This is a genomic window from Methylacidimicrobium sp. B4 (assembly GCF_017310545.1).
In the GTDB taxonomy this organism is placed as follows: domain Bacteria; phylum Verrucomicrobiota; class Verrucomicrobiia; order Methylacidiphilales; family Methylacidiphilaceae; genus Methylacidimicrobium.
The window spans coordinates 2,253,826-2,308,267 of the sequence record NZ_CP066203.1; the positions used below are offsets into that span (position 1 = coordinate 2,253,826).

55 protein-coding genes (2 of these 55 running past the window's edge) are annotated in these 54,442 nt (G+C 63.2%); 33 read left to right on the plus strand and 22 right to left on the minus strand.

Annotation, left to right across the window (positions count from 1 at the left end; genetic code table 11):
- A protein-coding gene (locus tag MacB4_RS10555; RefSeq protein WP_206863777.1) for a hypothetical protein crosses the window boundary here: on the minus strand, positions 1-501 show its 5' end (the start). 624 nt of this gene lie to the left of the window's left edge; only the first 501 of its 1,125 coding nucleotides appear in the window; the start codon lies at positions 499-501; its stop codon lies off the left edge, out of view.
- A gap of 212 nt (positions 502-713) precedes the next feature.
- Between MacB4_RS10555 and MacB4_RS10560 the strand changes: the two genes are divergently transcribed.
- Positions 714-1,460, plus strand: coding sequence for a DUF502 domain-containing protein (locus MacB4_RS10560; protein WP_206863778.1), 747 nt, complete (start codon positions 714-716; stop codon positions 1,458-1,460).
- Here MacB4_RS10560 and MacB4_RS10565 read toward each other — a convergent pair.
- The 5 genes from MacB4_RS10565 to MacB4_RS10585 form a co-directional block, all read right to left on the minus strand.
- Positions 1,384-2,184: an undecaprenyl-diphosphate phosphatase gene (locus MacB4_RS10565; RefSeq protein ID WP_206863779.1), complete on the minus strand. Its 801-nt coding sequence runs from the start codon at positions 2,182-2,184 to the stop codon at positions 1,384-1,386. The genes MacB4_RS10560 and MacB4_RS10565 overlap by 77 nt on opposite strands.
- Positions 2,185-2,230: 46 nt before the next feature.
- Positions 2,231-3,193, minus strand: coding sequence for a D-alanyl-D-alanine carboxypeptidase family protein (locus MacB4_RS10570; protein WP_242529242.1), 963 nt, complete (start codon positions 3,191-3,193; stop codon positions 2,231-2,233).
- A 196-nt stretch (positions 3,194-3,389) separates the two neighbouring features.
- Positions 3,390-3,497: an AURKAIP1/COX24 domain-containing protein gene (locus MacB4_RS10575; RefSeq protein WP_206863780.1), complete on the minus strand. Its 108-nt coding sequence runs from the start codon at positions 3,495-3,497 to the stop codon at positions 3,390-3,392.
- 31 nt (positions 3,498-3,528) lie between these two features.
- The gene (gene hisG, locus MacB4_RS10580; protein ID WP_206863781.1) at positions 3,529-4,407 is read right to left on the minus strand and encodes an ATP phosphoribosyltransferase; all 879 of its coding nucleotides are present in this window, start codon (positions 4,405-4,407) and stop codon (positions 3,529-3,531) included.
- 55 nt (positions 4,408-4,462) lie between these two features.
- Positions 4,463-5,002: an HIT domain-containing protein gene (locus MacB4_RS10585; RefSeq protein WP_206863782.1), complete on the minus strand. Its 540-nt coding sequence runs from the start codon at positions 5,000-5,002 to the stop codon at positions 4,463-4,465.
- A gap of 22 nt (positions 5,003-5,024) precedes the next feature.
- On the opposite strand from MacB4_RS10585, the gene holA reads away from it, so the two are divergent.
- Positions 5,025-6,128, plus strand: coding sequence for a DNA polymerase III subunit delta (gene holA, locus MacB4_RS10590; protein WP_206863783.1), 1,104 nt, complete (start codon positions 5,025-5,027; stop codon positions 6,126-6,128).
- Positions 6,125-6,865: a glycosyltransferase family 2 protein gene (locus MacB4_RS10595; RefSeq protein ID WP_206863784.1), complete on the plus strand. Its 741-nt coding sequence runs from the start codon at positions 6,125-6,127 to the stop codon at positions 6,863-6,865. Before holA ends, MacB4_RS10595 begins: the two co-directional genes overlap by 4 nt.
- Positions 6,866-6,888: 23 nt before the next feature.
- Here the strand turns inward: MacB4_RS10595 and MacB4_RS10600 are convergent, their stop codons facing one another.
- Entirely contained in the window at positions 6,889-7,491 is a 603-nt protein-coding gene (locus MacB4_RS10600) for a nucleoside monophosphate kinase (RefSeq protein ID WP_242529243.1), read from the minus strand.
- A gap of 152 nt (positions 7,492-7,643) precedes the next feature.
- Between MacB4_RS10600 and MacB4_RS10605 the strand changes: the two genes are divergently transcribed.
- The 4 genes from MacB4_RS10605 to MacB4_RS10620 all read left to right on the plus strand — a co-directional run bounded on the left by MacB4_RS10605 (position 7,644) and on the right by MacB4_RS10620 (position 12,389).
- Positions 7,644-8,411 carry a MotA/TolQ/ExbB proton channel family protein gene (locus tag MacB4_RS10605; protein ID WP_206863785.1) on the plus strand — a complete coding sequence of 256 codons (768 nt, stop codon included), beginning with the start codon at positions 7,644-7,646 and terminating at the stop codon, positions 8,409-8,411.
- Entirely contained in the window at positions 8,408-8,833 is a 426-nt protein-coding gene (locus MacB4_RS10610) for a biopolymer transporter ExbD (RefSeq protein ID WP_206863786.1), read from the plus strand. The genes MacB4_RS10605 and MacB4_RS10610 overlap by 4 nt, the downstream gene beginning before the upstream one ends.
- Before the next feature lie 159 nt (positions 8,834-8,992).
- On the plus strand, positions 8,993-11,377 hold the full coding sequence (locus tag MacB4_RS10615; RefSeq protein WP_206863787.1) for a tetratricopeptide repeat protein: 2,385 nt from the start codon (positions 8,993-8,995) through the stop codon (positions 11,375-11,377).
- Positions 11,370-12,389, plus strand: a complete 1,020-nt coding sequence (locus tag MacB4_RS10620; protein WP_206863788.1) for an OmpA family protein — start codon at positions 11,370-11,372, stop codon at positions 12,387-12,389. Before MacB4_RS10615 ends, MacB4_RS10620 begins: the two co-directional genes overlap by 8 nt.
- Before the next feature lie 47 nt (positions 12,390-12,436).
- Here MacB4_RS10620 and MacB4_RS10625 read toward each other — a convergent pair whose 3' ends face one another.
- Genes MacB4_RS10625 through MacB4_RS10645 form a run of 5 tightly spaced genes read right to left on the minus strand, consistent with a single transcriptional unit; the run spans position 12,437 to position 17,066 of the window.
- Positions 12,437-12,832 carry a hypothetical protein gene (locus MacB4_RS10625; RefSeq protein ID WP_206863789.1) on the minus strand — a complete coding sequence of 132 codons (396 nt, stop codon included), beginning with the start codon at positions 12,830-12,832 and terminating at the stop codon, positions 12,437-12,439.
- Positions 12,833-12,879: 47 nt separating this feature from the next.
- On the minus strand, positions 12,880-14,574 hold the full coding sequence (locus MacB4_RS10630; protein WP_242529244.1) for a 4-alpha-glucanotransferase: 1,695 nt from the start codon (positions 14,572-14,574) through the stop codon (positions 12,880-12,882).
- A 3-nt stretch (positions 14,575-14,577) separates the two neighbouring features.
- Positions 14,578-15,771 carry a class I SAM-dependent methyltransferase gene (locus tag MacB4_RS10635; RefSeq protein WP_206863790.1) on the minus strand — a complete coding sequence of 398 codons (1,194 nt, stop codon included), beginning with the start codon at positions 15,769-15,771 and terminating at the stop codon, positions 14,578-14,580.
- 5 nt (positions 15,772-15,776) lie between these two features.
- Complete coding sequence (locus MacB4_RS10640) at positions 15,777-16,073, minus strand: hypothetical protein (RefSeq protein ID WP_206863791.1); 297 nt, start codon at positions 16,071-16,073, stop codon at positions 15,777-15,779.
- A 24-nt stretch (positions 16,074-16,097) separates the two neighbouring features.
- A complete protein-coding gene (locus tag MacB4_RS10645; protein WP_370569372.1) occupies positions 16,098-17,066 on the minus strand; it encodes a DnaJ C-terminal domain-containing protein in 969 nt (322 codons plus the stop codon).
- A 73-nt stretch (positions 17,067-17,139) separates the two neighbouring features.
- Here MacB4_RS10645 and MacB4_RS10650 point away from each other — a divergent pair, with 73 nt between their 5' ends.
- Complete coding sequence (locus MacB4_RS10650) at positions 17,140-18,057, plus strand: DNA-3-methyladenine glycosylase (protein ID WP_206863792.1); 918 nt, start codon at positions 17,140-17,142, stop codon at positions 18,055-18,057.
- Here MacB4_RS10650 and MacB4_RS10655 read toward each other — a convergent pair.
- Positions 18,054-19,466, minus strand: a complete 1,413-nt coding sequence (locus MacB4_RS10655; RefSeq protein WP_206863793.1) for an aspartate aminotransferase family protein — start codon at positions 19,464-19,466, stop codon at positions 18,054-18,056. The two genes, MacB4_RS10650 and MacB4_RS10655, sit on opposite strands and share 4 nt — an antisense overlap.
- 261 nt (positions 19,467-19,727) lie before the next feature.
- Here MacB4_RS10655 and MacB4_RS10660 point away from each other — a divergent pair, with 261 nt between their 5' ends.
- The 10 genes from MacB4_RS10660 to MacB4_RS10705 all read left to right on the plus strand — a co-directional run bounded on the left by MacB4_RS10660 (position 19,728) and on the right by MacB4_RS10705 (position 31,829).
- Positions 19,728-19,952 (plus strand): DUF2892 domain-containing protein, encoded by a 225-nt coding sequence (locus MacB4_RS10660; protein WP_206863794.1) that lies wholly within the window; start codon positions 19,728-19,730, stop codon positions 19,950-19,952.
- 143 nt (positions 19,953-20,095) lie between these two features.
- Positions 20,096-23,113 (plus strand): type III-B CRISPR-associated protein Cas10/Cmr2, encoded by a 3,018-nt coding sequence (gene cas10, locus MacB4_RS10665; protein WP_206863795.1) that lies wholly within the window; start codon positions 20,096-20,098, stop codon positions 23,111-23,113.
- Positions 23,114-23,115: 2 nt separating this feature from the next.
- On the plus strand, positions 23,116-24,471 hold the full coding sequence (locus tag MacB4_RS10670; protein WP_206863796.1) for a type III-B CRISPR module-associated Cmr3 family protein: 1,356 nt from the start codon (positions 23,116-23,118) through the stop codon (positions 24,469-24,471).
- A 16-nt stretch (positions 24,472-24,487) separates the two neighbouring features.
- Positions 24,488-25,471, plus strand: a complete 984-nt coding sequence (gene cmr4 / locus MacB4_RS10675) for a type III-B CRISPR module RAMP protein Cmr4 (RefSeq protein WP_206863797.1) — start codon at positions 24,488-24,490, stop codon at positions 25,469-25,471.
- An 18-nt stretch (positions 25,472-25,489) separates the two neighbouring features.
- Positions 25,490-25,867 carry a type III-B CRISPR module-associated protein Cmr5 gene (gene cmr5 / locus MacB4_RS10680; protein ID WP_206863798.1) on the plus strand — a complete coding sequence of 126 codons (378 nt, stop codon included), beginning with the start codon at positions 25,490-25,492 and terminating at the stop codon, positions 25,865-25,867.
- Entirely contained in the window at positions 25,864-27,150 is a 1,287-nt protein-coding gene (cmr6, locus tag MacB4_RS10685; RefSeq protein WP_206863799.1) for a type III-B CRISPR module RAMP protein Cmr6, read from the plus strand. Before cmr5 ends, cmr6 begins: the two co-directional genes overlap by 4 nt.
- Positions 27,147-28,034 (plus strand): type III-B CRISPR module RAMP protein Cmr1, encoded by an 888-nt coding sequence (gene cmr1 / locus MacB4_RS10690; RefSeq protein ID WP_206863800.1) that lies wholly within the window; start codon positions 27,147-27,149, stop codon positions 28,032-28,034. Before cmr6 ends, cmr1 begins: the two co-directional genes overlap by 4 nt.
- 122 nt (positions 28,035-28,156) lie before the next feature.
- Positions 28,157-29,257: a hypothetical protein gene (locus MacB4_RS10695; RefSeq protein WP_206863801.1), complete on the plus strand. Its 1,101-nt coding sequence runs from the start codon at positions 28,157-28,159 to the stop codon at positions 29,255-29,257.
- Positions 29,258-29,331: 74 nt separating this feature from the next.
- On the plus strand, positions 29,332-30,267 hold the full coding sequence (gene crn3, locus MacB4_RS10700; protein WP_206863802.1) for a CRISPR-associated ring nuclease Crn3/Csx3: 936 nt from the start codon (positions 29,332-29,334) through the stop codon (positions 30,265-30,267).
- Positions 30,268-30,662: 395 nt separating this feature from the next.
- The gene (locus MacB4_RS10705) at positions 30,663-31,829 is read left to right on the plus strand and encodes an IS256 family transposase (protein ID WP_206863134.1); all 1,167 of its coding nucleotides are present in this window, start codon (positions 30,663-30,665) and stop codon (positions 31,827-31,829) included.
- Positions 31,830-31,932: 103 nt separating this feature from the next.
- Here MacB4_RS10705 and MacB4_RS10710 read toward each other — a convergent pair whose 3' ends face one another.
- The 4 genes from MacB4_RS10710 to MacB4_RS10725 form a co-directional block, all read right to left on the minus strand.
- Positions 31,933-32,139 carry a hypothetical protein gene (locus MacB4_RS10710; protein ID WP_206863803.1) on the minus strand — a complete coding sequence of 69 codons (207 nt, stop codon included), beginning with the start codon at positions 32,137-32,139 and terminating at the stop codon, positions 31,933-31,935.
- 163 nt (positions 32,140-32,302) lie between these two features.
- Positions 32,303-33,508: a CRISPR-associated ring nuclease Csm6 gene (gene csm6 / locus MacB4_RS10715; RefSeq protein ID WP_024806858.1), complete on the minus strand. Its 1,206-nt coding sequence runs from the start codon at positions 33,506-33,508 to the stop codon at positions 32,303-32,305.
- Positions 33,509-33,594: 86 nt separating this feature from the next.
- Entirely contained in the window at positions 33,595-34,344 is a 750-nt protein-coding gene (locus MacB4_RS10720) for a PP2C family serine/threonine-protein phosphatase (protein WP_206863804.1), read from the minus strand.
- Complete coding sequence (locus tag MacB4_RS10725; RefSeq protein ID WP_206863805.1) at positions 34,341-35,165, minus strand: class I SAM-dependent methyltransferase; 825 nt, start codon at positions 35,163-35,165, stop codon at positions 34,341-34,343. The genes MacB4_RS10720 and MacB4_RS10725 overlap by 4 nt, the downstream gene beginning before the upstream one ends.
- A gap of 153 nt (positions 35,166-35,318) precedes the next feature.
- Between MacB4_RS10725 and MacB4_RS10730 the strand changes: the two genes are divergently transcribed.
- From MacB4_RS10730 to MacB4_RS10765, 8 genes are all read left to right on the plus strand, one after another.
- Positions 35,319-36,053: a bifunctional 2-polyprenyl-6-hydroxyphenol methylase/3-demethylubiquinol 3-O-methyltransferase UbiG gene (locus MacB4_RS10730; RefSeq protein WP_206863806.1), complete on the plus strand. Its 735-nt coding sequence runs from the start codon at positions 35,319-35,321 to the stop codon at positions 36,051-36,053.
- A 119-nt stretch (positions 36,054-36,172) separates the two neighbouring features.
- Positions 36,173-38,116 carry a glycosyltransferase gene (locus MacB4_RS10735; RefSeq protein WP_206863807.1) on the plus strand — a complete coding sequence of 648 codons (1,944 nt, stop codon included), beginning with the start codon at positions 36,173-36,175 and terminating at the stop codon, positions 38,114-38,116.
- A gap of 34 nt (positions 38,117-38,150) precedes the next feature.
- Positions 38,151-39,185: a biotin--[acetyl-CoA-carboxylase] ligase gene (locus MacB4_RS10740; protein WP_206863808.1), complete on the plus strand. Its 1,035-nt coding sequence runs from the start codon at positions 38,151-38,153 to the stop codon at positions 39,183-39,185.
- Between the two features lie 4 nt (positions 39,186-39,189).
- Positions 39,190-40,002, plus strand: a complete 813-nt coding sequence (locus MacB4_RS10745) for an MBL fold metallo-hydrolase (protein ID WP_206863809.1) — start codon at positions 39,190-39,192, stop codon at positions 40,000-40,002.
- Between the two features lie 217 nt (positions 40,003-40,219).
- Complete coding sequence (locus tag MacB4_RS10750) at positions 40,220-40,660, plus strand: DUF5069 domain-containing protein (protein ID WP_206863810.1); 441 nt, start codon at positions 40,220-40,222, stop codon at positions 40,658-40,660.
- A gap of 190 nt (positions 40,661-40,850) precedes the next feature.
- On the plus strand, positions 40,851-41,774 hold the full coding sequence (locus MacB4_RS10755; protein WP_206863811.1) for a metal ABC transporter substrate-binding protein: 924 nt from the start codon (positions 40,851-40,853) through the stop codon (positions 41,772-41,774).
- Positions 41,775-41,781: 7 nt separating this feature from the next.
- Entirely contained in the window at positions 41,782-42,546 is a 765-nt protein-coding gene (locus MacB4_RS10760; RefSeq protein WP_206863812.1) for a metal ABC transporter ATP-binding protein, read from the plus strand.
- Positions 42,547-42,694: 148 nt separating this feature from the next.
- Positions 42,695-43,591, plus strand: a complete 897-nt coding sequence (locus MacB4_RS10765) for a metal ABC transporter permease (protein ID WP_242529386.1) — start codon at positions 42,695-42,697, stop codon at positions 43,589-43,591.
- On the opposite strand, the gene MacB4_RS10770 is transcribed toward MacB4_RS10765, so the two are convergent.
- Positions 43,546-44,148, minus strand: a complete 603-nt coding sequence (locus MacB4_RS10770) for a superoxide dismutase (RefSeq protein ID WP_206863814.1) — start codon at positions 44,146-44,148, stop codon at positions 43,546-43,548. The genes MacB4_RS10765 and MacB4_RS10770 overlap by 46 nt on opposite strands.
- 27 nt (positions 44,149-44,175) lie before the next feature.
- Here MacB4_RS10770 and MacB4_RS10775 point away from each other — a divergent pair, with 27 nt between their 5' ends.
- Positions 44,176-44,481 (plus strand): hypothetical protein, encoded by a 306-nt coding sequence (locus tag MacB4_RS10775; protein ID WP_242529245.1) that lies wholly within the window; start codon positions 44,176-44,178, stop codon positions 44,479-44,481.
- A 102-nt stretch (positions 44,482-44,583) separates the two neighbouring features.
- Here the strand turns inward: MacB4_RS10775 and MacB4_RS10780 are convergent, their stop codons facing one another.
- Entirely contained in the window at positions 44,584-45,219 is a 636-nt protein-coding gene (locus tag MacB4_RS10780; protein WP_206863815.1) for an energy transducer TonB, read from the minus strand.
- 280 nt (positions 45,220-45,499) lie between these two features.
- Here MacB4_RS10780 and MacB4_RS10785 point away from each other — a divergent pair, with 280 nt between their 5' ends.
- Positions 45,500-46,009, plus strand: a complete 510-nt coding sequence (locus tag MacB4_RS10785) for a Slp family lipoprotein (RefSeq protein ID WP_206863816.1) — start codon at positions 45,500-45,502, stop codon at positions 46,007-46,009.
- A 31-nt stretch (positions 46,010-46,040) separates the two neighbouring features.
- On the opposite strand, the gene MacB4_RS10790 is transcribed toward MacB4_RS10785, so the two are convergent.
- Positions 46,041-47,207 carry a sulfite reductase flavoprotein subunit alpha gene (locus MacB4_RS10790; RefSeq protein WP_206863817.1) on the minus strand — a complete coding sequence of 389 codons (1,167 nt, stop codon included), beginning with the start codon at positions 47,205-47,207 and terminating at the stop codon, positions 46,041-46,043.
- Between the two features lie 126 nt (positions 47,208-47,333).
- On the opposite strand from MacB4_RS10790, the gene MacB4_RS10795 reads away from it, so the two are divergent.
- From MacB4_RS10795 to MacB4_RS10815, 5 genes are read left to right on the plus strand one after another with little or no spacing between them, the layout of a single operon-like run.
- Positions 47,334-48,050, plus strand: coding sequence for a phosphoribosyltransferase (locus tag MacB4_RS10795; RefSeq protein WP_206863818.1), 717 nt, complete (start codon positions 47,334-47,336; stop codon positions 48,048-48,050).
- The gene (gene uvrB, locus MacB4_RS10800) at positions 48,047-50,161 is read left to right on the plus strand and encodes an excinuclease ABC subunit UvrB (RefSeq protein WP_206863819.1); all 2,115 of its coding nucleotides are present in this window, start codon (positions 48,047-48,049) and stop codon (positions 50,159-50,161) included. Before MacB4_RS10795 ends, uvrB begins: the two co-directional genes overlap by 4 nt.
- Before the next feature lie 20 nt (positions 50,162-50,181).
- A complete protein-coding gene (locus MacB4_RS10805) occupies positions 50,182-51,210 on the plus strand; it encodes a lysophospholipid acyltransferase family protein (RefSeq protein ID WP_206863820.1) in 1,029 nt (342 codons plus the stop codon).
- Positions 51,211-51,241: 31 nt separating this feature from the next.
- Positions 51,242-52,078 carry a 1-acyl-sn-glycerol-3-phosphate acyltransferase gene (locus tag MacB4_RS10810; RefSeq protein WP_242529246.1) on the plus strand — a complete coding sequence of 279 codons (837 nt, stop codon included), beginning with the start codon at positions 51,242-51,244 and terminating at the stop codon, positions 52,076-52,078.
- Positions 52,069-52,812, plus strand: a complete 744-nt coding sequence (locus MacB4_RS10815; RefSeq protein WP_206863821.1) for a glycosyltransferase family 2 protein — start codon at positions 52,069-52,071, stop codon at positions 52,810-52,812. The genes MacB4_RS10810 and MacB4_RS10815 overlap by 10 nt, the downstream gene beginning before the upstream one ends.
- Here MacB4_RS10815 and MacB4_RS10820 read toward each other — a convergent pair.
- Positions 52,809-53,621, minus strand: coding sequence for a polysaccharide deacetylase family protein (locus tag MacB4_RS10820; RefSeq protein ID WP_206863822.1), 813 nt, complete (start codon positions 53,619-53,621; stop codon positions 52,809-52,811). The two genes, MacB4_RS10815 and MacB4_RS10820, sit on opposite strands and share 4 nt — an antisense overlap.
- A 58-nt stretch (positions 53,622-53,679) precedes the next feature.
- Positions 53,680-54,442, minus strand: partial view of a YdcF family protein gene (locus MacB4_RS10825; protein WP_206863823.1) — the 3' portion only. Its footprint extends 68 nt past the window's final position; 763 of the gene's 831 nt are visible here — the last part of the coding sequence; its start codon lies beyond the right edge, outside the window; it ends in the stop codon at positions 53,680-53,682.

Here is a 54,442-nt window from a genome sequence, read left to right on the forward strand (position 1 = left end):
AGCCCGGAGAGCGCTCTTTTGGACGACATGGTGACAGTTCCACATGTCCGGCCGCCGCTCGGATGCTTGCGTGATCCTTCGCACGCCCTGCGGAAGGACCGCCCGAACCCCAAAGAGCGTGGCTCGATCGCGCAAGACGCCATCGCGATCGACCGTCTCCTCCCACTTTCTCTTGGGAACCTGCCCCCGCTCCATCATTGCCACTCCCTCCTTGCCGACGGCGAGCAGCGCGAGCGCGCGCGCGGTGGGGTCTCGGGCGAGAGCCGCGAGGAATTGTGGGCGGGTCCGATTGTATTCCCGGACGATCTTCCGGTAGGTCTTCCCCTCATGGTCGAGGGTCCGCACGCGCACCCGCTCGAGCGCGATTCCGGGGGCGGCGGGTGGGGTTTCAAGGATCCGCTCGACCGTTCCGGCTCGCTCGAGCCCCTGCACCATTGCCGCGACCTTGGCTTGCATGACGGGGGACGGTTCGATGGGCTGGCGACGCTTCGATTTGCTCATGGCTTGGTTCGTTGGTGTTCCGCTCTCCTTGTTAGGCGATCGGGTCGTTGCGCGCACCCCGTCGCAGCTTCCCCGATCTTTGGGCTCGACTTCCCGTCCGGAAGCCCGTTCATGGTTCCGGTCGGGAGAGAGGGCCACCCGAGGTCGCGCAAGGGAGAGGGGAGGATGGGTCCGGCAAGAAGGAACAGAGGCGTCCAAGAGAGGAGGAGAGAGTGAAGCTTGCCTTTGGGTCGGAGAGATCGGCTCGATCGAGCACCGTCTGGTCATGGCTGCGCGGGAAGTTTCTCACGGGGCTCTTCGTCCTGCTTCCCGCCGTGCTGACTCTCTGGGTCATCCAGCTCGTCTATGGGATCGTCAATGGCCCGGCGGACCTGATTCTCGCGTTTCTGGTCCGGGCGCACCTCCTCCCCGGCTCGACCTTCATCCGCGAGCACTTCGGAGGGCACATCCCGGGTGCCGGCTTCGTGGTCAGCCTGCTGGTCGTGCTCCTGGTCGGATTTGCCGTGGGGAACTTCGCCGGCTCCGCGCTCCTGCGGGCGATCGAGCGGGTGGTGCAGCGGGTGCCGTTCGTCAGCGCCATCTACCAAACGGCCAAGGAGGCCGTCGAGGCCCTGCGCAACCTGGGAAGCTCGGATGCCCAGGCGTTCCAATCGAGCCCGGTGGTCTACGTCTCTCTCTCGGAGAGAGGGGCGAGAGCGCTGGGCTTCGTCACGGGCCGATTGCCGATCCAGTCGGGAGAAGGGACCCTCTGCACCGTCTTTATTCCCACCTCCCCCACCCCGTTCAGCGGATTCCTGGTGGTGGTACCGGAAGGGGCGCTGACTACCGCTCCGGAGCTCTCTTACGAAAGTGTGCTCAAGCTCTGCTTTTCGTACGGCCTTCTCAGCTCTTCCAAGGAAGGCTCAACAGGCCGACGAGGGCAGCCCCCAGCGCGAGCCGATACCAGGCAAACGGGATGAAGGTGTGACTCTGCACATATCTGAGCAGCCATTGAACGGCAGCGAAGCCGGTGATCCCGGAGACGGTGAAACCAACGAGGAGCGTATCCCAGGAGTCGGCGGGGAGATCGCGGAAAAAATGGGTTTCCTGCGCAAAGGAGAAGAGGCTCGCGGCAAACATGGTCGGAATGCCGAGCAGAAAGGCGAACTCTGTCGCGGCGGGCCGCTCGACCCCGAAGAGAAGGGCCGTGAGGATGGTGGCTCCCGAACGGGAGAGGCCGGGAAAGACGCCGGCGAGCACTTGCGCGACTCCCACGGCGCATGCGGTCATCCAGCCGATCTGGCTGGTTGGCTCAAGGGAGCGGAGACGGCTCTCTGCCAGAAAGATCCAGGCCGCTCCGGCGAAGACGGCCAGGAGCACCGGGGTGAGTTGGTCGGGCAGCTTCCACCCCGCTTTCTTTGCGGCGAGCCCGAGGACCGAGGTGAGCGCAAAGGCGACCGCGAGCTTCAGGACATAGTCGAGGTTCTGTGGCTTGTGGATCCCGGTGATCAGGCCGACGATCTTGGGCCAATAGAGGAGAGTCACTGCGAGCACCGCCCCCAGCTGGATGAAGATGTTGAAGGTTTCCGAGCGAGCGCCCAGCCAGTGCTCGGTGATCAGCAGGTGGCCGGTGCTCGAAACGGGAAGGAACTCGGTGAGGCCTTCCACCACCCCCAAGATGGTGCTGGTCAAAAAATCATTCATAGCCGCCCTCCATATGCGATCGCGCCCGGCGAGGAGAAGCTCGCGCTCAAAGCGGCTGGGCTGGGGCCGCTGGAAGGTTCGATTCCTTTACCTGCCGGAAGCCATAGTTGAAGAGGACGGTTGCGTCCCTCCACTTGTCCGGACTGTGCAGGAGAACCAGCAGAAGCGGGTGGCCGTCGCGTTGACAGGCTGCCGCGTAGGTGTGGCGCGCCTCGCGCGTCCAACCGGTCTTCGCCGGGCCCATCCCGGCGTACTTCCCGAGCAGGCGATTGTGGTTGTGGAGGATCCGGAGCTGGTTCCCACTTCGGGTGGCGACGGTGCGGGTCATGAGCATTTGCCGCAGGGCCGGGACGTTCAAGACGGCCTGAAAGATGTGCAGCAGATCCCGGGCGGTCGTCATCTGGCCTTCCCGGAAGGAAGCCAAGCCGTGCGGATCGACGAAGTGGGTGTGCAGGCATCCCATCTCCCAGGCCTTGCGATTCATCTCGTGGACGAAGGCGGGGACCGACCCGGAAGTCGAGCGGGCGAGGGCGAGAGCGGCGTCATTGCAGGAGCCGACGAGCAGATCCTGGACGAGCTCGGTCACCGAAAGCCGCTGTCCGATCCGCAGCGGCACATGGGAGGGTTCGACCGCCGTATCGGAGGGAAGAACACTCACGAACCCGTGCAACCCGGTCATCTCATAGACCAGGAGAGCGGTCATCAACTTGGTCGTGCTGGCGGGGGCCAAAGGAGCATCGAGGTTCCGAGCGAAGAGAACGCGATTGGTGACCGGGTCGTACAGGAGAGCTGCGGTAGCCTCCACCAATCGATCGGCCTCCCACTCGCTCCCTACCGCCAAGTACGTGGAATCCGCCCTCGCGCGGTGGTGGTGATGACGCGCCGCCAGAAGATCGACGCCGCTCACGAACCAGAGGGCTGCCGCACAGGCGAGAGGCCATGCCCCCTGCATTGGGTTCGGGGTCGTCTTAGGACGATCGCCCGTAGGTAGGGCAGGTAACCCGCGCATTCGGTCCTTCCTGCGTCCGCCCTCCCTCAAGAGATCGGGCCGAGACAGAGCGTATGGTGCTCGGCCCGTCTAGGGCTGTCGAGGAAATTCTCCAGAAGCATGCCTTCGTCCTCGCGAGGATGGGTTCTTCCCGGACGGGAGCTTCGCCAAGCTCCGTCTCCCGATCCGGAAGAGCGGAGCAGCTTGGCCGACCCTTTTAGCCGGTCTTGTAACGGAGCCTCTTCTTGTGACGATGCTCGCGCCTGCGCTTGCGGCGCTTGTGCTTGTTCATCTTCGCCTTGCGGCGTTTCTTGAGCGAACCCATGCCGATAATCCTTCTTGGCGCTTCCCGCTGGTCAATAGATGACCTTGTTCAGCGGGTATTCGATAATTCCCTCCGCGCCCAGCTCCTTCAGTCGCGGGATCAGGTCGCGGACCTGACTCTCATCGAGAACGGTCTCCACGGCAAGCCACTCTCCATCGGCCAATGGGGAGACCGTCGGCCTTCGTAGGGCGGGCAAGACGCCCAGCACCGCCTCGATGCCGTCCTTGGCTACGTTCATCTTCAGCCCCACCTTTTCCTCACCGCGAAGCGCGGCCAAGAGGAGCAAGGCCAGAGATTCGATCTGCTTCCGCCGCTCGGCATCCGCCCAGACGGAATGCGAGCAGAGAAACTGCGGATAGCTTTGCAGCACGGTGTCGACGACGCGCAAGTTGTTGGCCTGGAGAGAGGAGCCCGTCTCCGAAATGTCCACGATGGCGTCGACGAGCTCGGGGACCTTGACTTCCGTGGCCCCCCAGGAGAACTCTACCTCCGCCTTGACGCCATGCCGCTCCAGGTAGGCGGAGACCAGGCGCACCGCTTCGGTGGCGATCCGTTTCCCCTGCAGATCCTTGGGGCTTCGGATCGGCGAGCTCTCGTGAACGGCGAGCACCCAACGCACGGGAAGCCGGGTCGAACGGTTGTAGGGCAATTCGCAGACGAGATGGACGGAGGCTTCGTTTTCCAGGATCCAATCCATGCCGGTGATGCCGCAATCGAGGAAGCCCTGGGTGACATAGCGAGCCAATTCCTGGGGCCTGACGAGCCGGACCTCCATTCCGGGATGATCGATATAGGGCCGATAGCCTCGGGAGGAACGACTGATGGCGTATCCGGCGCGACGAAAAAGCTCGACGGTGGCTTCCTCCAGGCTGCCTTTGGGAAGCCCAATGCGTAGCTTTTTCTCACTCATCGGAAAAGAGTGGCGATGCTACGAAGGAAGGGGCACCCCTGTAAAGCGGTTTTCTTCACGACGCTGCCCCCGGGGAAGGGCGAGGAGAATCGGGCGAGGGGGAGGAGGGCTCCTCCCCCTGGAGAGAGTCGTGAAGCAGGCGATAGACAGTTTCCAGATCCGACGGATGGACCCGGGTCCCGGCCGTGGTCGTCATGAAGTTGGCGTCATGGCTCCAACGCGGCACCAGATGCCAATGGAGATGTCCTTCGATGCCCGCTCCGGCGGCCGCTCCCTGATTGAGGCCGATGTTGAACCCGTGCGGTGCAAACGCCCGCTCGAGCGCAGAGAGGAGCTTTCGCAGCAGCGCCATGGCCTCGAGCAGCTCGGTCTCCGTCAGCTGATCGAGTCGGGCGACGGGCCGGTAGGGAACCACCATCGAATGGCCGGCATTGTAGGGAAAGCGGTTGAGCAGGCCGAAGCTCGTGCGCCCACGCAGCAGGACGAGGTTTTCCCGGTCCCTGGACTCCCTGGCGATTTCCTCGAAAAGGGTGCTCTTTGGAGGGGTGGGATCGTCGAGATAAGCCTTGCGCCAGGGTGCCCACAAGTGTTCCATTGCCTGGACCGATCTTATTGCAATGACGCCTCTTGCCGGCAAGAGTAAAGCAATTCATTTCTTCGGCGGAGAAGACGAATACGAAGCCAAGCGCGTCGCACGGCTCTTTCTGGAAAAGGAGGGGTTGCGCGAGGATCCTTCCTTCGAGAGCGTTCCTGGGGACGGGCAGAGTGCGGCGGAGGCGTGCGAGCAGATCGACCGCTTGCGGGACGCCCTCCAGTCCGGCTCGCTCTTCGGTCTGCGCAAGGTCGTGCTTTGGAAGGATGTCCGCTGTCTCGGGGCCAAGGGGGTCGGCCGGGACGAAAGGGTCTCCGCGGCGCTCGCAAGCCTGCTTGCGGTCCTGCGAGGCCTCGCTCCCGAAGAGGTCGTCCTGGTGATTCAGGCCGGAGCCGTAGATGAACGGCGACAATTCCTGCGCGGGCTGCGGGAAATCGCCTCGGTTCATCTCTTCGCCCCCTTGGGAGGCGATCGGAACGAAGACCGGGCCTTGGGCGAGATCGCCGAGCGGATGCGCAGACGCGGCCTTTCTCCCACGAACGAGCTCTGCGAACGTCTGCTCGCCGCTTCGGGAGGGGACCGCCAGCGGCTCGATTCTCAAATCGAGAAGCTGGCCCTGTATCCGGCCGAGGAGCGGCCACTCACGCCGGAAGATCTCCGGCTGCTCTTGGGCGGCGGAGGCGATGGGGTGGTCTGGGACTTCTGCGATGCGGTCGTGGGGGAAAGCGCTTCCGAGGCACTGCGCGAGCTGCGGACGCTCTTGCGACAGGGGGAGAGCGAAGTGGGTCTCCTCCTGGCGTTGGCCCAGAAGATCCGCCTGGCGGCTTTGGGTCTTCTCCTCTGGGAAGGCGGCTGGCTCCACCTGAGCGGCTCCGGCCGCTTCGTCAAGGCGGAGGTGGCTCCCGAAGCCCAGGACTACTTCCCGAAGAAGAAGAGCGGAGCCCCGGTGAGTCCCTGGCAGCTGGGCATGACGGTCGCCGCGGCCAAGAAGCGGAGCGCCCGGTTCTGGGTGAAGGCGCTTCTTCTCCTTTCGGAGGCGAACCGGAGCATGTTGCGCGGAGGGGAGAAGCAGATCAGCTTCGAGCTGGCGCTCTTGCGGCTTCTCCGGGAGAAGCCAGCTCCGTCATGAGAGAGGACCCCGCCAGAAAGGGCGAGCCCGAGTATTCCGTGGTGGTTCCCTTTTTCAACGAATCGGAAAACCTGCCGCAGCTGCTTCGGGAGATCGATTCGGCTCTCCAAGCGCTCGGGCGATCGGCCGAGATCCTTCTCGTCAACGATGGCAGTACCGACCGCTTCGCGCGTCCGCCCACGAGCCCACGCTACCCGGTTCGGTGGCTCGATCTCACCTGCCGGTCGGGCCAGAGTGCCGCGATCTACTACGGCATCCAGGCAGCCGCGGGGCGCTGGATCATTCTCCTGGATGCCGACCTCCAGAATGATCCGGCGGATCTTCCCGCACTGCTGGGACGTCTGCAGGAGGAGAAGCTCGATCTGGTCACGGGCTTCCGCCAAAGGCGGCAAGACAGTTGGCAGCGGCGGTGGATGAGCTGGGTCGCCAATCGGGTCCGCGCCCGACTCCTCGCCGATCAGACGCGAGACTCGGGCTGCTCGCTCAAGATCATCCGCAGCGAGCTGGCGCGGCGGCTACCGGGATGGAACGGGATGCATCGGTTCATTCCCGCTCTTGCGCGTGGCATGGGATATCGGACCGGCGAGCAGCCGGTGCATCATCGTCCGCGGCACGCCGGCCAAAGCAAGGTTCGCCCTTGGAGGCGGGCTCTGGCGGCGACCATCGACCTGCTTGGCATGATCTGGCTCGTCCGGCGCCAATTCCGTGGACGGCTCCGCGGTCCGGAAGCCGATTGACCCGGTAGAGGTCCAGAATCGAGCTACGGCAGGGAATCGAGAATCTGCCGGAGCACCTGGTAGGGCAACCGGTCGGCGTCGATATCGTGGATGCGATCCGGGGGAATCCTTCCCAGCAGCGGCTTGGTTTCCGTCTCGTAGACGGCGATCCGCTCGAGAATCACCTTGGGATCGAGGTCGTCGGCCCGATTCGCCTGCCGAGCGCGACCCGCGACGCGCCGGATCAAGACCTCCCGGTTGGGGCAGCAGAGATGGAAGACGTGCCGGATGTCGACGGAGTCGGAGATCCGCGCGAGCTGGTTCGCGTTGCGGGGGATGCCGTCGAGCACGAGAAAATCGGTCGAGGGGTCGTAAGCGCCGGAGGCGACTAGCGTTCGCACATGTTCCTGCCAGACGCGGATCGTCAAATCGTCGGGGACGAGCCGCCCGCGATCCGAGTATTCCCGGAAGAGCGTCCCCAGCTCCGAGCCGGGATCCAGGGAGCGGAAGAGATCGCCCGAGGAGATGTGAACGAAACCGGGAATTCGGGCGAGGATCTGCCCTTGCGTCCCTTTTCCGGAGCCGGGAGCTCCGAGAAGGAGCAGCGAAGGAAATTTCACCCGCCCCTCGATGTGAGGCTCATCCATAGGTACGGCATTTTCCCCGATTGTCCTCCACGAGCTGGCAGATCTACACGCAAATCTGCCCGAGGTGCCGAAACTACTCCTTTGCTTTTCGGCTCGCAAGACGGCTTGGCAAGGATGACGCAAATTCAGTACCTTAGGCATGACAATTCCCTATGAATGACCTCGTGCTCGCCATGCCCACGCTCTTCCTCTCGTTTTTCACAGCGGCCTTCCCGCCCCAGCTGCCGGTGTTGACAGTCTGGGGGCTGCTCCAGTCCGGCGGATGGGTGATGCTGCCGCTATTGCTCGTCTCGATCATCGCTCTCTGGCTCATCTTCTACTGCCTGGCGTCGCTCCGGCAGGGCGTGGTCTGGACCCGCGATCTGGAGCGCAGGCTCGATAGCGTCTTTCGCCGCGGCGACATGGCTCTTCTGGGTGAGCTTTTGCGGGACAGGAAGGAGGCCGTCGCCCGAGTCCTCCGGGAGGCGATCGGTCTCTATCAGCGCCATCCCGCCGCGGACGCGGAGGCTGTGCGGTCCGTGGCGCAAGTCGTCGGGAGCGGAATTGCCGCTGGCCTCAATCAACGGATCTTGTATCTTCTGGATGTCGGGGTCATCTCGCCCATGCTCGGGCTGTTCGGCACGGTGGTGGGGATTTTGCGCTCCTTCGGCTCGATTGCGGCCGATCCGTCTCCCATGCGGACGATGCTTCTGGCTGGAGGAGTCTCTCAGGCGCTGATCGCCACGGCCGTGGGCCTCATCGTCGGGATCTCCTCCATGATGTTCTATTCCTTCTTCCGCGGCCGGCTTCAAGGGCTCCTGACGGTCTTCGAGGAGCGATCGGCCATTTGGGTCCAGGAGCTGATCCTCCTTCACCGCTCCAGCGGCATGGAAGCCGCCGCGAAGGAGCCGGCGGCGAGCGGGGTCGTCGAATCGGCATGAACTTCCGGAACCGCGTGCCCAACGAGCAGATCGCGCTGCAGCTGGCGCCGATGATCGACGTCATCCTCTTTCTGCTCTCGTTCTTTCTGCTCACCTGGAACTTGGCGCGGTACGAGGCGGACCTCGACGTGCGGGTCCCCAAGGCGAAGCATGGAGAGATTCCCAAGCGCCTTCCGGGAGAGGTGGTCTTGAACATCATGAAAGACGGCAAGATCACGCTCAACCGAAGGGCGGTCTCCCCTTCCGAGCTGGAGGAGATCCTGCACGGCGTAATCCAGCAATATCCGGACCAAGCGGTGGTGATCCGTGCCGACGAGGCGACCAGCTACGAGCATGTCGTTCACGTTCTCGATGTCTGTCGGGCGGCCAACGTCTGGAATATCGCCTTCGCGACGATCCGGCCCGACCTCACCACGCCCTAGGGGTAGCGATGAGAGGGCCCGAGAATGTCGTATCCGAGCCGCTGTCGGGCGGAAGGAGCCGCTAGAGCCGACATGGCGCGGAGGTGCCGGGAAGGCGTCCTGGACCGAAGAGAAGGGAACCCCTTTGGTCAGCGGGGCGGCGGAGGAAAGGCGGAGGAGATGGGTTCGACGGGTCTGATCCAGGTGCGAAAATCGCGCGCATTCCGTCGGCTGGGCCGTTTGCTCTTCCTTTCGGCGTTGTGCCTTTGTTGGATCGGGCGGACCGAGTCGGCCTGGTCGGCGGCCGCAGCGCAAGATTCCGGGGAGCCGCTCGAGCTGCTTCCCCAAGCGGAGGTGCAGTTCGATCAGGGAGTGGTGCTCTATCGCGACCATCGCTACTCCGAAGCGCTGCGCCTCCTTTCCGAGGCGCTGCCTTCCCTGACCCCACTAAAGAAGGAGGAGGCCCTCTTCGACATCGGCGAATGCTATCGCTCGCTGGGCCGCACCAAGGATGCTCTCTCGGTCTACCGGACGCTCACGCAAAGCAACCCGAAGAGCCTCTATGCTCCGGCCGCCTGGTTCTGGCAGGGCAAGCTCCTGATGGAGCAAGGGCATTATGGAGAAGCGATCCCGCTTCTTCAGCTGGCGATCGATCGGGGAGTCGGAGAGACCTCCGAAACGGCTCGTTACCTCATGGCCCTCTCGGAGTTTCACATCGGAAACGAAACCGCCGGATCCGAGCAGCTCCGGATGGTGGCTTCCGGGTCGTCCCCCTACCGTGGGGAGGCGACTCGGCTGCTCGCGGTCTACCTCGAAAAGAAGCGGGACTGGGCGAGCGCGCTCCATTATTGGCGAACCCTGGCGGAGCAGAGCAAGGAGTCGTCACAAAAGTGGCAGGCCACGGCGCGAGCGGGATGGGCGGCTCTGCGGGGCGGCGATGCAAAAACCGCCGAAGAGCTCTTTCGCCGGTGTCTCAGTCCGGCCGTTCCCGCCGAATGGCAAAACCTGGCTTATGAGGGGCAATTCGAAGAGGCCCTTTTGCAAAAGCGCTTTGAAGAGGCCTTGACGTTCCTCCAGTCCCATGCGGCGCGCTTCTCCCAGGAGCGAAAGGTCGGCTTGTTTTTGAAGCTGGGAAATGGCGCCCTGCAGGCGGGTGAGCCAGGGATCGCCTTGCCGGTGTTCGAACAGTGTCTTTCCCTGAACCCGGCCGCACCCGCGATGGCCGAAGCCGCCTATGGAAGGCTGGTCGCCCTGGCAGCACTCAACCAGAAGGGAGTTCTCGATGAGGCGAACGCCTATCTCGACCGATTCGGCCCGTCGAGCCCCTACGCGCTCCGTGTCCGTTTCATCCAGGCGCAGGCGCTTTCGGCGCGGGGTCGCTTTGCTGACGCCCTGCCGCTTTGGGAGTCTCTGGTCTCTCAAAAGCCGGAGGGGGTTTCCCGCTCGTCCGCGCTCCTGGGACTCGGCCGAGCCTACTTCGAGTGCGGGAGGTGGAAGGATGCGGCGGAGATCCTGGAAAAGCTTGGCACGGAATGCCCGGCGGCCCCAGAGCTCTTGACCGCTCGGATGACCGAAGGCGCGGCCTGGGACAAGGCCGGAAACTTCGCCAAGGCCCTCGAAGCCTGGAAGCAGGTGCTCGACCTGGCTCCCCAGGGTTCCCCGGAACGGGAGGCCGCCTTGGCCCAGACGGCCTTGCTCGCCAGGCAGATGAAGCAGCCCGAAGAGATGGAGCGGGCGTTTCGAGCGCTCGCGGAGGAATACCCCAAGGCCAAGCTTCGCCCCCTCGGCTGCCTGCTGCTCGGGCAGTCCGAGCTCGGAGAAAAGAGATACGCTGAGGCGGAAAAGCATCTCCTGGAGGCGAGGGAAGGAGAACCGACGCAATTCTTTGGCCCGGCAACGACGATGCTGGTCTGGGTTGCTTACAGCGAGAAGGACTTGGAGAAGACCAGCCGCTACTTGGCGGAGCTCGAGGAAAAGGCCCCGTCGGCCGCCGAGCAGCTTCCCGCCGCTCTCTACTATTGGGTGGGCCTCTCGTGGGCGAAGGAGAACCAGCTGACTTCGGCCAAGAACGCGCTCCAGAAGGTTTGCGCGCGAACGGATGCCGGTCAATATCGAGTGTCGGCCTACTGGGAATTGGCCGAGGTCGAGCGGAAGCTGCATGAGTGGCCTGGTGCCATGCAGTGCTATCAGGAATTCCGCAAGCTCGACCCGGGTGGTGCGGACAATAGCCCGGTGCTCTTGGGATTTGCGGAAGCCGAGACGGGCGCGGGAGAGTATGCTTCTGCACAGAAGCATCTGGAGCAGGTGCTGCTGCAGGAACCCGAGGGACGGCGGAACGCGGAAGCGCGCATGCTCCTCGGAAACCTCTATTGGGCCCAAAAAAACTATGCCGAAGCCGCCAAGACATACAGTACGCTTAGCCTCATCTACCAGGACGACGAGATTACTCCGCGAGCCATGGACAAGGCCGCTTCGTGCTTTGCGCTGTCGGGAGACGAGGCCCAGGCCGCCAATTGGCGGAGACGCCTGAAGGAAAAGTACCCGGATTTTAAGCCCGATGCCTGAACCGATCATTGACTCGAGCGAGCATCAAGGGAAGATCGCTCTCATCGCTCTGCTCCTCTCCCTCCTCGTGCATGTCGCGATCTTGGGGGTTGTGGGTCCGCTCCATGTGAGAGGGAGGATGGCCCTCGCATCCCAGGCCAAGGAGATGTCGCGTACCTTTCACCTGAGACGGGCGGAATTGCCGAACTCTCTTTTCCAGGCTCGCGCCCAGTCGAGCACCCCCACCATGGCTCCGGTCCCTAACCTGGAGGCTCCCACGGAGGTCAAGGGGGAGGAGGCGATCGTGCAAAAGCTGGCGCAGGAAAATCCCGTTCGCGTCCCGCTTCCCGATACGACTCCCGGAGGGGCCCCGGAAGTGGCGGTGCTGGCTCCGACGCCGCCGAGCGAAACGAGCCCCTATCTGCCGGATATGCGAGCCGAGGTGGAAAGCGCGACCTCCCAGACCAACGTCGGTCCTGCGGCCCCGGGTGCGCCGAACGACGCCATCGTTCTCCCCTCCGGGATCGGGCCGAATCCGCGGCCCGGCGCAAGTGCCGTGGGGCAGGCGGGAACCCATCCGGAAGAAGCGGCCGGGGGAGAGGGCCTGCCGGGAGCGGACGATGTTCAAAGCCAATTCCGGGCCGCCGCCAACTTCGATCCGCGCATCCCTCAGCCGATCATGGTGCGGCTTCCCAGCGATATCTTGTTCGATTTCGACTCCTACCAGTTGCGTCCGGACGCGGAGCCGCTCCTCGCTCAAGTAGCCGAGATCTTGAAGCGTTATGGCCGTGCCGATGTCGAGATCGGCGGCCACACCGATACCTTCGGGGATGACCAGTACAATGTGAAGCTGAGCCAACAGCGCGCCGAATCCGTGCAGCGCTGGTTCGAGCAGCGCTTGCCCGGAGAGCGGCTCGCCTTTCACGCGACTGGCTACGGACGCCGCAGGCCGATCGTCAACCCGCGAGGGACAATCGAGGAGCAGGCGAAGAATCGCCGCGTCGAGATCGTGATCCGGGCTCTCTCCCAGTGAGGTGTGGCTCCGCTGGTGGAGCAAGGGGAGGGGCTTTCTCGCTCGGATCAAGCGCGCGAGGCCGCTTCCAGTTGCGCCTGGATTGCTTTGGTGAGCGGAGGATTGACGCGCCAGCCGCCCGATACGTGAATGATGGCGCCATCGTAGCTCTGCTGAAAGATCCGGCCGTTTTGAAACCGGACCATCACGGTGACGTGGACGCCCGCTTCCTCTTGATTGGTCCAAGGGTTGATCGTGGGCATCTCTACTTCATTGACCGTGATTTCGTCCTGGGTGATCCGATACTTTCTCTTGGCCTCGGCAGAGAAGAGGTCGTGCTCGAAGGCCTTCCGAGCGTTTTTCTTCCCTGGTCCCGTCAACGAGCCGTACTGCCAGAGATAGACCGCCTGGTCGCAGCCCGCAAATACGGGGACGAGCAAGAGAAGAAGGAGATAGCGTCGCATACGGCCATCCTTTCTGCCAGGGCGCAGGGAAAAAAGCGAGTCCCCTCTTAGCCGCCCCATCGGCTCGGGCCTCGACCGCTCGCGCCCACCAGAGCCCGAAAGGAGGAGAGAAGCCCGGCAAACGGGGGGAGCTGCCGGTAGTCCGGCAGAGGGCGCGGGAGGCGCGCAATCCAGTTCCGATCCGCCCCCGGCTGGTTGAACCGGGTTTCGATTCCCAACAGATCGCTCACCAGGATGGATGCCATCCAGCTCGGAGCGTCGAGCAAGACCTGGAGCATGCGGAGGTGGAGATCTCGGGAAAACTCCCGTGGAGGCGTCTCCGGGTTCCAACCCAGGAAGGTCATGAGCCGTTGCAGCTCGAGCCAGGCGTCATGGCCGCTGGGGCCGAGCCAGCGCTCGACCAGGCCCCGGTAGATGCAGGCGATCGGGGGGTGGTCGTGGGTCGCGTAGGTCGCTACACTCAAGTGGGGATAGGTCGAGGCGGGCAGGTAGGAGTGATCTTCCGCCCGCTCGAACAGGGGAATCTTGAACCCGGGGATCCCGAGCTCGCTCAAGGCGGGGCGCACATAGTAGGGAACGAATCCCAGATCCTCCGCGATCACTGCGGCGTTCCCGGTCTCCTCGAGGAGCCGGGTCAGGAGCAGGACCCCTCGCGCCTCATTGCGGGCCGCATCTTCGGCATTCTCGTCGGATGCGGGAATGAAATGGGGCAACCTTCCGCCGGTCCTCTCCTTCGCCTCTTCCTGGGTCACCGGGAGAAAGTTCGAGTTTTCTTCCGGCTTCCAGGGAAAGGCGTAGATCCGGAAAAAGCCGAGAACATGATCGATGCGGAAGCCATGAAAGATCTCGAGCGTTCGAGCGATGCGCTGCTTCCACCAGGCGAAGTTCTCCGCCTCATGTCGGTCCCAGAAGTAGAGCGGGATTCCCCAATTCTGGCCCCACTTCTGGGTGAACGCATCGGACTGGAAAAACTTCTCCGGCGGCGCGCCTCCGCACCAGCTCGTGTCGAAAAGGGGTGGGTTGGTCCAGACATCCGATCCGTAGCGGCTGATCCCAAAAGGGATGTCTCCCATGAGCCGGACTCCGCGCCAAGCCGCGTACGTCCGCACCGCCTTCCACTGCCGGTAACCGATCCACTGGACGAATGCGTAAAAGGAGCGTTTCCGCAAAAGCTCCCGCGGGCGCTCCGTGCGGAGCCAGGTAAGAGCGCTCCGGTAGTGGGCGATTTCGGCCGGCCACCGATCCCACCGAGGATCCCCTCCTTGCTGCTCCAGGAGGGCTCGAAAGAGGGAATATCCCTTGAGCCAGGAAGCGTGGCCTCGGCAGAACGCCTGAAACTCCCCCCAACCCGGCGGCCGCTGCTCCCAAAAGCGCGCATAGGCACGTTCCAGCAGTGTCTTCTTCCGCTCCTTGACCTGCGGATAGTCGATGACATCCTCTTCGGCACCCTCCTCTAACCAGTCCTTCGGGATGTCTTCCGCCTCCAGGCCGGGGACCTCCTCGGGCTCCAAGGAGAAGAGAGAGGGTTCGAGGGCGATCGAGCTGATCGCATTGTAGGGGCTGTTGTCCCCGCTCGTCTCGTTGATCGGAAGGAGCTGGAGCCAGTGGATGCCGTGCTCCGCGCAGAAGTCGATCGCGTCACGGACCGCCCGGGCATCCCCGATTCCGAGATCTCCCGGTCGCCGCAGGGCGGAGACCGGCATCAGCAGGCCGACGACTCGTTCCGAAGGCTCGATCCGCACGCTCTATTGGTACCGGGGGATGGGCCGGGGGGACAAGAACCAAGCGAGGTCGCCAGGAACCCGAGCGAAGCGCAGGCCGGAGAGGGAAGACGGATCGTCGACCCCTTTGGACTGGATCAGCACCTGGTGGGTCCTTCCAAGGAAGCCGGGATGGGCGAGCGTCTGGAATCCCCCCACCGTCAAACCGTCGGGCAGCCTTCCTTCAGACCGTTGGGCGAGCGCGGCGAGAATCCCGACGAAGAAATGGTGCTGGTCGATGAACGCCAGGCTCTGCAATCCGGCTTCGCGTCCGCTCTGCTCGAGCACCCGGAAGTCGACGTGCGCAGTGAGATCCTGCTCTCCGGGGTTGGCGAGGAGATCTTCCGCCCACCGGTGGCGACGATAGGCCCGTAGAGTTCCGCCGGACCTCCCGGGAGAGAAGCGCTCCTCCGGGGTCAAGCCATAGTCGAAGGTAAAGACCAGGCCGCGCTCGAGTAGCCTCCCTACCCGGCGCATCCAGGACGGAGCGTCGGGGCTCACCTCGACGACCCAGCCCTCGGGAAGATCGGGTGGCGGCTCCCCAAGAGGATCGCTCCAGGGGCTTGCGCCGCGCAGGGGTTGCTCTTCGAGCCGGAGGTGTCCATCCTGGAGAGTCACGCAACTCTCCATCCAGCCGGTTCCCCGGCGGACGAGCCGACGGACCGGAAAGCTGTCCACCAGCTCGTTGGACAAGAAGATGCCGACGATCCTTTCCGTCTCGTCCCAGGAATCGACCCAGCGAAAGCGATCGGCGAGCTGGGCCTTGCTCACCCGCTCCTGCTGCTCTTGGCGGGCGCGGGCTCTGGGCTCGACGATGGTGTAGCGAAGCCGTCCCGCAAGATCCGGGTCTCGCCGCTGGAGAGAATCGACCAGGTCGCAGGCGAGCCAGCCCGCCCCGGCTCCTTGCTCCCAGAGATCGATCGTCTCCGGCCCTCCCAGCAGGGACCAAACCTCGACGACCGTTTCGGCAAAGAGACGGCCGAAGGCTGGCCCGGCGCTCGGCCCGGTATAGTAGTCCCCGCGTCTTCCGATCCCCAGGGAAGGGGCTCGCGCATAATACCCGTGCTCCGGGTGGTAGAGGGCGATCTCCATGAAGCGGCTGAAGGGGATCGAGCCCTCTTGCGCCAGAAGCGCGCGCAGCAGTGCGGCCAGTGGTGTCTCGCCTTCCGGAATTGGCATCCCCCTCATCCTTCCCATGAGCGCAAGGCCTGGGCGAAAAGACGGAGCGCTCTCAGGGAAAGACCGTAATCCCTTCGGAGCTGCTCCAGCCGCCTGAGGAGGAAGAGCGCATCGTCATCGAAGCGGGGGCCTTGTTCCTCTTCCCCTTCCGCGCAGAGAAGCCCGAGCCTCCAGTAGCAGAGAACCATCTCCGGATGGACCCTGGCGAGCTCGGCCAGGGACGATGCCGAATATCTCGGCCCAGCGCTTCGGTAAGGAACCAGCTCGACCGACGGCGTACGATCCCTTTCGGGCGATCCCATGGCTCATCCTCCATTGACGAGGCTTCAACCGCCCTGGCCTGCTTCGGGATGCGAAGCCCGGGCCAGCTTTTCCCAAAGCTCCCTCTCTTGCGGGGTCGGAGCTTTCGGCATCCGGACGGCCAGCGTCACGTAGAGGTCACCCCGCCCTCCCTGCTTTCGCGGCAGCCCGAGCCCGGCCAGCCGGAACCTTTGGCCCGAGCTCGATCCCGGAGGAATCCGCAAGCGAACCCCGCCGGTCAGCGCCGGAATGTCGGCGTGCGTGCCCAGCGCGACGGACCAAGGGGGAAGCTCGAGCTCGTAGAGAAGGTCGCTTCCCTCGACGCGAAAATAGGGATGGCGGGCATAGCGGATTCGGAGGAAAAGATCGCCTGGGCGGCCGCCCGGCGGAGCGGGTTGCCCCTGGCCCGCCAGCCGGATCCGCTGCCCTTCCCGGACTCCGGCGGGGATGGAGACCTGATAGGTCTGCGAACGGAAGCCCGGCTTCCCGGGTTCCTGCCGACGGAGGTGGATTTCCTTGGAGGTCCCCTGCATCGCCTCCTCGAGCGTAATGGCCAGGTCCGCCTCCACGTCAGCCCCTGCGCGCGAAGCGCCCATTCCCGAAGAGCGACGGCGCCCGAAGAGAGAGCTGAGACCTCCCCCATCGGAGAAGAACGCTTCGAAGAAATCGCTGAAGCCCGTCCCTCCGACCTGGAAACCATATTCTTCCGGGGTCTGGGCCCACCGGGTTCCGCTTCTCCATTGCGGCGGCGGCTGAAATTCCTGGCCCTCTTCCCATGTCGAGCCGAGCTGGTCGTAGCGTTTTCGCTTCTCGGGATCGCCGAGGACCTCGTAGGCCTCGTTGATCTCGCGGAACTTGTCCTCGGCCTTCTTCTTATCCTTGGCCACGTCGGGATGGTATTGACGCGCCAGCTTTCGGAATGCGGAGCGGATCTCGTCGGCGGAGGCACTCCGCGGCACGCCCAAGACCTTGTAGTAATCGCGAAATTCCATCATTTCCCCTTACAATCGGACGGAACACAATATGTCCAAAACCGACTCACACCCAATCGAGAAAATATCGGCGGAGGTGTCCGGCTCCGCCAGCGGTTGGCAGAGCTTGGGGAGGATCTCCCGCGCCGAAATCGACTGCGAGCGCTCCCTCTCGTGCGGACAAACCTTTTCCTGGGCCCGGTTGCACGACGGCTCGTGGATCGGGGTCGTTGGCACCGCCGCCTACCGGATCACTCCCGAAAAGGAGGACTACGCCATCGAAAGCCTCCGGGGAAGTCGGCAAGCCCTCCTCGACTACTTTGCCTCCTCCGTCGATTGGACTCGGGTGGCCCATGCTCTCCCCTCCGATCCTGTGCTCGCCTCCGCCTGGGTCGCCGGCCAGGGAATCCGCATCCTCGCTCAGGATCCCTGGGAGGCCTTGGCCAGCTTCCTCTGCTCGCCGGTCAAGCCGATCCCCGAGATCCGCCGGATCACCTGGATGCTTCGGGCGGAATGGGGAAGGCCCATTGCCGGGAGCCGCCTTTGCACCTTTCCGGCGCCGGAAGCGCTCGCCTCCGCCCCAGGGGAAGCGCTGCTGGCCCGCCGCTTGGGCTTCCGCGCCCGTTCCCTCCAAGCGGTTGCTCGTCTTCTCGCCGAAGACCCGGACTTCTTCCCTCGTCTTGGGACCCAGTCCACCGGGGAGGCCCGCGCCCACCTCTGCGAGCTGCCTGGCGTCGGGAGAAAGATCGCTGACTGCGTTCTCCTCTTCGGGCTCGGCAGGTATGATGCCTTTCCGATTGATATCTGGATGGAGCGGCTTCTTCGGAAGCTCTACTTTGCCCATCGGAAAGAGGTATCGGCCCGGAGGATCGCGGAATTCGCCGCCGCGCATTTTGGTCCGTACGGGGGCTATGCGCAGCAGCTTCTCTATTTCTGGTACCGCCGATCGGCGGGCCGAAACCCCGCCCGGGAGCTGGCGCTGAGCCCGGAAGAGGAAGCGCAGCTCGGGCTTTAGACGGAGAGCGGTTGCTCCGCGCCGTTGCGCATCGCCTTGACGAAGTTGGTTCCCATCTCCCACAAGGGACCCGGAAATTTTCGTAGCTCGGTCAGGACCGAGTCGAGAGCGCCCAGGAAATGGTCGATCTCCTTGGGACCGACGATCAGCGGGGGGAGCGCCTTGATCACATCCGCGTTATTCGCCGCGACTTGCGTCAGGATGCGGTGCTTCGCCATGAGCTGAGAGACCACGAGCTGAGGGAAGAGCCCCGGATCGAGCGCATGCACGGTCTTCCAGGCCATCTTGAGGCGCAAGGATCGTGGCTCGGCGAATTCAACGGCCATCATGAGCCCCTTGACCCGAACCTCCTTGATGATTTCGTGCTGCTTTTGGAGCGCCAGGAGGCCCTGCTCCAGCCGTTCTCCCATCCGGGCCGCGTTTTCGACGAGCTTCTCCTCTTCCAGGACGGAGAGCGCGGCCAATCCGCAGGCGCAGGCGAGGTTGTTTCTTCCAAAGGTCGAGGAATGAACAATGCACCGGTCGAGCCGGCTGAAGACTTTCTGGTAGATCGAGCGCCGCGTCAGGATGGCCCCACAGGGCACATATCCTGCGGAGAGCGCCTTGGCCAGCGTGACGATGTCGGGCTGGAGCCCCCAGTGCTCGAAGGCAAACCATCTGCCCGTTCGTCCGAGCCCCGATTGCACCTCGTCGCAGATCAGAAGGGTTCCATGCCGCCGGCAGAGCGCCTGCGCCTGCACGAAGTAATCGTCTCGGGGAAACTGAACCCCTTTCCCTTGTACCGCCTCGATGATCAAGGCGGCCACGTCCCCTTTCTGGAGCTCGTGCTCCAGGATCCCCAGGTCTCCCGACGGGACGGTCTGACAGCCGGGAAGGAAGGGCGCAAAGCCTTCATGAAAGAAGGGGTTGCCCGTCAGGGAGAGCGACCCCATCGAGAGGCCGTGGAAGGAGTTTTGCAGCGAAAGGAGCCGTGGCCGTCCGGTTCCGGCGCGCGCAAACTTGATCGCCCCCTCCACCGCTTCGGTCCCGCTGTTACAGAGGAAGACCGAGTCGAGATGCGAGGCACCCTGGGAGGCGAAGCGCTGGACGAGCGCTTCCGCCAAGAGCCCGCTCAGAAGGGCGGAATCCATCTGGACCATGTTCGGCAGGTCCAGATCGAGGGCGTCACGGATCGCCTTCTGAGGCACCGGATGGTTCCGTCCGATCGAAAAGACCCCGAATCCGCTCAGGAAATCGAGATACTCGTTGTCTTCACGATCGTAGAGATAGGCCCCCTTGGCCCGCGCATAGACCTTGTCGAAGCCGATGATCTGCTGCACTCGAACGAGCGTCCGGTTCAGATGCTTCTGGTGCAGGGAGTAGTTTTCCCCCATGCGGGAACGGACGATTCCCGGAAGATCGAAAGGCATAAGCGATTGGTTTCCTTAAAACGAGGCGCAGAAGGTTTTCACTCGCTCCCGATGGTGATCGAAGATCGGAACGTTTTTGCATACTCCCGCGGGTCGTTCCCGACAAGGGAAAACTCACCGCAAGAGCATGCGGGGATCTCTCGCGCGAGCTTCTGGCACGTTCGGTCGAGAATGCGATCTTGGCGAAGCCCCGGCCAATCCCGCGGGAATTTGCGCGAACGCCTTGACCCGTGTACGTTCATCCAAACCGGAGGATATGACATGTTAGTCAATGAAGGAAAAACGGAGCGTGTTCTCCGAGTGCTGGCCGGCTTGGCTCTTCTCATCGGACTGCCGCTGATCCTCTCCGGTCCCGCCAAATGGTGGGGAGTGATTGGCTTGCTTCCCCTCATCACCGGGCTGGTCGGATACTGTCCCGCTTGGTCCCTCTTCGGGATCAACACCTGCCGGGTGAAGAACTCCCACGAAGCGCCCCATCGCGGATAGGGTCTTGCGCTGCGGGATTGAGTGCGTGAAGAGGCCGCAGAAGCTTTTTCTCGGCTCTTGCCTAAAGGAGCTTTCCGTTATTCCGACGTCGCCAGACGTCTCTTGCTTGGCAATGGTGGCAAAAGTTCCTAATAATCTCCGCCATGAACGCCATGAACTTCTGGCAGCGGAAGCTCCTGGCTCTTCTGCACGATCCGCCAAGCAAGGCCTTCAATCTCCGAGAGCATGAGGAGATTGCGGCTTCCCATCTGCGTGCAGCCGGCTTCGATCGGCAAAGCGTTCGCTGGTTTTTTGATAAGAAGTGCGATCATGCAGCCGCCGCAGCGGATCGGATCATCTTCCCGAAACCATCCGTCCTCAGTTCCCCATTCCAGGGCCGATTCCACCATCCCTTGGGGGAAGGGAGGCTCGTTTTTAGCCCGCCGATCGAGCCAGACGATGCGGAAGCGAAGGTGGCGAAAGGCCAGCCTCAGTACGAAGGGATTAGCAATGTGGAGGACCTTCCGGGTTGCCCCGCCGGATCGGGCAGGGACTGGGCCAACTTCTTCCTCCACTGGCGGCTCTGGCCATACTTCGCAGCAGAGCAAGACCCAAGGCTTTCCTTCTTGCCAGCGGATACCCGAATCCCGGATCACACCATTTGGACCCATTGCGCGATTACCAGCGCCCTCCAGGGATGCGTGGAGGTCACCGGAGACGGTCCGAACACCGAAATTCGTTCCTTTTCTCCCGCCTTCCTCCTCATGCAGGTCGGCCCGGTCCAGGAATTTATTGCCCAAGCTCGGAAGACGCGCGACCTATGGAGCGGAAGCTATCTCCTCTCTTTTTTGATGGCACACGGGCTCAAGGCGATCACCGACCGCATCGGCCCGGATGCGATTCTTTTTCCATCCCTGTGCGGCCAGCCCCTCTTTGACTGGCTCCACAAGAAGGAACTGTACGATCGAGTGAGCCCTGAACTCTGGCAGGACCTCTGTGTAACCGACAAGCAGATCCTCACCCCCAATCTTCCCAACCGCTTTCTTGCGCTCGTTCCTTCGGAACGCGCCAAGGCCCTGGCCGAGGCTGCCGAGGCATCGATCCGGCAATGCCTCAACGACATCTCCGAGAAGTGCCTGGACTGGTTTAAGAAGCAAGGCAATCCGCTCGACTCCAAGGGAGAGGGGAGGTGGCGAGAGCAGGTCGACCATTTTCTTTCGATCCATTGGCAGACCTGGCCCTGGGCCGCCTCTCCGGAGCAGGCTCGCTTGGAGCATGAGGCCCTTTTTGGAGAGGATCCTGAGAAGAATGGCCTTGCCAAGCGGTTCCGCGCCTACCACCACGCCGCTCAGGAGGGAATTCCTCGAGATCATCTCGATCCCCGCAACTATCGCCATCGCAGTTGGAAGGAGGGGAGTCAGTGGACATCGGAAATCCTGTTCAATGCGGACGGGCTTCCCGAGGTTGAGAACCCCGGATTTGCCTGGTCGATCCATTACTCGATGGTCGACTCCCATCTCGCTGCTCGACGGAATACCCGGGACTTTCCCTTTTGGGGGAAGCCTGAAGAGCTCGCGCGGCGCTCCGGTCTCCCCAAAGACGTCCTCTCGGGGAAGGAGGAGTCGGTTGGAGGAAAGGAGTGGCTGGAGAGCTTGGAGAAGATCCCGGGGCATCTCTTCCGGCCTGGGGAGATCCTGGGAGCCCTGAACCTCATCAAGCGGGTCTGGCACAAGGCGTATTTGGAACCCGGTTCTGAGGAAAGATCAAAGATTGATGGCTCTGATGGCTCTGCTCGCTTCGACTCAGTTCCCGACGTGGCTGCCGCCGATTGGGTCGAGGAGCTTCGGGAAAGGCTGGAAGGGGAACCAGAGGGAAGTCAGATTCGTAACTCGCTCGCCCAATTCGGGCAATCGCTGGATGTGGCGAAGGAGGAAGTGGATTTACCCGATTATCGCCCCTATTCGGAATGCAAGGACAGCAAGGAATGGATTAACAAAAACTCTCCTTCTCTTTTCCACGAGCCGGAGATCCGACGCTGGATCCGGGATCGGCGGGAGAAGGCGGAGTCCTCGAGGTGCAGTGAGGCTGCGCGGAATCTCAAGAGGCTCTATGACGAAGTAGGGAGCTCTCCACGCCGCTACGTCGCTGTCCTTGCGCTCGATGGCGACTCGATGGGCAAGTGGTTGAGCGGCGAAAATCTGCCACCGCTAAAGAGCCAGTTGTCCTCCGAGTCCTTGAACTATTTTAGCAAAGAGCAGCCAAATGCGAAGGATCCAAAAGCCCTATGCGAGCTTAAAGAAAGCAAACGGCTTCTGACCCCAAGCTTTCACCTCGAGTTGAGCACAGCGCTCGCCAACTTTGCGATCTACCTCGCTTGGCCGATCGTCGAATCCTTTCAAGGAGAGCTCATCTATGCTGGAGGCGATGATGTCCTTGCCATGCTCCCCGCCCGCAATGCGCTGCGTTGCGCTGCCGCACTTCGCATGGCCTTTCAAGGCAATCCGAAACTTCATTCCTCTTTTCGGGGCGTCAAAGAGGCCGATGAGGATCAGTGGGGCTTCGCTGTCCTGGACGCTGACTGGTGGCGGACCAGACAGCAAGTCAAGCTTCCTCGAGATTACCACATCCTCGTGCCCGGAAGGCGGGCGGATCTCTCCGCAGGGATTGCCATTGGCCATATGTATAGCCCGCTGCAGAACCTCATGGAAGCGGCAAGGGCCGCTGAGAAGAGGGCCAAAAGCAAATTGGGGTACGGCAGGTCGGCCTTCGCGATCAGCCTCTTTAAGCGGTCAGGGGAGATTCTGCAGTGGGGAGCAAAGTGGGAGTCGTCTGCGATCGGGCTTAGCGAAGAGTTTGCGAGGCTTTCGCGAAAGGAGAGAGAGAAGAAGCGGAAGCTCTCGGGACGCTTTCCCTATGCGCTAGCCGCTCTCTTGCGCACTTATTCGCTAGCGGAGCCGGCGGGTCGCATGAGGATCGATGAGTCGATCGCCCCCCTCTGTCGGGCCGATCTAGAGTACGTTGTGAGCCGCCAAGCGGCTCAAGAGTGGGACCAAGCCGAACGGAATGCGTTTTTCTCGCTTGCCTCTCGGTATCTGGAGGAATGTCGCGAGGAAAATAGGCTTCTGGACGACTTCCTTGGACCGTTCCTGACCGAGGCCTTTTTGGAGGATCAACGGGACTGAGCATGGAAAGCTTTGATTTGATTCCAATCGATACCCTCTTCTTCCGAGATGCACGGCCTCTTGCTGCCGGTAGCGCCTATGGTCGAGGGGCCCGTTGGCCGTTGCCCCCGGCCCTTCATAGCGCCTTGAGGACCGCCCTGCTCTCGAAAGCGGGGACTCTGCCCGCCGCATATCGGCCTGGTGCCTTACGCAGGGGAGTTCCCCGCGGTCGAATGGGGAGCGATGCCTTTCAATGGCTCCACATCCACGGGCCCTTTCCCGTTCTTGGAAAGAAAACCTACTTTCCGCGTCCTGCCGATCTGGTGGTGGACCAAGGCAAGGCAGGCTTCCTATTCCCCGTAAGGCCGATCAATAGAGAAAACGATCTCTTGCCTGGAGAAAACAATCTGCCGCGTCCACTTCTCTACGCCTGTGCCAGAGCCAAGGCAGCAAAGGAGGAGCACCCGGTTCAATGGATCGAGCATGCCTCCTTTGAGAAATATCTGGCGGATAAGCCATTCGACTTGCCGGGCGAGGAAGAGCTTTGGGACTCTGAGAAACGAATCGGGGTTTCGATCGATCCCGGGAGACAAACCGCCAGGGAGGGGCAGCTCTATGTTGCCGAGCATCTGCGGCTGCGGGATGGGGCTCGGCTTCGATTTGCGGTCAACGTCCCTCCTGCTCACAAGGAGCGGCATCCGGAAGAGGATGGGCTGCTCGTGAACGATCTGGCGGAATCGACCATCTGCTTTGGCGGAGAGGGGCGCTTTGTTCGCGTGAGGAAGGCCCCAAGCCCATTGCAACTGCCGCGGATCGATCTAGCTGGGCAGCGGGTGAAGTGGGTTCTTCTGACTCCCGCTGTCTTCCTTTACGGCTGGCGTCCCGGCTGGGTAGACGAAGCGGGGCGGGTCCGCTTGCGGGTGATCGACAAGGAGGCTCGTCGGGAGTTTCGGAGAAGGCGCCGAAGCGACCCTGCTTGGCAATACAACGAAGACGAAGAGACCGCTCCTCGGATTTCCGCCCGGCTTGTGGCCGCCTGTCTAGGGAAGCCCGAGCCCGTGAGCGGCTGGGCTCTTCTTCCCCGCATTGGCAATGGCAGCGAAGGCGATGGGACACCAGGGGCTGGGTCCAAGCCGACCATGCTGGCTGTTCCGGCAGGCTCCGTCTACTACTTCGAGGCGGAAAACGAGAGGGAGGCCCAAAACCTCGCCGAGGCTCTCCACGGACGCTGCCGCTCTGATTTCCTAGGGGAGAAGGGCCTCGGCCTCGGAGTTTGCGGCTCCTGGCAGCTTTTGGAAGCCTCAAAGCGGCATGGGCCAGAGAGCGACGTCGCTGGACGTCAGGGGAGGAGCGCGAGCGGAGAAGAAAGGATAAGCTGAGCAAGGAGAGGAAACGATGACCGAGGCGATAGAAGTGGAAGCAGAAGGACCGAATGGCAGGGAGGGAGCCAAAGAAGAATCGCTCTGCTCCCCTTTGTACATCTTCACACGAACGCCCCTTCATGTCGGAGCCGGAGCATCCGTCGGAGCCATCGATCTGCCGATCCAGCGAGAGCGCCATACCGGTTTTCCGATCATTCCCGGGAGCACGCTCAAGGGTGTCTTTGCCGATTGCTGCTATGAGCAAAAGGGTAACGGCAGTCCAACGACAACTCGAAGCAGCGACGGGAAGTGGCTTTTTGGTTCCGATGACGCTGAGAACGCTGCGGCTGGCGCGCTCCAGTTTTCGGAGGCGAAGCTCTTGGCCTTCCCGATCCGATCGGCCAAAGGCTGCTTTGCTTGGATCACTTGCCCTCTGATCTTGAAGCGCTATGCCAGGGATCTTGGGAAGGAGTCGCTCGTGGCAAGCCTGCCAGATGTGAAGGAGGAAGAGGCTCGCTTCGATACGGGAACCCTTGGGATCGGAAAAAAGGTGATCCTTGAGGAGTATGCCTTTACCCACGTTGGCGACCCGTCCTCGGAGATTGGGGAAGCCCTAGCCGCGCTGCTTCCAGAGGATCCAATCTGGACCAATATCTGGACTAAGGAGAAAAAGCGGCTTGTCATCCTCTCCGATGCTTCAATGAGCTTCTTTGCCCGCTCCTCCTGCGAGGTCGCGCAGCACGTGAAGATTAGCGACGAAACCGGGGCAGCGGAAGAGGGGGCGCTCTTTAATCAGGAGAACGTGCCAAGCGAAACCATGTTCTACTCCCTCGTCCGTGCCTCCCAGGAGCGGCGGGGAGGCGAGGCTGCCGAGAGACGGTCTCCCCGCGCTGCCCGGTCCGCCTTTCGAAGGCTTCTCGAACAGGAGAAAGGGGTCTTCCAGTTCGGCGCCGACGCGGGAACCGGGCTCGGTTTCTGCACGGTCCGGTTGGAGGAAGAGGCTGAGAGGCAATCCTAAAGAGGAGGATTAGGACCCATGCACAACCTCGAGCAGGAGCGGGCCAAGCATGCGTTGGAGAAGAGCAAGGATCTCGACCGACAAGCCGTCAACAAGCTTCCGGCCTTGATCATGAATAACGGGCTTTTGGCGACCATCGCCTTTGCCACCGACGGAGACTCCCGAGGCGGGATGGCTAAGGCGATGGATGCGATCGCCGACCATTTGGCTAAGCGCCAGCTTATTGAGCGCCAGCTTATTGGGGAGGTCACCGCCAAGAAGATGCTCGAGGCGCTCGCAGGGAAAGAATCGGTGCAGCTTCGGTTAGCCACAGAGGAAGCGCTGGCCTATCTAGTCTATCTCAAGCGGTATGCTCAAAAGAAAACCAAAGAAAACCAAAAGGGGGGAATGAGGTGAGCGCTCAGCGCACAAGCGACTCACGCTGGCTCTTGCCGAGCGACACGGCCAGCGTGTTGGTGAAGGGAAATGATCCGCCTTTTCATCAATGTACATCCCGGTCCCTGCTTTTGGAGCGCTTTGCCGATCCCCGGAAAAGAGACCAAAGGAAGGAGTATCTGAAACGCATCTTCGACGCCAAGCCATGTCTGGCGGAGGAGAGGCGAAATGCCTGGCTGGGATTCATCAACACGGCTTGCAAGCCCTGCGATCTCTTGTTTGGCCGTCTTAGATCGCGTCTTATGGTCAATATGGCGGGAGGGGTCATGGAAAATGCTGGCCTCTGTCTCGACCGCTTCGGGCTCCCCTACATCCCAGGGAGTGCCGTCAAGGGATGCGCGCGGCGAGCGGCAATCCATGCGCTTAGGCATACACCTGTAGAGCAGGAAGAGCAGAAAGCGCACAAGGTCGACCGGCTCGTAGAGATTGCCTTGGTCTTCGGATGGACCGATGGCGACTGGTCCGATTCCTCTGACTTTGCTTATGGGTGCCAGGATGGAAAATCGGCGGCAATTCTAGAGAAGGCGGCGGAAAAGCTGTGGCAACGAATTTATGGAGATCGTCAGCCCAAAGGCAAGTTGCCGCAAGCGCTTCCCAACTTCGCAGGAAGCGTCCACTTCCTTCCGGCCCACCCCTACCGTCTAGCCGAGCGTGACCTGGAACTCGACGTGGTGACCTGTCACCATCCAGAATACTATCAAGGAAAGAAGAAGACTGCCTTTGACTGTGAATATCCGATCCCAGTGCTTTTTCTCACCGTGGCACCTGGGTCCATTTTCGTGTTTCCATTGCAAGCGGCTCGACACGGCGGAGAGGAGTGGACGGCGAAGGCACAAGCTTGGCTGAAAAGAGGCCTAGAGACGATGGGTATCGGCGCTAAGACGGGGGCAGGTTACGGTTGGTGTGATTGTTCGGAACAAGTCCAGAAGAAGCATCAAGAGGAGATCGTGCAGCAGCGAGAAGAGCACGAACGCGCTCAGAAACGGGCCAGCCTTGAGCCGGATCCGGAGCGCCTGAATTCCTTTAAGAGCCTTAAAGAGGACAATCTTCGAGGGAAAATTAATGATTTCAAGGACGAAGAAGTCTATTGGACCAATCAAGACGACACGTACCAACTCTCGCTTTTTCACTATTTAACGAAGATTGATACACAAATTTACGAAAAGGAGCGGCACAACCCAAAGAGCAAAGTTCTCAGGGCCCTCAAAAATCTCGCCAAAAAGTTTGGAAAGACCCCGCCGTGAATCCCGCCCCCTACGACTTTGAGTTTCTGACCCCATGCTTTTGCGGAGGTGCCGATCCCACCAAAGCCGAGCTTCGAGCCCCTTCGATTCGCGGGGCGCTCCGCTGGTGGTTTCGCGCTTTAGGCGGGACGCAAGAACAAGAAGAGCAGATCTTTGGAACCGTGAGGGATAAGGCGAAAGCCTCCTCGCTGGTGATTCGGGTGGAGAGGAAACCGTGCGGAGGCGAGGCCGATTGGGCGCAAAAGCCTCTCAAGCAGGATAATGGCGGCTATATCTGGTATTTTCTTGAAAAAGGAAATCGGTGGAGGAAGGAGGCCGCCCTCTACCCAGGGAGCAAGGCCACCGTTGACGTTCTCTTCCGTCACCCTTTAGCTCCTGTAGATGAGGAAAAACTAAAGAAAGCCTGGGAAGCCTTTTGTCGCTTCGGTTCCATCGGTTATCGAGCGACCCGTGCCGCTGGCGCATTTCGTGTGGAGCGATTTGATGGGAGCTTAGAAGAGTACGAGCGCGCAGCGGAAACGATTCTCAAGCCCGCCGGATTCGTCGTGCTGTTCTTTCCAGATAAGCGCAAGAATTGGCGAAGTATTGCTCGCTTTGCGGAAGAAAAGCTAAAAGATCCTCTTCGGACAAACTTCCCCGGATCCTGCCCTAGCCCGCTAGGCAGTGCAGATCCTCGCCAAACCAGCGCCGTCTATCTCCGACCATTGAAGGTTGGAGCGGAGGACTACTACCTCATGGCCTTCGAGGCTCCGCATGATCGAGTCGTTGGAGAGAAGAGTAGATTGAACAAGAATGGAGAGAATGAGGAAAATAAATCCGTCTTGAATTTAGTGTTTCACGATCCGGCTCCCTATGGTGGTGGCAGGGGAACGATTCGGCCTTAAACCAGAATGACTAGTGACTGGTGACTCGTCCTTTCCCTATAGAACATCCAATATTGCTAACCCTGGCTAGCCGCCAGATCTGGCCGCAGATCCTTGCCGTCTTGCATATCGGGCCAACGAACGTGCTCTTGCTCCACAGCGAGAATAGGCCCGAGTCAAAGGATCCTGCGCAGCGGCTTAAGCGCTTTTTTGATGCCTCCGGGCTTGTTTCCAAGGGACGGACCAGAATGCAAGAGATTCCCTATCACGATTTCGAAGGCATTCTGCACGCCCTTGATCGACTAGAAGTCGATCCGCAAAAGAGTCTCCTTCACTTCACGGGAGGGAATAAGCTGATGGCGATGGCGGCTTTCCAATGGGCGAGGCGCCGGGGGATAACGTCGTTCTATCTCGAACGGGGCAATCGGCTGATCTGGTTTACCCCGGACGAAGGGAGAATCAACGTATGCGGGAAGGAGTTGGACGGCAGCATCGCCGATGATTTGGATCCGTTGGAGCTTCTTCGCTGCCAAATCGAGGCTTCGGAGCTGGAGAGAAGAGGCGAACTCCTCCAGTTGAACGAAGAAGGACGCGCGCTTTCCTTAGAGGAGCTTTCTCGTCGCTGCAAATTCGGAGAGGACCTGCGGAGCCTTTTGTCTATCGAAGATCGGCACGAAGCAGATAAAAAAGCGAAGCAAGGCGATCGTCTCGAATATAATACGGCCGCTGTGCTCCTCAAGCTCGGGGTCCACCGTGTACGACGAAGCCTCCGGCTCAAGGTCAAGAGCTCATTCGGAGTTTCGACCTCCAAGCCTCACGAGGAGATCGACTTGCTCTTTACTCACGGAGGGAGGCTCTGGCTTGTGGACTGCAAAGACGAACAACCCGTCGAAGGATTGGTCGACAAGCTGGAGAGAGAATTGAAAAGGAGAGGTATTAGGACCGAAGAGAAAGAACTTGCCGATCGGCTCAGCCGAATTCGGGAGGAGCTTCACATGGGGCAGGTCAAGACGTTGAAACTTGATCTTTTGGCGGTCCAGAATGCTGGGGGATTGCTCGGGCAAACCATCTGCGTTAGGAGGAGCGCTATGCCCGAAGAGGTTGCGGCCTATGCCAAGCAAAAGAGGATCGAGGTGGTTCTCTCCTCTCAGTTGGTCCCCGGCCTAAAGGCGCTGCTGCAGCCCAAAAGTCCTGCGAAACCTGAGGATCTGCAGGACCTTCGAAAGACATTAGGGCAGCGATGACCGATGTTGCCACTTCCTCGTGCAGCGCGGCCGGACCAAAGTGGGACACGACGCTCTAGCTATTGAGAAGTTTTATGCAAAACCTAAGCCTCTCCCTTCTGTCTCCTCCTGAGCCATTTCAGATCCTCGTTATCCATCTGCCTGGAAATGGGATCGCCGACCCCAAGGAGCTTGCCGGAGTCTCCTTGCCAGAGAGAGTGGATCATCAAAAGGGGCTGATCCTTTATGGGAGGGGCCCCATTTGGCTTTACGCCTATTTGATCCACTTATCCCATCCCTCGCGTTGGGCGGCCATCTACGATCCGCGCTTCGGAGGAATCGTCGTGCAAGCTCATCATCCAGAAGCTCCTTCCGTAGGTGCGATCATACCCCGGGAGTCGATCGAGCGCTATGTGCCGCGCCAGACGGAATCCGCTCTTACAAAGAGGAGCGCGGCGGAAAGCCCAAGGCATCGGGTCATTGCGATCGTGGGTCCGCCGCATAGCGGGAAATCGGTCTTTCTGTGGTGGTTATACAATACGCTGTCCAAGCGAGTGCCGGCTGCAGTCTTCCACGACCAAGTCTTCATCGTCCGGGCCTGCCCAGATGGAGAAGGCAACTGGTTTCATGAAATCTCGGGGAGTAACGAGACACTCCGCTTCAAGAATCAATGGGACGCGGATTTTGTGGCTAAGATCGTGGAACACATTCGGGGGCTATCTCTCGCAAAGGTTCTTCTTCTGGTGGATTGCGGCGGAAAGATTGACCGATTCAATCAAGCCATTCTCAATGCCTGCACGGATGCCCTCATTGTTTCCAGGGAGGACGAGGCGATCGCGGAGTGGCGCGGTGTTGCAAAGTCTTGCGAGCTGCGGATCATTGCGGAAGTCAAGTCGATCCTAGAGCCCGGCAGCTCGGTTTTGTCCGAGAGCCCCCTTCGCCTCCGTATCGGTGGCCTCATTCGGGGCGCGTCCCCTGGCGAGCTTCCTGAGCCGCTGATCGCGCACGTAATCTCGGTGGTCAATCCGTAGCAACTGGGCTAGACCCGCTTTCTCTAGGGTTGGAGGAGAGATGTCAGGCTGGCCTCTCACAAAGGCCACATCTTCTCTAGATTGGTTGAGGATGCCGCCAAGCCTCTGACAGGCACCATCAAGCAGGGATGCGCTGGCGGTGTGCGCAGCGGGCTTTGCGAAGCAAGCCCAATGGCCGCCCATCGTCGGCCTAAGGGACGCAGGATAGGGGTCTGACCAGAGCCCTATGCAGTTGGCGCATTCCTCGGCCGTGGAGGACCTCGAAACCAACCAGCGGCTTGGGCCCTGATCGAGTTGTGTATCGTCCTTTCTGTAAATTCTCTTCCAGCCGCTGGCTGGCTGGTTTGCCCAGCGCAATCATGATGCCATGACTTTGACAAAGGAGCGTAACGATCATGGTAATGCGAGTCGAAACAAACCCTTTGGAAGCAGCCTATGCGGTGCTACTCGAGCATGGGCTGGATGGCGCAGGCGAAGCCTTGCGCATTTTGGTGAATGAAGCGGCCAAAATTGAACGGGTCGAGTTTCTCGGCGCCAGGCCCTACGAGCGCACCGCAGCCCGGCGCGACTGGGCCAACGGTTATAAGCCCAAGACGGTGCTGACCAAGCTGGGCGAGCTCACCTTCGAGGTACCGCAAGTGCGTTCTGGCGACTTCTATCCTTCTGCGCTCGAGAAAGGCACCCGCACCGATCAGGCGGTGAATCTGGCCTTGGCCGAGATGTACGTCCAGGGCGTCTCCACCCGGCGGGTGATCGACGTGTTGCAGCGGCTCTTGGGGCCGGAGATCAAGCTTTCTTCAGCCCAGGTCAGTCGCGCTGCCGCCAGACTCGATGAAGGGCTCAAGGCCTGGCGGGAACGCCCGTTGGGCGAGGTGCCTTATCTCTTTCTGGACGCCCGCTATGAGAAGGTGCGCCTGGAAGGACGGATCGTCGATTGCGCGGTACTGATTGCAGTGGGTATCGAGGCAACGGGCAAGCGCCGGGTGCTGGGCTGCGAGGTGGCTACATCGGAAGCGGAGATCAACTGGCGCCGCTTCCTGGAAAGCCTCCTTGCCCGTGGATTGAAGGGGGTCAAGCTCATCGTTGCCGACGACCACGCGGGACTGAAGGCCGCGCGCCGTGCAGTGTTGCCTTCCGTGCCCTGGCAGCGCTGCCAGTTCCACCTGCAGCAAAACGCCGGTCAGTTTGTCACGCGCCAAGAAGCGAAGAAGACCGTTGCCCGGCAGCTGCGCACGATCTTCAATGCGCCGGATCGAAGCGAGGCCCAGCGGCTGTTACGGGAGGCGCTTGCGCAATGGCGCACGGAGCATCCCAAGCTCGGGGAGTGGGCTGAGGAAGCCATACCAGAAAGCCTGACCGTCTTCGACTTCCCTGTCGAGCACCGCGTGCGGCTGCGCACCACCAACGGCCTGGAGCGCATCAACCGGGAACTCAGACGCCGCACCCGGGTGGCAAGCATCTTCCCCAATCCCGAATCGTGCCTGCGGCTCATTTCCGCCCTGCTGGCCGAACTCGACGACGAGTGGATGACCGGCAAGGTCTATCTCAACCCCAACCCGTAACCCAGGCATCATGATCTGCTGCGCGGAAATTTACAGAAAAGGAGTTGCACCATCCACCATGACCGCTGCCCGGCGAGCTTTCAGCCTACTGCTGAAAAGGAATTTACAGAAAGAACGATACGCAACTTTCCGCCAAAGCCGGGGAGGTGAGGGAAACGGTCTCTTCGATCGTAAGCCGGTCGAGATCGGCGATTGGAATTTCCCGCAGCACCTCCGGGTTGTCGGCTCCATTTCCAGAGCCGAGAACGACCAGCCGTTCGGAGAGGAGCCCGAGCTTCGTATAGCTCTGAACGATACAGGCGCTGGGCATGGGGAGTCCTCCTTCCCGGAATTTTCGCTTTTAGGGAAGCTCGGGGCTTCCGCCTTCCCCGTTTACTCCTTACGTTACGCTCGAGGGAGAGATTTCGCCGCTTCGGTGACGTCCGAGGACATCGGGACTCGCTATCCAGGAGGACGCCTCGGAGATTGCAGGATCAAGCTGGGATGACATCGATGCCGAAGGATCCGCGGCGGGGCAAGAGGTAATCCAGCTCCGCGGTAAAACCAGCAGCCTTCAGCTTCCGTCGCAAGGAGCTGAGAAGCTTCCGGAGATCTTCGGTGTCGCATTTTTCCCATCCGCGCGCCGCCTGGTGCTGGAAGGATCCCTCGGGATGGTCTTTGGCCCACCGGCTCCGGAATTGGTTCAGGGCATCGATCGCGTTCTTCTGTGCGAGAAATGGACGTGTGCCCTTCCGGGGGCAGTCGAGGAGGAACGCATAGAGAAGATGCTCCCGTCCGGAAAGACCAACAAGGCTCCCATTGACCTCGAGCGTGGGTCGATCGTGGCCAAGGGTAATGCGAGGTTTCTGGGTCAAAGAGGCAAGTTGTTGCGAGCAAGAACGAACCAAAGCGGTGAAGTGACCGGGAAAGGAGCCGATTTGGCGCGGGAAGAGCAGGCGGAGGGGAACAAAAGGAAGATCGGCAAGCTCAATGCGAGCAGCATCGGAAGATACAGCTTGAACGCCCCCGGTCTTGGGATCCCGATAGGTGTGCTCGAGCGGCGGCTTGGTGGGAAAGAAGAACGAGGGGGAAAGCCCGGGGGAATCGAATGGTTCGCTGACGAGGACATGGGTGATGCGGTCTTCGGGCCTGCCCAAGAGCGAGACACAGGCATAAAGGAGCGCGCTCATGCTCTTCCTTCCGCCGGCGACCGACGCGATGAGGAGCGTATCGGGGTTTTCTGTGATCCCGCGAATCTCTTCCAGGAGAGCGTCGGCAAGGGCCTCGTTGTCCAAAGCGGTGCGAACGTCCTCGATCCCGCGCATTCTGCCTTCATCGGCTACAGGCCGTCCCAAGACCTGGATCTCCTCAAGGATCAGCAGATGAGACTGCTGACGCCGATCGCGCAAGAGGCTCCGACGAAGCGTCTCCCACACCGAACGCTCGCCGAAAGCGGGGGATACGGAATGAAGCTGCTCCTCCGCGCAACGCTTTCCCGCGGCGGTGGTGAGGATCCGAACTCGATGGGGGATGAGGGCGGGCTGCTCGTGCGCTAAGGCCCAGACGGTTTCGGTCACGACGGCGGGCGTCATTCCGGTTACCGCAAGCAAGACGATCTCCTTCGGCGGCCTGTGGGGAGCCGTTGGGGCGGGGTGGAGCCGGATCGATTGGTGTCCGGCATCGGATCGGGGCGGGGTCATGCTCGGAAATTGGAGGAGCGCGATCGCCTAAGAGGCAAGCCTTATTCTCCGTCCTCGTCTAGGTTCAACGCAGCCGATCGAGCGCCTCATTTTCCGCTCGGCTCAGGGCCTGCCAGCACCCCGATCGCGGTGTAGTTGTCGTCGTCCAGCAGCGCCCGCGCTCTTTCCTGGCGAAGTACTTCCATCCGGTGGAGCCAATCGGAGGCGGTCGCGCTCCGCCCGAGCTCCCGCTCCATCTCCTCTTCGGGAAGAGGACCCCAAAAGCCATCGCTACAGAGGAGGAGCGCATCTCCCGGCTCGATCTCCCCTTCCTGCGAGACGATCGGATTCGGGGGCTCAGGGCTGCCCAGGCAGCTCAAGAGGATGTTCCGGCGGGGGTGGGAGCGGATCTCCTCGGGCCGGAGGATCCCGGCATCGCAGAGCGCCTGCGGGACGCTCTGATCCTTCGATTGGAAGAAGACCCTCTTTTCCCGAAACCAGTAGAAGCGGGAGTCCCCGACGTGGATCGAGCGGAGCCGTCGGCCGTCGCAGACGGCGGCCACGATCGTCGATCCCATCCGCGCGAGCGCGGGTTCGGCAGCCTGCCGTTCGTGGATCGCTCGATCGGCTTGGAGGACAGACTCCGAGAGGGCGGCGGAGGATAGGGAGGGATGGTCTCGGAACGCCTGGAGGAAGCGGCTCACCGCCAGCCGGGAAGCCTCTTCGCCTCCTCGCTCCCCTCCGAGGCCGTCGGCCACTACCCAGGCGGTCAAGCCACTGCAGCTCTCCCACCCCCAGGAGTCTTCGTTGCGTGCCCTCCCGCCCCGATCGGTGAGGAAAGCGGTGTCGAGGTTCATGGGACCAAGTCCGTGGGGGTGGTTTCGGGCGGGGGCGTGCCGCTGGCCGGCTTCTCCGCGGTGACGAGCCTCGGCGTCACTCCGAGGACCCCGAACCAGAAGCGCCAGCCGAGCGGGCGGCAGGAGACGGCACGCAGTCCCGCTTCCTCGAGCCGCTCGACATACTCCTCTGTCCGGAAGAGGTCTGCGATCAAGATCCTCCCGCCCGGCTTGAGCACCCGGATCGCTTCGTCGATCGCCTTTCTGCGGCCATCCTTCTCGGGAATGTTGTGGATGGCGAGGTTGCTGACGACCAGGTCGAAGGAACCGTCCGGAAAGGGCAAGGCCCGCATGTCCCCCGTATGGAGCTCGCAGCGATCGGCTACGCCTTCGCTCAGGAGATTCGTGCGGGCCGATTCGAGGGAGTTGCCCGACTGGTCCTCTGTCCGCCAGAGGTCGAGGCCGACCGCTCGTCCCTCGGGCACCAGCTTGCCGAGCATGGCCAGGATGGCTCCGCGGCCGCAGCCCATATCCAGGATCCGCTCGTTCCCGTGAAGGTCGAGTGCCGCGAGGAGCTCACCCCAGACGGCAAACTTTCCCCGCATCGTGGAATAGAAGAAGCTTGCGGGCACTTGAAGCAGGGCGGCTCCGGCAAGGAACTCGAGAGCCCGCTGGAGGAGCGGCTTTGAGAGCAGGGGAAGCAGAGAGAGGCCGAGGAGAAGGAGCCCGCCTCCGACAGGCCAGAGAAGACCGGTCACGGCTCCCCGCCCTCCATCGATCCCGTAATGCCCGCGGTGGGAAGCGAGCTCGGCCGCGCGGCTCCTCTGCGATGCCGGTTCCATGTTCTGCGACCGGTAGTGTAGCGGCTCCGTCCTCCTTGCTCCATGCTTTCCTCGTCACGGAGCGGGCCGCACCCGAGATCCGCGCCGGGAGCCGCGGCTCGCTTGTCTGCCCGAGCTGGGGTACGAAGGGGAGACGCGATGCGACCTTTCGAAATGAACTCCTTCGCTGGGAAACGGCTCCTGGCGCTCGTGCGGGACGGGGATTACGCCCATGCCGGGGAGGAGGAGGCGATTGAGCGGGTCTTCGGAGATCTTCCGAAGCGTTCCGACCGATGGCTCCTGGACGTCGGCTGCGGGCGGGGGGGGACGGCCGATTACCTGCGGAAGCGGGGGTGGGGCCGGGTCGTGGGGCTCGACCGGGATGGAGAATCCCTCGCCTACGCCCGTGCCCGGTACCCGGAGGTCGAGTTCGTCGAGCGCGAGGCCTGCGCGGCTCCCCGCTACCTCCCGAGAAGGTTCACCCAGATCTACCTGCTGAACGTCTATTATGCCTTGGAAGCGCAGCGCGACGCCCTGCTCGCCCTGCGCCAGGTGGCCGAAGAGGGCGCAGAGCTTCGGATCTTCGACTACCTCGATCGAGGCGGGTTTGCGGAGGATCCGCTGGAGGTGGACGGAGAGAGCATCGTTCCCCACCCGGTCGTGACCGAGGCGGTCTCCCGGGATCTCGCGGCGAGGGGCTGGCGGCTTCTCTCCGTGGAGCTGCTATCCGAGGAGTACCGCGGCTGGTACGCCGCCTTGGCTCGACGAATCGAAAAGAGGGCTCCGGCGATCGTCGACCGGGGAGGCGAGGAAGCCTTGGCCTATCTTCGCGCCGTCTATCGGGGCATCCTGGGCAAGATCGAGGCGGGATTGCTCGGTGGGGTGCTGGTACGGGCCGCGGCAGCCTGACGGGGGGGAGGGCGCGCGGTCGATCGGCGCGGAGGGTGGACGCGGCCCCGAGCGAAAGATGGGTCTTCGTCATGGTCAAGAACGAAAAAGTGGGTTAAGGTGTCGGCGACGATACGCCTGTGAAGCGGATCCTGATTTTCACGGCTGGATTCGGGGAAGGCCATAACACGGCCGCGCGCAACATTCAGGAGGCGCTCGAATGGGTCGCTCCCGAGGAGGCGCATGTCGAGATCGTCGATCTCTTCGAAGCGTGCTACGGGCGATTCAACGGGGTCCTGCGCCAGGCCTACCTCACCGCGATCAATCGGACCCCGCTTCTCTGGAAGGGGATCTATTCGCTCTTCGATCGGACGACCTTCCTGGAAGACGGCATCTCGGCCTTGGCCCGGATGCAGCGCTCCCTCGACTGGCTGCTGCGCGAGGTGCAGCCCGACGCGGTGCTCTGCACCTACCCCATCTACAACTACCTGATCGAGGAGATCTTTCGGGACGGGAGGCGCAAGAACTTCTGCCATATCACGGTCGTCACCGATTCGATCACGATCAACTCGTTCTGGCACCGGGGCCCAAGCGATGTCTTCGTCGTCCCCAACGAGGAGACGGCGGTGGCGCTTCGCGCCGCCGGCGTGGAGGAGGCGCGCATCCAGGTGTTCGGCTTTCCGGTGCACCTCGATTTTCTGGAAGCCAAGGAGATCGGCCTGGCCGAGGAGCTCGGGGAGGATCCTCGAATCCTCTACATCATCAACTCGGGAAAGAAGAAGGCGACCAAGATCATCCGGCTCTTGCTCCACCATCCGCGTTGGCGCGCCACCGTGGTCGTCGGTCGGGATCGATCGCTCCTCAAGGAGGTTCGCGGGCTCGTCGAGGGGTCCGAGGAGAAGGTCCGGGTGCTCGGCTGGACCGACAGGATCCCGGAGCTGCTGATGACCCATCACGCTCTCATCAGCAAGGCGGGGGGGGCGACCGTCCAGGAAGCCGTGGCGGCTCGCTGCCCGATGGTGGTCACGCAGGTCGTGCCGGGACAGGAAGAGGGCAACTTCGATCTCCTGCGCCGGCGCGGAGCCGCGCTCTACGCGGAGAAGCCGCAGCAGATCCTCCAGGCCCTGGAAGAGCTCTTCGCCGATGAGGGAAGGCTCTGGAAGCGGATGCGGTCGGCCTTGACGGAGATCAGCCGCCCGGATGCCTCGATGCAGATTGCGCGATTTGTCCTCGACCGGGCGACGATCGAAAATGTGGCACCGGACAACCTGCCCGGGTTTCCCCGAAGACCTCGGGAGCCGCTCCCGAATGGCGCCCCGGAACCGGTGGAAGCGGCCCAGGTGCTTCTCTGCGATTTTCACATCCACAGCACCTATTCGGACGGCCGCCTCTCCATCGGAGAGATCGTGGATTTTTATGGGCAGCGGGGCTTCGATTGCATCTGCATCACCGATCATATCGTCGATCGGACGCGGTTCATCGGGCGGGTCTGCCAGCTCACGGGCCTCGTGCTCTCTCCGGACCTGGTTGGGGAGTATTTCGACGTCCTCCGGAGGGAAAGGGAGCGGGCGTGGCGCAAGTACCGGATGATTCTCTTCGCGGGCCTCGAGTTCAACAAGGACGGGTATCGCGCGAAGAGCTCGGCCCATCTGCTGGGGATCGATCTCCAGCGGCCGATCGATCCCTGCCTCTCCCTGCCAGAGATCATCGCGGAGATTCGCGCGCAGGAGGGGCTTTCGGTGGCCTCCCATCCCCACAAGTTCCAGAGCGTCTGGGGTCCGAACACGCTCTATCTCTGGGAGAATCAGAAGCAGTTCGCCCCGCTGCTCGATGCGTGGGAGATCGCCAATCGCGACGACCTCTTCGCGCCGATCGGGCTCAAGCGGCTGCCGTTCATCGCCAACAGCGACTTCCACAAGCCCAAGCATATCGATTCCTGGAAGACGGTGCTCTTCTGCGAGAAGGATCCTCAGGCGATCAAGGAGTGCGTCCGGGTCAATCGCAATGTCGCCCTCACCTTGTACCGGCGCCATCGGTTCGGATCGCTGCTTTGCTGCCCGGAGGAGGAGCTCCTGCAAGTCTAGCTCCCGTTTTGGCGACAGGAAGCATTGGGTAGGGATGTTCTGCACTCGATCCGATCCGCGCGCGCGCGTCTTGCGGGCGTTCCTGGCCTCCCCTTCGCTTTCCGGCTCGCGTAGCGCGCTCTCGGCGCAGAGCGGCGTGAGCCCCGCCGAGGTGGAGGAGGCGATCTCTTCCCTGCGCACGCTCGGCCTTCCCCTGAGCGCGTCGGCAGAGGACCGGTGGCAGCTGGAGCGACCGCTGCCCGATCTTCTCTCTGCGGAAGAGCTGATGGCGCGCACCGAGGAGGACCGGATTGCCTGGTCGGCTATCGTCTACGATCGAGTCGAATCGACGAGCGACCTCCTCTTGCGCGAGGAGGCCGCTGGCGCTCCAGAGGGGTTGGTCGTGGCAGCCGAGCGGCAGAGCCGGGGCCGAGGGCGTCTGGGCCGCCGCTGGGAATCCGACTCGCCGGGCGGAATTTACACGAGCCTCCTGCTCCGACCCCAGCTGGATTTCCCGCAGATCCACCGATTGACGATTCTCACGACCGTTGCGGCCGCGGAAGCGGTGGAGGAGGTCGCTGGCTTCTCTCCCAGGATCAAGTGGCCCAACGACCTGATGGGTTCCCGGGGTAAGCTCGGGGGCATCTTGACCGAGGTCGTTGCGGAAGGGGGGAGGGTCCGAGGGGGAGTGGTGGGAATCGGCCTCAATGTCTCCCAGGACCCGGAAACCTTTCCGGAGGAGATTCGCGGCCGGGCCTCCTCGCTTCGGATCGAAACGGGATCTCGCTTTCGCCGCGTCGAGATCCTGGGGGCCCTGCTCCGGCGGATCGCGATCCGATACCGAGGTGACTTTGGGGAAATCCGGCGTCTCTGGGAATGGCGTTGCGAGAGCCTGGGGAGGATGGTGCAGGTTCGGCAGGGAGAGGGAGTCATCGAGGGCTATGCCCTCGGATTGGACGAGGATGGGCTTTTGCTGTTGCGGACCGAGGCGGGGGCGGTCGTACCCCTTCTGGCCGGTGAGCTGCTGGGATCTGCGGAGCCTGCCCGGGACGGCCCGCCTTGCCAGGCGGGTGGCCGTTGGCTTAGATAGGCGCATGGTTCCCCTCGAGGATGGCGTTGAGGACGTGATCGGGAAGGCGGCGCGCGGGCTTGGGCTTGCGGACGAGCCGCTGGCTCGGGCCGCCGGCGTGAGCCTGGAGGAGGTGCGGCGGGTCAAGCGGGGAGAGCTTGACGAGAGGCTGATCCGGCGGCTGGCATCCGTCTTGCACCTGCGCGGCGATGCCCTCGTCGCCTTGGGGAAGGGGGACTACCGGCCGCGCGATCCGGGGCCGATCCCCGGTTTTTTGGCCTTTCACACGGCATGGTCAGGTATGACGGTCAATGCGTACCTGGTGTGGGATCTTCGGACTCGGGAAGCCGCCGCGTTCGACACGGGGGGCGACTGCGACGAAATGCTCGGTGCGATCCGGGATCGCGGGCTCCAGCTGCGGGCGATCTTCCTGACGCATACCCATGGGGATCACATCGCCGCCTTGGACCGCCTCAAGGGAGAGACGGGCGCCCGAGCCTACGTTGGCGACCAGGAGCCGCTCCCGGGGGCGGAACCCTTTGCCGCCGGCGCCGAGTTCTCCATCGGCTCGCTCCCGATCCGGACACTTTTGACCAATGGCCATTCTCCGGGCGGCATCACCTACCTGGTTTCCGGAGGTCCGCGGCTGCTGGCGATCGTCGGCGACTCGCTCTTCGCGGGCTCGATGGGAGGCGGGAACGTCTCGTACGCCGACGCCCTGCGGAACAACAGGGAAAAGGTGCTTGCCCTTCCCGCCGACACCGTGATCTGCCCGGGGCATGGACCGCTGACCAGCGTGGCCGAGGAGAGGGAGCACAATCCCTTCTTCACTTCCTAGCCGCCCAGGAGGCGACGGCTGCGTTTGTTCTTGTCAGCCGGATCGCTCCCGTTATGGTAGCCGATGCCCTGCTCAGTGAGGAGCGTGGGGAGGAGGAGAGCGGGAGAAGCGCTGAGAGGCAACGGCAGCGGCTGTCAGCGTCGTGCTCGTCTCTCCCTTGGAACGGAAGGCTCGAAAGAGCCGCTTGGAAATCTAGCAACAAGGAGAAAAGTCGCTAATGAAACTGGTACCACTGATTAGTTCCGGAGTGGCTGGCCCGCTCGGGGTCCTTCATCTGCCCCGGTTTTGGCTGAAAGTCGTTCTCGCGGCCAAGGGGAAGCTCGCGGACGGGTATCCCGACTGCGGGAAGGGCTTCGACAAGATGACCCTCGATGCGTTGGGCTTGGACGAAGCGGAGACCCTCCACTATCTGCGGAGCGAGTGCCCGAGCTATCCCGAGTTCGAGGCCTGGATCTTGAAGAAGAAGGGCGGGAAGATCGAGAAGGCGGCCATCATCAAGCACAATTGCGCCGTTCTCGGGTATATCCATGATGCGGACACCCGGCGGTCGATCGTCTCGGCGGCGGGTCTTCCCGACGACGGATCGATTCCCGATGCGGTCAATCTGAACAACTTGGACGATTGGACCGAGTTCCATCATTGGCTGAAGAGCCAGTAGTCGCCGTCTCCCGGTCCTGAACGGGACAAGCCTGGCCATTCCCGGAGAGGCGAGGAGCCTCTTCGGGAAGCGGCGGCAGAAAGGGGCCCCGCTCGAAGGGGGAGGGCCCCCTTTTTTTCAGTTTCGACTGGCATCGCTCCCAGGGCTCGCCATCCTTGAGACAATGAAGGGTCGGTATCAGCGCTGGGGGATGCGATCCGCACTCGGGCTTCTTCTCGCCTGGGGGATGTCGGCCGCTTGCGGGTGGTCGAGCCCGATCCCTCCCGCCCGGCCGCTTCGGGTGGTCACCACGATCGCTCCGCTCTACTCCTTTGTGCGGAGCATCGCCGGGGAGACGGTCGAGCTTTCGAATCTCTTGCCGCCCAACGCGGAGCCTCATGACTACGTGTTGAGCCCGGGGGATGCGCGCCGCTTGGCCGATGCCGACCTGATCATCCAAAACGGATTGGGGCTGGAGAGCTTCCTGGAAGGGGCTCTCGCCAAGATCGATCGTTCGAAGCTGCTCGATGCGAGCGTCGGGATCGCTCCGCTGCCCGAATGGACGCCGCCGGGCTCGCCCGCTGCGCGGGGAGCGGGAGGGGCTCCTCCGAACCCGCATGTCTGGCTCGATCCCCTCAATGCCATGAAGGAGGTGGAAACCATCACACGCGAGATCTGCCGGCGCGATCCGGAAAAGGCGCGCGAGCACCGGGCGCGGGCCGAGCAGCTGCTTGCCACGCTGCGGCGGATCGACGATCGCTATCGCTCTTCGCTCGAGCCTTTGCCCGACAAGAAGATGGTCTCCGATCACCAGGCGTTCGCCTACCTGGCGGCGAGGTATGGGATCCGCGTGATCGCCTTCCTGGACGCCAGGGGGCATGCGGGGCTTTCCCCGAAGCTCTTGGCCTGGGCGATGGCGGCGATCGTTCGCGAACGGGTTCCGGCTCTCTTCAGCGAGGTCAATCAGGTAAGCCCAGAGCTGGCGAGCCTCTCGCGCGATGTCGGAATTCCGATCCTCCCGCTCGATTCGATGGAGAGCGGTGCCTTGCGGTCGGATCTCTACGAGCGGGTGGCGGAAGACAACCGGCAGGCCCTGCTGCGTGCTTTCCAAAGGCATGCCGTGAGAGAGCCGTAGGAGGACCATGGAGCCGGAGGAGGGAGCGGAGAGGAGGAGCGAGCGAGCGACCGTGACGATGCGTCGCTCCTCCGATCCGGGGTGGCTCTTGCAGACACGCGGCCTGGCGGCCGGCTATGGGGACGAAGCGGCCTTCGAAGACGTTTCGCTCGAGGTTTTCCGGCGGGAGATCGTGTCCCTCATCGGGCCGAACGGGGCGGGGAAGACCACCTTGCTGCGCTGCCTGGCCGGGATCCTGCCTCCGCGCGAAGGAAGGGTCGAGAAGGCTCCCGGTCTCCGCGTCAGCTATCTGCCGCAAAAGCTCGCGCTCGACCGGCTCCTTCCCGTCACCGTGGCGGAATTCCTCTCGCTGCGGCTGGGCCACTCCCTGTTTCGGTGCGACTGGAGGGGAGGAGAACAAGCCGAGAGCCTGGAGGAGCTCGGGGTCTTGAATCTCCTCGATCGCCGTCTTGGAGAGCTTTCCGGCGGGGAGCTCCAGCGGGTGCTCGTTGCCGCAGCTCTCGCCAAGCGGCCGCAGCTCCTGCTGCTGGATGAACCGGCGACTGGGGTTGATCTCTTGGGGGCGGCCGCCTTCGACGCCCTGCTCCACCGGCTTCGGGATCGCGACGGGCTCGGGATCCTTCTGGTCTCCCACGATCTTCATCTGGTCCACCACATTTCGGATTGGATCTATTTCCTCAACCGGAGGATCCTCGCCAGCGGCCCGCCCAAGGAAGTCTTGCGCGAAGAGCGCCTGGCGGCCGCCTACCAGCGCTTTCCCCATCCGGGATGATTGCGGGAGCGGGTGGGGCGAATGGCTTGCGATCGTAGCGGATGCAACGAGACGGGAACAAAACCGTGTCTACGGGGAGAAGAAAGAAGCCGTTCCGGCGGGGAACGGTGCCGGGCAAGAAGAAGCCAGAGCCAAAGGTGAAAGGGTGATGCTCGATTTTCTCTCCTATGATTTTCTGCGGAGATCGCTTTCCGCGGCCGCGCTGGCCGGGCCGGTCTGCGGATTTTTGGGGGTTTTTCTGACGGCGCGAGGCATGGCCTTTTTCAGCGATGCGCTGGCCCATACGGCGATTACGGGAGTCGCCCTGGGATTGCTCGGGCAGGAAGCGGTCGAGCTCTGGCTCGGTCTCAAGATCCCCCTTGGGCTCTCTTCCGGTCTTTTGGTCCTCTGGTGCCTGGCTGCGGCGTGGGTCATGGACTCGCTCTTCGCCAGCGCGCGCTGGCGTCCCGACACTGTGATGGCCTTCTGCTTCACCGGAAGCGTCGCCTTCGGGGTCCTGATCCTGGGCAAGCTCGGCCGCTACGGCTTCCTCGAGCAGACGCTCTTTGGCGACATCAACGCGAACTCCTGGGGAGACGTGGCGCTGCTCGGCGCCGTAGCCGGATGTGCCGCGGGGGTCATCCGGATGCGACTGCGGGAGTTTCTCCTGGTCATCCTGGATGAGGATCTCGCTGCAGCCGACGGAATCCCCGTCCGCCGACTCAACCGGGTCCTGGTGCTCCTGGTCGCCGCGGTGGTCGCCGTCGCCCTCAAGCTGCTGGGAGCCCTGCTCGTGAGCGCCCTGCTGGTCGTGCCTGCGGCGACGGCCCGGCTGATCGCCCCCAATCTTCGCCTCCTGCTCGTTTTCGCGGCGGCCGGAGGGTTCCTGAGCTCGGTGGGCGGGGTGATCCTCTCCTTCGATCTCGATCTGGCCACGGGACCGACGATCGTTCTGGCCCAATTGGCTTTCCTGCTCGCCGCCCTCGGCTTGCAGCCGCTCTTCCGGCGCGGGAGAGTCGCTCAGAGCAGAGGGAGCAGCCTGCCGACCGACTCCCAGTCGATCTGACCGAGCAGCGCATCGAGGTAGGCCTCCCGATCCCAGCCGAAATCGAGAAGGAAGGCATGATCTTCCATGTCGATGGCAAGGAGCGGGGAACTTCCCCAAAAAGGGACCGCGCCCCGGGGATCGCCAAGGAGGTTGATGAGCCGACCGCTTGCCTGGTCAAGGCAAGTCCACGCCCATGAGTCCGAGGCGAGTGCTGTGGCCCGCAGCTCGCGCAGGAAGCCATCGAGGGAACCAAAGTCGCGATCGATCCATTCGCGGAGCGCCCCTTGCGGCGAGCCGCCGCCCCCCCCAAGCATGTGGAAGTAGAGCTCGTGGCTCTTGGCCGCCGAAAGGCAATAGGAGAGATCGAGCTTCCGGGCCCGGAAAAGAGAGCCGTCGACCCGTTCGTCGCTCGGAAGGTCCTCTTCCTCGATCGAGGACAGGAGCTTCTTCGCCCTCCGGACCTGGATGGCGTAGAGGCCAAGATGCATCTCCAAGGTCTTCTCGGAAATCTTTCCGGTCTTCCCGAAGAGCTTTTTGCGAAACAGGTCGGTGCAATCGGCAATGGTGGAAGCCATGGTCCTTATTTACACGAGGATCCTCTCTTGGCAAGGGTTTGGGCAAGGGCGGAGCGAGGCTTGCGGTTGAAGAGTCGCGCGGGAGTCGTAATATATTCGGCGGTGACCGAATCGGAATTGGAAGAACGAGCAAAGCGCGCTACGGAGATTCTGAAAGCCCCGACCGAGTACAAGGTCTGTGAAGGCTGCGAGTCGATCGTGCGGAGGAAGGCGGTCTTTTGCCCCAATTGCCATGGCTACCGCTTTGACGGCGACCCGGCTCGGGTAATCGAGCAGGCGCGGGTGCTCGGAGCTCGACCGGCGAACTCGATCTCCCAGCAGGATTATAGTTGAGGGAGCCGCGAGCTGAGGGAAGTCGGCCCGGGCCGCCTTGCGGGTCCGTCGGCCGAGCGATGACGTCCAAAAAAAGCGCTGCGGCGGGGAGTCGAGAACCGCTCAGACCCCGTCCAAGCTGAAGACCACCGCTTCGGTAAAGGCACCCGCGGCGATTCCGGGGAATCTCCAGTGGTGGAGCGCCCACTGCTTGGCACTTCCATCCAGAACGGAGTGGCCCGAGCTCGAAAGTACCTCGACCCAGGCGACGCGACCTTCCTGGACGAAGACTTGCAAGGTCACCTTGCCCTGCCATCCTTGCCGCCGTGCCTCGAGCGGGTAGGGGGGCTCGGGAAGGACGAGGCCCCCACCTAAGGCGGGAGCCCGGCTTTGCCGCGCGCGGGCGGGATGAGGGGCCGCTGGTCGGTGGGAGTGCTGGGCCACCAGCGGCTTGTCCGGAAGGGGTTGCACCGGAATCGGGAACGGCTCCGGCTCCTTGAGCTTCTGCTCCTCGGGCAGGGGAGCGCCCGCGTTTGGAACCAGAGGGGCTTCCTCGATCAACTCGACCGATGTGGAGCTCGAAGAGAATTGGGGCCCGAGCGGAGCGATCGCCGGGACGGGGCTGCCGGGAACTCCAGGAAGGACCAGGCAGGCCAGCCCCACATGAAAGAGGATGGCCAGGATGATCGCAGGCCAGATCCCCCAGCTGGCAGGCTGAGCAATCCTGGGCTGCGCCTCCAAGGCTTTGGTTGTTTTCAACCCTCTTCCCGGAGCTTCGAGCAGTGCCGTCGTCATGGTTTGCTTCCCTGGTTAGATAAAGCAGAAACTGTGCCAGTAATGAGGCATTCGCGGATCACTCCACTCGATCCGGAGAGCGTTCTTCCTTCACCAGGGAATTCTCGCTCCTTCCCTTCTCCTGCGGGAATCAAAAGGGGGGAGGCGGGCGTCAAAAAGGGGTCAACGGGAGGAGCTTGCCGGAAGGGATTTGGGCTTGTTCCGGAGCCCCTCATCCCGGTAACTGGTCGAGGGAGGGGAACGCATGCGGAGAACGGGAGGGCGGAAGCGGGAGGGCTTGGCGAGCTTGGCGCTCCTGTTGCTCCTGGGTTGCAGCCCCGTTCCGGAGCCGGTGCGGATCGCGGCGGAGAGCCAGGGATCGTTTGCTTCGATCCGGAGGCACCCCGAAGCCGATCGCGGGAAGCCGGCTCTTCTGGGCGGAAGGATCGTCCGGGTAGTGAACCTCGGGGGGAGGACCCGGATCGAAATCGACCGCTTGCCTCTGGACGATCAGGATCGGCCCCGCAGCGATGCCAGAGGGGAAGGGCATTTTCTGGCGGAGATCCCGGAAAAGATCGATCCGAGCGCCTACCCGTGGGGACGGTTGGCCACGGTCTGGGGAGTGTTCGCAGGAGCGGCGGAAGGCCGTCCGCTGGTGACCGCAACGAAGGTCTATCTTTGGCCTCGCCGGTATGGCAAGGAGCCGCTCTACTCGCCCGCTCCCTACCAGGAAGGCAACGTCGGAGCCGGCTGGGACCCTGGCTGGTGGTGGTGAGCCCGCGCGAGGACGCCCTTAAAGAACGCGGTTAGTAGACGTCCTTGTGATAGCGCTTCTCTTCCTTCGCCAAGGTGAGGTTCACGTAGTGGGCGGCGTCTTCCGGGCTCATGCCGCCGAAGCGTTGCGCGATCTCGATGAGCGCCTGATGCACATCCTTGGCCATCCGGTGGGCATCGCCGCAGACGTAGAGGTGTGCTCCCTCCTGCAGCCAGTCCCAGAGCTCGGCACCCTGCTCCATCATCCGATGCTGGACGTAGACCTTCTGGGCTTGATCCCGGGAGAAGGCCGTGTCGAGGCGGGAAAGGACTCCTTTGCGTTGGAGCTCGAGGAACTCCCCCTCATAGAAGAAGTCGGTCGCGCGATGCTGCTCTCCGAAGAAGAGCCAGTTTCTTCCCGTATGACCCAGGGCGCCCCGCTGCTGGAGAAAGGCGCGAAAGGGGGCTACCCCCGTGCCTGGGCCGATCATGATCAGGGAAGCCGCCGGATCTTCCGGCAGCCGGAAATGCTTGGCCGGCTGGACATAGACGGGCAGCTCGTGGGGCTCCGACGGCTGCTGCCGGGAGAGATGGCCGGAGGCCAGCCCGAGCTTTTCCCGGCCGTGGGCATGAAAGCGGACGACCGCGACCGTCAGGTGAATCTCCTCGGGATAGACCGCGGGGCCCGATGCGATCGAGTAGAGCCGGGGAAGGGCGCGGCCGAGAAGGCCGAGGAGCTCCTCGGCCCCGAAAGAGACGCCGGGGTAGCTTCGCAGGAGGTCGATGTAATCCTTGCCGTGCAGGTAGGCGTCGAGCTCGGCTTCGTTCTGGCAGAGGGCCTGGAGCTGGTCGCGGCTCTCCCCGGGAGCGAGCTTTTCCGCAAGGGACCGGACAAACTTCTTGGTCGGTCGATTGAGGACGAACTGTCGGGCGAGCAGCTCTCGAAGGGGAGCGGTCTGGCCCGGGAGGGCGGCCGCCTCTTCCCCGGACAGCCCGAGCGCCTGGAGCAGCTCCTCGACGACCTCGGTCGGATTGCGGGCAAAGATTCCCAAGGAATCCCCGACCTGATAGGAGAGCCCGCTGCCGCGGATGTCCACCACGATGTGCCGCGTCTCCTTTTCCGAGCCTGGAAGGGTCAAGGGTCGATTTTCCGCGACTCGGGCGGGAAAGGGGTTGGCTCGGGTGTAGGGATGGGTGGGGGAAGGGGTCGTGGCGGTCATCGGTTGGTAAAGATAGCCAAAAAAGAGTTTATTAGCTACCGCAAGGGGAAGCAAAGAGACAAGCCGAAAGTCCGCGGATCGTCGGGTCCGGGGGCGTAGGATGACGCCAAGGAGTCGAAGGACAAGATGAAGGAAGAACGATTCCGGGATCGGAAGGAGGCCGGGAGCCTTCTGGCCGAGGAGCTGCTCGAGTACGGGGGCCGGAAGGATGCGGTCATCCTGGCTCTCCCCCGCGGAGGGGTCGCCGTGGGAGCGGAGATGGCACGGATCCTCCATCTTCCGCTCGATGTCTTTACCGTGCGGAAGCTCGGGGTGCCGGGACAGGAAGAGCTGGCCATGGGAGCGATTGCGACTGGGGGCGGGAGGGTGCTGAACCCTATGGTGGTCGCAAACCTGGGAATCGACCAGCGGACGATCGAGGAGGTGGCCGAGAGGGAGGAGAGGGAGCTCAAGCGGCGCGAGGCGCTCTTTCGCAAGGGGCTGCCTCCGCTTGCGATCCGTGGCAAGATCGCCATCTTCGTAGACGACGGGATCGCAACCGGGGCGACGATGCGGGTGGCGCTGGAGGCGGCCCGCAAGCTCGAGCCGGCGGCCATGCTCGTCGCGGTTCCCGTCGCTCCTCCCTCGGTCGCGGAGAGGATTGCCGAGCGGGTCGACCGGTGCATCGTGCTCCTCACCCCGGATTCCTTTTTCGGCGTGGGCCAGTGGTACGAGGAGTTTCCCCAGCTTGGGGATGCGGAGGTCTGCGCCCTGCTTCACGCGGCGGCGGCCGCAAGGAGAGGATCTGCGAGACGAGAGCGCCGGCAACCGCCGGAGGAGGCGACGGGGGAGGACCGAGGATGAGGGAGGAGAAGGGAGGAGCCTTTCAGTTGCGGGCTCCCTACGCGCCGTGTGGCGACCAGCCCCAGGCGATCGAGGAGATCGTGCGCCGGACGGAGGGGGGCGAGCCGCACACCGTGCTCCTGGGCGTGACCGGGTCGGGAAAAACCTTCACGGTTGCCAGCGTCATCGCGCGGCTCGATCGTCCCGCCCTGGTCATCTCCCATAACAAGACCCTCGCGGCCCAGCTCTACAGCGAGCTCAAGCAGTTTTTTCCGGACGCCGCCGTCGAGTATTTCGTCTCCTACTTCGACTACTACCAGCCCGAGGCCTACATCCCGAGCACCGACACCTATATCGAGAAGGATTCGAGCGTGAATGAGGAGATCGAGCGGCTCCGGCTCTCGGCGACCATCTCTCTGCTCTCGCGCCGGGACGTGATCGTCGTCGCGAGCGTCTCCTGCATCTACGGGCTGGGTTCTCCCGAGGACTACGAGGGGCTCGCCTTTGCGCTGCGGGTCGGGATGGAGCTGCGGCGGGAGGAGCTGCTGGCCCGCCTGGTCGAGATGCAGTACGAGCGGAACGACGTGGCGCTGGCTCGGGGCCGGTTCCGGGTTCGGGGCGATGTGGTCGAGGTCTGCCACCGCTGCGCCGAGGAGGGCCTGCGGATCGAGTTCCTCGGGGATCAGATCGACCGGATCAGCGAATTTCAGCTCTTGACCGGAAACGTGCTCACCCGGCTGCAGAAGGAGATGATCTTCCCGGCCCGCCACTTCGTGACTCCCCACGACAAGATGAAACGAGCGGTCGGTTCGATCCGAGCGGAGCTGGAGGAGCGGGTGACCGAGCTCGAAGGGCAAGGAAAGCTGCTCGAAGCCCAGCGCCTGCGGCTGCGGACGACCTACGACCTGGAGCTCCTCGAGGAGCTCGGCTTCTGCAGCGGAATCGAGAACTACTCCCGCCACCTGAGCGGGCGCGCACCGGGCTCGCGCCCCTATACGCTGCTCGATTTCTTTCCGAAGGACTTCCTGACGGTGATCGACGAGTCGCATGTCACGATCCCGCAGATCCAGGGCATGTATGCCGGAGACATCGCCCGCAAGCGGGTGCTCGTCCAGCATGGATTTCGGCTCCCCTCGGCGCTCGACAACCGCCCGCTCAACTTCACCGAATTCTGCTCGATGGTCGGCCAGACGCTCTACGTCTCGGCGACTCCGGGCGACTACGAGCTCGGCCTTTGCGGCGGGGAGGCGGTGGAGCAGATCATCCGGCCCACCGGGCTCTTGGATCCCGTAGTCGAGGTTCGCCCTCTTGCGGGTCAGATCGACGACGTGATGGAGGAGATCCGCAAGCGGGAGGCCGACAAGGAGCGCTCGCTCGTGCTCACCTTGACCAAGCAGACCGCGGAGGATCTGGCCGATTATCTGCGCGAGCTGGGCCTGCGCGTCCGCTACCTCCACTCCGAGCTCGACGCGATCGAGCGGGTCGAGATCCTCCGCGGGCTGCGCGCGGGGGAGTTCGACGTGCTCGTCGGGATCAACCTGCTCCGCGAGGGGCTCGACCTGCCGGAGGTCTCGCTCGTCGCGATCCTCGACGCCGACAAGGAGGGCTACCTCCGCTCGGAGAAGTCGTTGATCCAGATTGCTGGACGGGCCGCCCGCCATCTCCACGGGACGGTGCTGCTCTACGCCGAGCGGAGGACCCTGGCAATCGAGAAGCTCCTGGATGTGACCGCCTACCGGCGGAGCAAGCAGATCGCCTACAATCAGGCTCATGGGATTACGCCGCGGAGCGTGCAGCGCGGGGTCCAGGAGAGCCTGCGCGGGCTGCTGCGGGCGGAGGCGCATGCGGTGGAGCGGCTGCACGAGGAGGAGTCCCGGTTCGATGTGGAAGAGGTGCTCCTGGACCTCCAGCGGGAGATGGTGGAGGCGGCGGGGGCGCTCGACTACGAGAAGGCGGCTCTCCTTCGGGATCAGATCGAAGAGCTCCGCCGCAGAGCCGGGGTCGCCTCCCTCCGGCCTTCGGGATCGGGAAGGCGTGCGAGCGCGAGCAAGCCGAAAGGAAGAAGGCGGCCCTCGCTCAAGGAGCAGGGAAACGGGCGAGCCCACCCCGGGAAGTCGGACCCGGCCGCCTGAGCCCTTCCGCGGACAAAGCCATGGCAGACCGCTCTTCCGCCCGGGGCACGGCCGGGTCCCGGCCCGGGCAAGAGATCTTCCGGCCCCTCTACGGATCGAGCTGGTTTGCGCTCGGCGTTCTCGCCGGCCGCTTCCTCCCGAGAGCGGTGGCGCGCGGCATCGGAGCCGTGGCGGCGCTCACCTTCGCCCTGTTGCGCCGGTCGCATGCGGCGGTCGTCGCCCGGAACCTGCGCCTGATCCTCGATCGTCCCGTCCGGGAGGCTGATTCCTGGAGGGTCTATGCCTGCTTCGGCAGGACGATCGGGGACTACTTCTACCTGGGCTCCCGATCGGCGGAGCGGGCGCGGGAGCTGATCGGAGAGCGGGTCGGCTACGAGGGGCTGGCCGCGGCCCACCGCGAGGGGAAGGGAGCGCTCCTTTTGACCGGCCACCTCGGCTTCTTCGAGCTGGGAGGGGTCCTCCTGTCGGGCTTCGGCTTCCCGACGGTGATTCTCACCTTTCCCGAGCCAGACGAGGAGTTCTCCCGGTGGCGCTCGACCTATCGCCGCCGCTGGGGGATCGAGACGCTCGAGGTGGGAGAAGACGCCTTTTCGTTCCTGGCGGTTCGCAACGAGCTCTCCCGTGGGAAGTTCGTGGCGGCCCTGGTCGATCGCCCCTCGCCGAGCAGCCGCGTTTCGGTCCGCCTGCCGCAAGGGCGCCTGCCGGTCTCGACCGGAATCCTCTATCTGGCCCTCCTTGAGGAGGTTCCGGTCTTCGTCGCGACAGTAACCGAAAGAGCCGACGGGCGGTATCGGGTCTGGTGCAGCCCCGCCTTGCACTTTCCGGGCGGACGGCCGAACGAAACGACGCTGGCGTCCGCGAGCCAGCGGGTCTTCGATCTGCTGGTTCCTGAAATCAGGGCCGCCTGGAGCCAATGGTACCAGTTCGTCCCCTTGGAAGGGGCGGGTCGCCCTGCCGACCCAGGCCCCCGCGCGGAGGCGTCGGGCGAGCCGCCATCGGCGGAGCGCCCATCGCCTCGGCGCTTTACGACTGGGGAGGGAGCGCATTAGAGTGGCTTGCGTTCAAGAGAGGAACGGGTCGGTGAAAGGTTACGAGGGAATGGAGGCTCGCCTTTTGCTGCCTTGCCCCGAGGCCCATCGGGGCGGAGGCGGGGGCCCATGGGCCCGGCTCGCGCAGGGTGCCGACTATCTTCGCTTCACCTGGGGGATCGCCTTTTTCTGGTTGGGGAGCCTGATCGGGAGCCTCGCTGCCGGGCTCTTGGATCTCCTCCTTCCGGCCCGTGTCGGAGCCCGCCTGGGCCAGCTCCTGATCATGGCGGGCTTCCGGCTCTTCCTGTCCCACATGAGGTTTCTGGGCCTCTTCCATTGCGATCTCACCGCGCTCGATCGGCTGCGAGAGGAGGGGCCCCTGCTCCTTGCCGCCAACCACCCGGCCCTGCTCGATGCGGTATTGGTGATCTCCCGCCTGCCGCGCGTCGTCTGCCTGACCAAGGCGGGACTCTGGGGCAACCCTTTCTTGGGGGGATGCATCCGGCTCGCCCGGTATATCCGGAGCGATTCTCCGCTCCGGCTGGTGCGGGAGGCAAAGGCGGCGATCCTTCGCGGCGAGCAGATCTTGATCTTTCCGGAGGGGACGCGGACATCCGCCGAACCGCTCAACCCGTTCAAAGGAGGAATCGGGGTCGTGGCCCGGGCGACCGGCATTCCCGTCCAGACCGTCTTCCTGGAGGGGAGCTCCCCCTACCTCGCAAAGGGGTGGCCGCTGTTCCGCAAGCCAGAGTTTCCCCTGGTCTATCGAGCCCGGCTCGGCGCGCGGTTTTCCGCTCGGGGAGAGACCCACGCATTTGTCCAAGAGCTCGAGGGCTACTACCGGCAGGAGCTTTCCCGGAACCCGTCGATCGCCGCCCGATGTCCGTAGGGAAGCCTCGATCGCTCGTGTTGATCCCGAGCTACAATACGGGACCCAAGCTCTGGGAGACCGTCGAGGAGGCGCGCCGCTTCTGGGAGCCTATCTGGGTCGTCGTCGACGGAAGCAGCGATGGATCTGAGGAGAGGCTTTGCCGGAGGGCCGAAGGCGATCCCGGGCTGCGGGTTTTCTCTCTCTCCCGGAACCATGGCAAAGGCGCGGCAATCCTCCACGGCCTGCGGGAAGCGGCGAAGCTCGGCTTCACCCATGCCTTGACGATGGACGCGGACGGTCAGCACCCCGCTTCCGCGATTCCGGAGTTCCTGGCCGCCTCCGCCGCCTCCCCCGACGCGATGGTGCTCGGGCTCCCGGTCTTTGATCGAAGCGCTCCCCCCTTGCGCGTCGGAGGGCGGAAGATCTCCAACTGGCTCGCTCGGCTCGAGACGGCAGGCGGAGATGTGGGAGATGTGCTCTTCGGCTTTCGGGTCTATCCGATTCTCCCCCTCCTGGAGGTCATGGAGTCGTGCCGGACGATGCGGAGGTTCGACTTCGATCCCGAAGCGGTCGTCCGGCTCCTTTGGAAGGGGCTGGTCCCGGTCCACCTGCCGGCGCGCGTCCGCTACTTTTCCGCTCAGGAGGGGGGAGTCTCCCAGTTCCGCTACCTCCGGGACAACCTGCTGCTGGCCCGGATGCACGTCCGCCTTCTCGCAGGTCTGCTGCCGCGGCTCTTCCGCGGAGGCGGCTAAGCCTCCGGCGGATCCCCCATCGCCATCGGCAGGGAGACCGCGCGAAGGCCCCGAGTGCGGAGGAGGGGGAGAAGGGCCGAGAGGACCTGGACGCTTACGGGCGCCCCCTCGGAGGTGCGCGCGCTCGACCCGTCGTGCAGAAGCAGAATGTCACCTTCGGCCAGGTTGCGGGTCAGGCGGCGCAGCACGATCTCGGGCTCCCGGCAGGCCGTGTCGAAGCCCCTGCGGGTCCAGGAGACGTAGCGGAGCGGCAGTCGAGCGAGCACCGGATCGAGGAAGGGGTTGCGAAAGCCCATGGGCGCGCGGAAGAAGCGGGGAGGGGTGCCGGAGGCAGCAGAGAGCACCGCCTGCGCCCTCTCGATCTCGCGCCGGAAGCTACCCGGGCCAGAGCAGGCGAAAAGGTTGGAGTGGCGCAAGCTGTGGTTTTCCACGCTGTGGCCGCGCCGCGCGATCTCCTTGACGAGGTCCGCATGCCGCTCCGCCCGGTTCCCGATGCAGAAGAAGCTCGCCTTGGCTCCATAGGCGTCCAGGAGGTCGAGGATCGCGGGCGTGATCTGCGGATCGGGGCCGTCGTCGAAGGTGAGGGCGACCAGGCCCCTCCCCGCGGCCGACGGGGGAAGGCAGACCAGATTGGGGCCGAGCAGCGAGCTCCGCGGCCAGAGGCCGGCGAGCGTCAGGACGAGCTGGTCGGCGAGGAAGAGGGTGAGGAGCCAGGGCCAGAGCTTGGGAAAGAGCGGAAGGGCAGACAAAAGCGCCCCGTTGAGCCAAAGGGAGAGGAGGAGGGTCCGCGAGGGCCGCCAGCGCCCCATGCGGTGCGCGGGCCCCGAATCTCGATCCGGGGTCAGGGGTGGCGGGGGGATCATGGCTTTAGCCGATTCGGTCGAGCATGCGCTGGTTGCGGGTCGAGCGGGCGTAGCTTCGGCCCACCAGGTACCAGTGCGCAAAGAAGGCTTCGGGCAGGAGGCGCAGGAGCTCCCCGGGGCGAAACGACCAGCGGTCCTCGGCGCCGCAGAGAACGTGCGGGATCTGGAGGCCGGAGGCGAGGAGCGAGCTGCGGGCCAGATGAAATCGGCTGGTCACCAGCGCATCGGGCTGCGCGTCGGACGCGGCGCGGGCGCGGCGGTAGAAGCGGAGATTTTCCAAGGTGTGGCGCGAGCGTTCTTCGCGGACGAGGGCGCTTTCGGGGACCCCCCGGGCGAGCAGGTAGCGCGCTCCCACCGCCGCCTCGGTGGGAGCCCCATCCGCCATGCTTCCGCCCAGGAGGAAGATCGTGGCCTTGGGCGCTCGCTCGAAGAGATGGAGGGCTCGCTCCAGTCGAGCACGGTAGGCCCGCGTCGGCCGGCCTTCACGGTCGAGGCGCGAGCCCAGGACCACGATTCGGGAAGGAGCGTCCGCCCAGGTGCCGCTGCGTCGGGCGATGCGGAGGACGTAACCCAGGACGAGCCAGAAGCTCAACGTGCCCGAGGCAAGGAGGACGAGGATCGAAAGAGCCAGCATCGAAAGGCCGTCGGCGCCGAGGAAGAAAGAGCCCAACTCGGGACTGCCGCTGCGGCCCCGCTGCCGGAGCCGGTTTCCTCCTCGCCGACGGAAGAGCCATAGGGCGGCGCTCGCCATCGGTCCGATGTTGCCC

Excerpts from the sequence above, each read along its gene's own strand:
- MacB4_RS10610 (WP_206863786.1), top strand. The coding sequence starts at position 8,408 with ATGAACTTCCGGAACCGCGTGCCCAACGAGCAGATCGCGCTGCAGCTG.
- MacB4_RS10600 (WP_242529243.1), bottom strand. The coding sequence starts at position 7,491 with ATGGATGAGCCTCACATCGAGGGGCGGGTGAAATTTCCTTCGCTGCTC.
- MacB4_RS10730 (WP_206863806.1), top strand. The coding sequence starts at position 35,319 with ATGAACTCCTTCGCTGGGAAACGGCTCCTGGCGCTCGTGCGGGACGGG.
- MacB4_RS10705 (WP_206863134.1), top strand. The coding sequence starts at position 30,663 with ATGGTAATGCGAGTCGAAACAAACCCTTTGGAAGCAGCCTATGCGGTG.
- MacB4_RS10645 (WP_370569372.1), bottom strand. The coding sequence starts at position 17,066 with ATGATGGAATTTCGCGATTACTACAAGGTCTTGGGCGTGCCGCGGAGT.
- MacB4_RS10720 (WP_206863804.1), bottom strand. The coding sequence starts at position 34,344 with ATGAACCTCGACACCGCTTTCCTCACCGATCGGGGCGGGAGGGCACGC.
- MacB4_RS10815 (WP_206863821.1), top strand. The coding sequence starts at position 52,069 with ATGTCCGTAGGGAAGCCTCGATCGCTCGTGTTGATCCCGAGCTACAAT.
- MacB4_RS10625 (WP_206863789.1), bottom strand. The coding sequence starts at position 12,832 with ATGCGACGCTATCTCCTTCTTCTCTTGCTCGTCCCCGTATTTGCGGGC.
- MacB4_RS10635 (WP_206863790.1), bottom strand. The coding sequence starts at position 15,771 with ATGCCAATTCCGGAAGGCGAGACACCACTGGCCGCACTGCTGCGCGCG.
- MacB4_RS10710 (WP_206863803.1), bottom strand. The coding sequence starts at position 32,139 with ATGCCCAGCGCCTGTATCGTTCAGAGCTATACGAAGCTCGGGCTCCTC.
- MacB4_RS10615 (WP_206863787.1), top strand. The coding sequence starts at position 8,993 with ATGGGTTCGACGGGTCTGATCCAGGTGCGAAAATCGCGCGCATTCCGT.
- MacB4_RS10765 (WP_242529386.1), top strand. The coding sequence starts at position 42,695 with ATGCTCGATTTTCTCTCCTATGATTTTCTGCGGAGATCGCTTTCCGCG.
- MacB4_RS10755 (WP_206863811.1), top strand. The coding sequence starts at position 40,851 with ATGCGATCCGCACTCGGGCTTCTTCTCGCCTGGGGGATGTCGGCCGCT.
- cas10 (WP_206863795.1), top strand. The coding sequence starts at position 20,096 with ATGAACGCCATGAACTTCTGGCAGCGGAAGCTCCTGGCTCTTCTGCAC.
- MacB4_RS10750 (WP_206863810.1), top strand. The coding sequence starts at position 40,220 with ATGAAACTGGTACCACTGATTAGTTCCGGAGTGGCTGGCCCGCTCGGG.
- hisG (WP_206863781.1), bottom strand. The coding sequence starts at position 4,407 with ATGAGTGAGAAAAAGCTACGCATTGGGCTTCCCAAAGGCAGCCTGGAG.
- csm6 (WP_024806858.1), bottom strand. The coding sequence starts at position 33,508 with ATGACCCCGCCCCGATCCGATGCCGGACACCAATCGATCCGGCTCCAC.
- MacB4_RS10660 (WP_206863794.1), top strand. The coding sequence starts at position 19,728 with ATGTTAGTCAATGAAGGAAAAACGGAGCGTGTTCTCCGAGTGCTGGCC.
- uvrB (WP_206863819.1), top strand. The coding sequence starts at position 48,047 with ATGAGGGAGGAGAAGGGAGGAGCCTTTCAGTTGCGGGCTCCCTACGCG.
- MacB4_RS10785 (WP_206863816.1), top strand. The coding sequence starts at position 45,500 with ATGCGGAGAACGGGAGGGCGGAAGCGGGAGGGCTTGGCGAGCTTGGCG.
- MacB4_RS10740 (WP_206863808.1), top strand. The coding sequence starts at position 38,151 with ATGTTCTGCACTCGATCCGATCCGCGCGCGCGCGTCTTGCGGGCGTTC.
- MacB4_RS10640 (WP_206863791.1), bottom strand. The coding sequence starts at position 16,073 with ATGGGATCGCCCGAAAGGGATCGTACGCCGTCGGTCGAGCTGGTTCCT.
- MacB4_RS10565 (WP_206863779.1), bottom strand. The coding sequence starts at position 2,184 with ATGAATGATTTTTTGACCAGCACCATCTTGGGGGTGGTGGAAGGCCTC.
- MacB4_RS10655 (WP_206863793.1), bottom strand. The coding sequence starts at position 19,466 with ATGCCTTTCGATCTTCCGGGAATCGTCCGTTCCCGCATGGGGGAAAAC.
- MacB4_RS10575 (WP_206863780.1), bottom strand. The coding sequence starts at position 3,497 with ATGGGTTCGCTCAAGAAACGCCGCAAGGCGAAGATGAACAAGCACAAG.
- MacB4_RS10595 (WP_206863784.1), top strand. The coding sequence starts at position 6,125 with ATGAGAGAGGACCCCGCCAGAAAGGGCGAGCCCGAGTATTCCGTGGTG.
- crn3 (WP_206863802.1), top strand. The coding sequence starts at position 29,332 with ATGCAAAACCTAAGCCTCTCCCTTCTGTCTCCTCCTGAGCCATTTCAG.
- MacB4_RS10725 (WP_206863805.1), bottom strand. The coding sequence starts at position 35,165 with ATGGAACCGGCATCGCAGAGGAGCCGCGCGGCCGAGCTCGCTTCCCAC.
- MacB4_RS10790 (WP_206863817.1), bottom strand. The coding sequence starts at position 47,207 with ATGACCGCCACGACCCCTTCCCCCACCCATCCCTACACCCGAGCCAAC.
- MacB4_RS10620 (WP_206863788.1), top strand. The coding sequence starts at position 11,370 with ATGCCTGAACCGATCATTGACTCGAGCGAGCATCAAGGGAAGATCGCT.
- MacB4_RS10820 (WP_206863822.1), bottom strand. The coding sequence starts at position 53,621 with ATGGGGCGCTGGCGGCCCTCGCGGACCCTCCTCCTCTCCCTTTGGCTC.
- MacB4_RS10585 (WP_206863782.1), bottom strand. The coding sequence starts at position 5,002 with ATGGAACACTTGTGGGCACCCTGGCGCAAGGCTTATCTCGACGATCCC.
- MacB4_RS10605 (WP_206863785.1), top strand. The coding sequence starts at position 7,644 with ATGAATGACCTCGTGCTCGCCATGCCCACGCTCTTCCTCTCGTTTTTC.
- cmr5 (WP_206863798.1), top strand. The coding sequence starts at position 25,490 with ATGCACAACCTCGAGCAGGAGCGGGCCAAGCATGCGTTGGAGAAGAGC.
- cmr4 (WP_206863797.1), top strand. The coding sequence starts at position 24,488 with ATGACCGAGGCGATAGAAGTGGAAGCAGAAGGACCGAATGGCAGGGAG.
- MacB4_RS10795 (WP_206863818.1), top strand. The coding sequence starts at position 47,334 with ATGAAGGAAGAACGATTCCGGGATCGGAAGGAGGCCGGGAGCCTTCTG.
- MacB4_RS10770 (WP_206863814.1), bottom strand. The coding sequence starts at position 44,148 with ATGGCTTCCACCATTGCCGATTGCACCGACCTGTTTCGCAAAAAGCTC.
- MacB4_RS10805 (WP_206863820.1), top strand. The coding sequence starts at position 50,182 with ATGGCAGACCGCTCTTCCGCCCGGGGCACGGCCGGGTCCCGGCCCGGG.
- MacB4_RS10670 (WP_206863796.1), top strand. The coding sequence starts at position 23,116 with ATGGAAAGCTTTGATTTGATTCCAATCGATACCCTCTTCTTCCGAGAT.
- holA (WP_206863783.1), top strand. The coding sequence starts at position 5,025 with ATGACGCCTCTTGCCGGCAAGAGTAAAGCAATTCATTTCTTCGGCGGA.
- MacB4_RS10570 (WP_242529242.1), bottom strand. The coding sequence starts at position 3,193 with ATGCGCGGGTTACCTGCCCTACCTACGGGCGATCGTCCTAAGACGACC.
- MacB4_RS10745 (WP_206863809.1), top strand. The coding sequence starts at position 39,190 with ATGGTTCCCCTCGAGGATGGCGTTGAGGACGTGATCGGGAAGGCGGCG.
- MacB4_RS10760 (WP_206863812.1), top strand. The coding sequence starts at position 41,782 with ATGGAGCCGGAGGAGGGAGCGGAGAGGAGGAGCGAGCGAGCGACCGTG.